Genomic DNA, 57,671 nt, shown 5'->3' with positions numbered 1-57,671 from the left:
TCTCCATGGCCTGATCGAAGCTGCGGAAGCTGCCAATCGACAGCACCGGGCCGAAAATCTCCTCGCGCCATAGACGCATTTTCTGAGTAACATCAGAGAATATAGTCGGCTGCACAAAGTAGCCCCGGGCGTACGGGCCGCCGGTCAACTGCTGTCCACCGCACACGAGGCGGGCGCCATCCTGGTTCTTGCCGATATCCACATACTCGAGCACGGTCTTGAGCTGGTCCTCATTCACACATGGGCCCATCTGAACGTTCTCATCGAGACCGTTACCGACTTTGAGCTTCGAGGCTCGCTCGGCCATCTTCTTTACGACCTCGCCGTAGACGCGCTCATGGCAAATCAGCCGGCTGGTGGCGGTGCAGCGCTGCCCGGTCGTGCCAAACGCCCCCCAGAGGGCGCCCTCGATCGCCAGATCGACATCGGCATCATCCATGATGATCTGCACGTTCTTGCCGCCCATCTCGAGACAGGAGTGCTTGAACTTGGGAGCGCACGAGACGGACACGCGCCGGCCGACATCGGTAGAGCCTGTAAAGGAGATTACCCGCACCCGCTCGTCTTCAATCAAAGGCTGGCCCACACCGGAGCCGCTGCCGGTGACCATATTGACCACGCCGGACGGGATCCCTTCCTCGTGCATGATGCGCACCAGGTTGACCACCGAGAGCGGCGTATCGGTAGCCGGTTTGATGACCACAGTGTTGCCGCAAATCAGCGCGGGCATCATCTTCCACGACGGAATCGCCATCGGAAAATTCCATGGCGTTATGAACCCGCACACTCCGAGTGGTTGACGAACGGTCATGCAGAATTTGCTCTTGAGCTCGGACGGCGTGGTCATCCCGAACGAGCGGCGCCCCTCGCCGGCCATGTAGAAGGTCATGTCGATAGCTTCCTGCACATCGCCGCGAGTTTCCGCAAGCACCTTGCCCATTTCGCGCGTCATGTCTCTGGCACAGCGCTCTTTTTCCGCGAGCAGGCGCGTGGCGACACGATAGAGAATCTCGCCGCGCTTGGGCGCCGGAACCAGCCGCCAGGTTTTGTACGCTTCGGCAGCGGCATCCACCGCCGCTTTGACGTCGTCCGCGTTTGACTTCTGGAAGACGCCGATCAGTTCGCTGGTGTCGGCGGGACTGCGGTTCTCGAATGTCTGTCCCGAGCGTGAGGCGACCCACTCCCCGTTAATGAAATTCTTGAAAACTGTTTCAGCCATCGTCAGCTCCGTTTGTGCCAAAAGGTTTTGGGTCCTGCGTTTTTGGTTGTGAATTTATTCACAGCCGCTCCGCAGAACGCGACAATATAGCAGATAAGCCCCGGTAGTCAACCCATTTGAGGCGTCGCGGCGCGCTATTTGCGCGTTGCGGCACAACAAGTTACATGGCGCGGCGTTCGTTCCTCCCAAGCCCCCCGACCGCGCTTTGATCCGCGCCGCAATCTGGACCGCGCGAACCTATTTTGAAAAAAGATCGTGAGATCGGGTTGACCTTTGCGACATCGGGATCGTCTGTTATGTTAGACGATGTAGGAACGTCCCTTGAACGCGCTATTGATGACATACTGGCTTTGCCTGCCTCTGGCGCCGCTGAATCCGATCGAGGAAGACACGCTGGCGCCGCTCAATCTGCACTTTACAGTTGGGGTAGCGAACCCCAACGGGATCGTCAGTCTTGGACCGGTGATGTCCGCCAGTTGCGAAATGCTCGTCGTTCATCCATTCATGGTACGGGGCACTGTAGAGCTCAAATACGGTCGGATAACGTCAAGTGTTTTCCCCACGGGCCACCTCTGGTCGGTGCTGATGGGCGGCGATGCTATTTATTATCGAGGAACTGATCATCTGACCGGCTATATCGGCGCCGGGGCGGTATTCGCGGCGCACAGCTTCCGCTCGTTCGCCGAAACCGCCGATTCGCTTTTTCTCTCAGAGGGGGTCACCGATGTTGACATCAAACAGCAGTGGGGATACCGGATCATTCTCGGCCTGCGCTATCACAGATCATACTCACTTGAAATCGGCGTGGTCGAATTGCGGCCGCGTTTCATGAAGGTCGGCTCCGACGGAGCCGGCGGCGAGCACCGGTCGTACCAGGCCACCCGCACCGGCAGCTTTCAAATCACGATCGGGTATCTGTTCGAAGTATAGCTGTTAGGTAAATCGGAATCCTACGCAAAGGAGTTGCGGCAGGTATTCGACCACGACGGCGGCAGGTCACCACCCGATCCGGCCCGCTTCGCAGACCGGGTCGGGCTCAAGACCTGACGCAACAAGACGACGGCTGGCGTGGAGGCCGGTCGATCAATGTCACGGTGCCGATCAGGATCATAGTGATGTCGGATCTGCTTGCACGTAACGCAAAAGAAACTCCCGGCGAAAGGCATCAAACCGGCCGGCAGCCATTGCCCCTTGGATATCGCGCATTAGCTGCAAGTAAAAGTAGACAGAATGGTAGGTTGCCAGGGAGAGTCCTGTGATCTCCGCCTGGTTGAACAGATGCCGCAGGTAGGCGCGGCTGTAGCGACGGCAGACCGCACAGTCGCAGTGCTCATCGAGCGGGCGACTGTCATCAGCATACTCGGCGTTGCGATAGACCAGCGGTCCGGTCGACGTAAACACGCTGCCGGTGCGCGCGTTGCGCGTGGGCAACACGCAGTCAAACATGTCCACACCGTATGATACCGCCATCAGGATATCTTCCGGGTAGCCGACTCCCATCATGTAGCGCGGTTTGTCTGCGGGAAGCAGCTCAATGGTGTGCGCGAGCATGTCTTCCATTTCGGTCTTGCTCTCCCCTACCGAAAGGCCGCCAATCGCGTAACCGTCGAAATCGAGCGCCACGATCTCTTCTGCTGACCGCGTACGGAGGTCTTTGTAAGTCGAACCTTGGACGATTCCGAATAGAGATTGTGCTCGATCAGGACCATCCGCAGTAGATTTCGCGAATCGCTTTCGGCATCGCGCGGCCCAATAGGTGGTTCGCCGGACAGCATCGGCGGCGGTTTTCTCATCCGATGGATATGGCACGCACTGATCGAACGCCATGATGATATCTGCGCCGATATCACGCTGGATATCGACCACTTTTTCCGGCGTGAACAAATGGCGGGAGCCGTCGATGTGCGACTGGAACTCGACCCCCGCGTCGCTCACCTTGCTGATGTCCTTGAGGGAAAAGACCTGGTAGCCGCCGGAATCAGTCAGTGTCGGCTTGTTCCAACCCGTGAATTTCGCCAAGCCGCCCTGGCTGCGGACAATGTCCGGGCCGGGCCTGAGATAGAGATGATAAGTGTTAGCAAGAATGATCTCCGCGCCGCACTCATCGAGCTGTTCACAAGCCAGCGCCTTCACCGCGCCGGCGGTGCCCACCGGCATGAAGGCGGGGGTTTGAAATGTACCGCGGGCGGTCGAGACGACGCCATGGCGGGCGCGGCGGTCGACCGATCTTAGCTCGTACATAGAATTGTCAGCCAATGATTCGATCCAGCGCCGATTGCAGGTCCCTCACCGGCATCATCTCCAGATCAGGCGAGCCGATATGCGACCGGTTGCTCTCCGGATAGACTATCGCCTTGAAACCGAGCTTGGCCGCCTCGGACGCCAGCCGATCAGCGTTCACCACGGCGCGCACTTCACCAGATAATCCTACCTCGCCCACCACGAGCTTATCCGCCGAGACCGGCTTGTTGGTAAGCGACGACGCAATCGCCGCGAGTATCGCCAGGTCAAGGCCCGGCTCGGTCAGGCGCAGCCCGCCCGCGACTGAGACGAATACGTCATGGGTGGCCATCGGATAGCCGCACCGTTTCTCCAATATAGCAAGAAGCAGAGCCAGTTTTTTATTGTCGATCCCGCCGGCCACCCGCTGGGGGTTACCGTACGTTGCCGGAGTGACCAGCGCCTGCACCTCGACCAGGAGCGGACGGTGGCCCTCGCAAACGCCGGCCACCACCGCTCCGGCCCGTGGGGTGTGAGGTTCCCCACTGAGAAAAAACGCCGACGGATTCACGACCTCGCCGAGACCATCGGACTCCATCTCGAACAAACCAATCTCCGCCACCGATCCAAACCGGTTCTTGACTGCGCGAAGGACACGATACAGCCGCGACGAATCCCCCTCGAAATACACGACTGTGTCGACAATATGCTCGAGCACTTTGGGTCCGGCTACCATCCCCTCTTTGGTCACATGGCCGATCAGGATCAGCGCGAAACCACGCGCTTTAGCCAGCGTGACAAGATGATTGGCGGCCTCGCGTACCTGGCCGACCGTTCCCGGCGGAGAATCGAACTGCGCGGAGGTGATAGTCTGGATCGAATCGACCATGACCACGGCATAATCATTCTCCGACAGCACCCCGGTGATCTCCTCGATGGCCGTACAGTTGATTACCGTGATCCGCTCTCCCGCTACAGTGAGTCGCTGGGAGCGCATTTTGATCTGCGGCAGCGATTCTTCGCCGCTGATGTACAAGACCGGCAAACCCTGCCGCGAGTACCCGTCCGCAGCCTGCAATACGAGGGTCGACTTACCGATTCCCGGATCACCGCCGATCAGCACGGTCATGCCGGGCAGAAGCTGTCCGCCGAGCACCCGGTCGAATTCACCTATCTCCGAAGTGAATCCTGAAAGGTTCTCCTGTGAAATCTCGGAGAGTAGCTGCTTTGTGACATTGCCGGATCGGGCCGGAGATTTCTTGCGGTCGGGGATGTGCTCCTCGATCAGGCTGTTCCACTCGCCGCACTCGCGGCACTGCCCCTGCCAGCGGGGATGTTCGGCTCCGCACTGACTGCAGAAAAACGCCGTCCTGGTTTTCTTCGACGAGAGCATTTAGAAGGGCACGTCACCGGTGTCAACCGGCTGGACATCGGGCGGGAGCTCGCGCCGCCGCCGCTCCATGTTTTCGAACCGGGCCAACTCGCTCACAAAGGCCATGTCGAGTGAACCGGTGGGGCCGTTACGCTGCTTGGCTATGATTATCTCCGCCCGGCCGAGTTTGTCCTGATGCTTGGGGTCCTTGCGTTCGTCGGACGAGAGATACGCCTCGGGGCGATACAACAACAGCACCAGGTCGGCATCCTGTTCGATAGCGCCGGATTCGCGAAGGTCGGCCAGCTGCGGGCGTTTCTCCCCGCCGCGCTGTTCCACCGCGCGCGACAATTGCGAGAGCGCAATCACCGGTATGTCCAGTTCCTTCGCCAGGGACTTGAGATTTCGAGATATGAGCGATATTTCCTGCTGGCGGTTTTCGGCCCGCGTATTGGAATGCATCAACTGGATGTAGTCGACTATCACGAGATCAAGCCCATGCTGTGCCTTCAGGCGCCGAGCCTTGGCGCGCATTTCGAGCGGCGAGAGGGTGGCGGAGTCATCTATGAAGAGCCGTGCCTTGGTCAAGGCCGCCCCGGCAATTGGCAGCTTGCGCCAATCGGCGTCGCTCAGCCTGCCCGAGCGCACCCGGTGCTGATCGAGCCGCGCCCGACTGCAGAGCATCCGCAGCACGAGCGCTTCTTTCGACATTTCCACCGAGAACATACCTACTGATTTGGGATTCTTCTCATTGGTGGCGACATTCTCAGCGATATTCATCGCCAGTGCGGTCTTCCCCATCGATGGCCGCCCTGCTATGACGATTAGGTCGCCGTTGTGCAGACCGAGCGTGGAGTCATCGAGAGCCGTAAACCCGGTCCGCATTCCGGAGAGGCCGCCTTCAGCGACCTGCATGGAATCGATTCGCTCAAGGGTGTCGTCGACCAGGCTCTTGAGTGGGACGAACCCTTGCCTGAGCCGGCTTTCGGAGATATTGAAAATGTTGGCCTCGGCGCGATCGAGCAGCTCATCCGGCTGCATCTCCGTATCGTAACAAGAGCGGAGGATTTCGGTGGAGGTCGCTATAAGCCGACGAAGCGTCGCCTTCTCTAGAATGATATGCGCATACGATGTGACATTGCCGGTCGAGGCTACCTGCTCGATAAGATCGACCAGATACACCCGCCCGCCTATCTTGTCCAGTTGCCCCTTGTCCTGAAGCCGGCTGACCACAGTCGTGATATCGATTGGTTCGGAACGCGAATACAGATCGAGAGCCGCCTGGAATATCATCTGGTGCCGGGGAGCGTAGAAATCGCCCGGCTCCTGGACTACGTCGACAACCCGGTTGATCGCCTCGGGGTCTTTCAGAATAGCGCCGAGCACCGCCTGCTCGACCTCAAGCGCCTGTGGCGGCTGGAGCCGATCCGCCTGCTTTTCGGTTTCGGGGCGATAAGCCATCCGGTCACTTCATGCTTTCGTAACGCGCCATCAGTTTCTTCATGTCTTCCCAGGTGTCTTTCTTATACTTCTCGAAGCGAAGCAGCGCCGCCGGATGATAGGTAACGATGAGAGGAATACCCTGATATTCATGCCAGCCGCCGCGAAGGGCGCCGAGGGTGGCGGTCGTTCGAAGCAGCGCCTGGGCGGCGATTCGGCCGAGTGCACAGATGATCTTCGGCTGGATCAGCCGAACCTGCTCCCGTAAGTACGGAAAGCACTTCTCCATTTCGGCCGGTTCAGGATCACGATTGCCCGGCGGACGGCACTTCAGAATGTTCGCGATGTAAACGTCGTTGCGACTCAGCTTCATGGCGGCGAGGATCTTATCGAGCAATTGCCCGGCCCGACCGACAAACGGCTCACCCAGGCGGTCCTCGTCGGCACCGGGCGCTTCACCGATGAACATGATTTGGGCATTGGGATTCCCCACGCCATATACGAACTTGTTGCGAGTCGCCCCAAGCGGACAGAGTTGGCAATTGCAGATTGCTTCGTGATGAGCCGCCAACGACTCGAATTGTGCTTCCGTGCTCATGTCAACGCTGCTCTGAAAAATGTCCGCCTGTTTACCCTCGGCTTCCACCGCGGCTGCGACCGATATCACCCGGTGCGAACTCGCGATTAGTTGCGCCGCTTCTCTCGGCCCGGAAAGTCCGTTAGCTCCGACCACGATTTCGCCCATGCCCAATTCGGCCTGGGCCGCGAGGGCGCGGCGTACCATCTCGAACAGATTATCTGGCTTGCTGTTCATACGAGTCACACTCCGGGGGTGCGACAAGCTACAACATGCCGGCTATGATTTCAAGCAGTTTGACCGCAACTTCACGCTTCGGCATCAGCGGCCAGGGGTCAGGCCTGTGGCCGGGGCGGATCACGGTCACACGGTTGGTGTCATATTCAAACGCCGACCGCTCATCGCTCGGCGAGTTCAGCACAATCATATCGAGATTCTTGGCCCGCAGCTTCTTGCGCGCGTTGGCGATGTCGTTATCGGTCTCCAGTGCGAACCCGACCAGCACCTGCTTCTTCTTGCGTGACCCCAGGTCGGCCAGGATATCCACAGTCGGCTCGAGATTGAGAACAAGTGCGGCGTCGGCTTTCTTGATTTTTCGGCGAGCCGGCGATGTCGGTGCGAAGTCCGCCGGGGCAGCGGCCATAATGACACAATCAGAGGTCGCAAACTGCCGGGTCACCGCCTTATACATCTGAGCGGTTGTCTCGACCGATATGAACCCTACGCCTTGCGGCACAGCCAGCGAGGTCGGGCCTGATACCAGTGTTACGCGGGCGCCCAGTTCGGCGGCCGCTTCCGCGATGGCGTACCCCATTTTCCCTGAGGATCGGTTGGAGATGTAACGGACCGGATCGATCGGCTCGCGGCACGGACCGGCGGTAACGATAATGCGCTTACCGGTCAGCGCTTTTTTTTTTGGCCGGCCCCAAAGTGGGCCTCGACAGCGCGGAAGATCTCGTCCGGCTCGACCATCCGCCCCTCGCCCCAGTGCTCGCAGGCCATATCGCCGGTGCCCGGACCCACAAACTTGTAGCCGAGCCCTTTCAGATACTCAAAATTGCGCTGGGTCGGCGGGTGTTTCCACATAATCGGGTTCATGGCGGGAACGACCATGACAGGTCGTTCAGTGGCGCAAACTATAGTCGTGAGCAGGTCATCGGATATACCGGCCGCCGCTTTACCGAGAAAATTGGCTGTCGCCGGAGCGACTACAATCAGGTCCGGCCATTCGGCCAGGTCGATATGGCGGGTGGCGACAAATTCTCCCTCGGGAAACATCGAGACCGCCACCGGGTTGGCGGAGATCGTCTCAAGAGTCAACGGCGTAATGAATTTCTGGGCGGACTGGGTCATGATGACGCGCGTTTCAGCCCCAGCCTTTCGCAGGCTGCGTATGAGATACGGAATCTTATAGCAGGCAATCCCTCCGGTGAGTCCGATCAGAACCCGCTTGTTCTTAAGTGACATCGCCACTCTTAATTGATACTGGATGACCGGTCGGAGCTGATGTCGCTCAGGAGGTCACGCTCGGTCCGGCCGAATTCGTTGAACATCACCGCCGAAACCACCAGTTTTACCTGTTCCAGAGAGGCTATTCGCTGGCTCGACGCCGTCAGGCGATCGAGAACCGACTCGAACTGCTCACTGGTAAGCACGCCCAGATTGAACAATCGAAGAAGAAAACCGTGCGCATCGGGGGCAATCCGTGCTCGCTCAGACTCGGTGAGAATGCGTGTCGAGCCGGACCGCTCAGGGATTTTGGTGTAGAGATTCTCCGCCGATGCCGCCGAGTGGCCCAGAATCCAGTTGTAGGCTGTGGAAATCTCCTGTTCGGTAAAACCCAGGTTCCGAAGACTGGAAGAGTATTCGGACATGTCCTCCATGTCATCGCCCGAATCCTGGGCATAATCCATAAGGCAAAAGACAATTTCGAGTATGCGTGAATCCAAGAGATCTCCTAAAACAACAAATCCAGAGCCAAAATACGCTCATCCCCGGATTCATGCAAGTTTGAATACACCGCTAAATGAATCAGCGGAGCAGTTCCCAGGCCGGCAAACTGATGGGCGACGACTTTAAGTCGTTGCGGGCGCTGAAAATAACCTCGACAAGGATTGTCTCCGCCAGTTTCAGAAAGAGAGCTTTGGGACGGTCGATTTTGTACTCATCGAGGTTCATGGCGAAGTTTGCCCTTATAACCAGGCGCGAAACATCACCCGGATCGGTTTTGAGGCTGGCCTGGATATCTGCCGACAGACGGCGCTTGTTTCCGTGAATGTAGAAATATCCCTGCGCGGTGGCTTTGTATACGGTATCCGGTTTGAGCGTGGCCGGCAACCCGATGACACCGGTGAGTTCGAAATAGGCGAATGGGTACTTTTCAGTGTGGAGGTGATTTTCCCGCATATGGCGGTCGCGCGTTTCAATACCGGTCTTGAGCGTCCGCAAATCGACCTGGAGGATTCCAGACACAACGGCAGAAGGATTGGTGGGTTCGAAAGTCAGACTGCCGGTCAGATTGTTAGTCTTGCCCTCGATAAACTCCAGCTTGGCGGTCGATCGAAAGTAGACCGTGTCGGTACCGGCAGTGGGATCAACAGCGAACTCCTCCGCCTGTGCCACACCCATGACACAGAAAATCACACAGAAAGTCGCGCTATATGTGACAGTTCTTTTCATCAGTTGTCCAGCGCCCCCTGATCGATCCAATCGCGAATGAGATTCTGCTGCACCAGGGTCAGGTACGGTGGGCCGTCGTACGGCATGCGCGACGGAAACGGGGGTGTATCTGTTGTTTTCGTATACAGGGTGCTGTTCGCTGAGTTGCCGGCTACGACTACGTTGCCGCCTGTATTGGTCCCTGTCGCACTTATTACGAGCGCGTACGTAACCGTACCGCCGAGATACATATCGCCTCCAGGGGTGGCCGATGACCCGTGACAGAACCCCAGCTTGGCGCAACTAGTCTGCAGCAGCGGGCGAACCTGGGCGGCAAAACTGATCTGGGCAACATCGTTGTCATTGATCGTTCCGGTCGCGACTGATCGAACCACATTGGCTCCCGTGACCATGGTCAGGGCCATTAGAAACGTCTCAGTCGGCTCCACGTCGGAATCATCTATCGTGGGAACCAATATCGTAGACGAGGTCTGGCCAATCAGTATCGTATCGCTTCCCGATGTAGCCGTAAAGTCACTGCCCGCCAGGGCGCTACCGTTGCTTGTCGCGTAGGAGAAAACCACGAGGTGATCGGTGGCCTGATTGATGGAGACGCCGAAAAGCAGGGTACCGCCCTCGACAACCGTGTGATCCTGAATCGAGATCGATGGCCGAGCATCATTCGGATCGGTCGGCTTGTCGCCCGAATCGGAGCAGCCGACAGCCGCCAGGATCGCTATTACCACTGAGAACAGGATGTATTTCGACATGGCCACGGTATAATAGTCGACAAGAAGGTCAGTTGTCCAGCGCTCCGTTATCGATCCACCGCTTGATGGCGTCTTGGTGGGCGGTCGAGAGAAAGCCGCCGCTGGCCGGCATTCGCGCCCCGCCGGGGGGATTCGGCACCACCGGGATGACTTTCAGATACAGATTGCTTGTGGCCGAACTGCCCGGGACGACAAAATCTCCGCTCGGGCTGGTAATTGTGACTACCTGCGCATGTGCGGGATTGGTCGTTCCGAACGCAAGACCGCCCTGGCCGACCGCCGAACCGTGACAACTGGTCGTGGCACAGCTCTGCCTCAGGATCGGTCTGACAGTCAACGAGAAACTGGCAGGATCGGGAATGCCGCCGTTATCCGGACCTGTGGGGCCGTCATCGCCGCTGTCCGAACAAGCCGCCACTAACCCCATTGCCAAGAGCGACACCAACAATAGTTTCCCGGACCACATGGAAACTCCTTTGTCAAAACGGTTGATGCGACAATCAACCCGGCCACATCGAGGCTAATACCCCAAATGGAATTGCACGAAAAAGTCGTCGGTTTTCTCCAGCGGTCCCCGTGTGTAATACGTATACGACGGCCTCACCTCAACATATGGCAGGGGGAAGAATTCGCTGGATATACGCACGAATTCGTCTACTCCGCCGCGGCTGTCACGATCATCATCAGCAAAACTATACTCTCCGATCAAGTACCAGCCATAGATCAGGCGCGTAGTCAGACTGGCGTATGTCGCCAGGGTATCGGGTGAACGCCCCACCAGATCCAGCTCACCCATCAGTGTGAATCGATCCCAGGAGACGCCCCCGAACAGCGCCCGCGAATGAGGAAACGGCCCGTTGCTCCCCTCCACCTTCTCCGACCACCTCACCGATGCCCCAGCCAGCAGCCCCAGGGGCGCGACGTTTCTTGTACCATAGACGTGCGCTACGGCAATACCTCGGCCGCCGACATCAAATCCTTCGGCGACTATATTGACACCCCGGAAATCAGCGCCCACCGAAGCACCGTCGAGATATAACTCCGGCGCGTGGCCGGTGCGCGTTCTGACGTACGCCGTGTGGTCGGCGTCGCGTAGACCGTAAACCGGGTAGAAACGCCCCCCCTTGACATAGAAGCGCTCTCCGGCAAAATACGTCAGGCCATAGCTCTCAGTAATACCTTGTTGCCCGAAGCGCACGACATAATGAAAATCGCTGAAGGGTGTAAAATCGGCGAAGACATCGGTCTGCATGCGCAGAATAGAGCCGTCATCGAACACCAGCGAACGGGAGTCGAAACCGACCAGAAGGATGGGCGCCACCCGCGGCGAAACGGCTTTGGATGCTATGACGTCCTTGGTGGATTGGAGGCAGAGTTCGTTGAGAGCGACCGAGTGGTTGCCGAATTCTGTCCGCATCCCCCCGCCATTGGGGTTGACATGGCACGCGCGACACGGCAGCGATTGCTCGGCGGCCAGCCGTGGCAGCGAATTGGCTCCCGCGACTGCCAGGAGAATAATCACCAGGAGCACCGTTGCCCTTACAAAATACTTTACTTGGCAATTCTCTGGGTGCCTGGGATTATCTGGGATAGCCATAGATTGCCTTACCCGATATAAACGTAGCCCTGCCGCGCGAGGTTCCCACATTCGCCTGAGCAGAACTCGATGACAGATTTGTGACAGGTCGGGTCGGCATTCGCGCCGCGAGCAGAGCCTTGATCCGTCAGTGCTTAAAATGCCGTACGCCGGTGAAAACCATGGCTGCACCCGCTCGGTCTGCGGCCGCGATCGCATCCTCGTCACCCTTTGAACCACCCGGTTGGATGATCGCGGTCACTCCCGCATTCGTGCCGACTTCGATACCGTCCGGCATCGGGAAAAACGCATCCGATGCCATCACCGCTCCCGCCGCTCTCGCGCCGGCCCGCTTGACCGCCATGAAACCGGAGTCGACTCGCGACGTTTGCCCCATGCCGATCCCTACCGTACCGCCGTCTTTGGCCAGAACGATGGCATTGGACTTGGTGTGTTTAACCACTTTCCACGCGAACATCAGATCGGACAATTCGGCCTCAGTTGGGGAGCGTTTGGTCACCACTTTCAGGTCCCTCGGATCAAGCACATGGTTGTCGGCGGTTTGAACCAGAACGCCGCCGCGGATTGCCTTGTACACTCTTTCGTCATCGCCGCGTCTACCCACCAATTCCGGCAGCACGAGAATGCGGCGGGTCTTTTTCTTCTTTAGCATGTCCAGGACGCCCGGGGCAAAACCGGGCGCCAGCAGGCATTCCACAAACTGGGTCTCGTGAATCAATTCGGCGGCGGCCATGTCAACTTCCCGATTGACGCCTATGATTGAACCGAACGCTGAAAGCGGATCGCTCTCGTACGCCTTTTTGTAGGCCTCCGCCAGTGTCTTCCCCACCGCCGCACCGCATGGATTGGCATGTTTGAGAATGCAGGCGAAGGGTTCGTCGAAATCGAGCAGCATGTCGAGACAGGCATCGAGGTCGCCGTAGTTGTTGTATGAGAGCTCCTTCCCGGACACCACCTCCGCCCGCAAGAGGGTCGGGTGCCTGAAACCGGGCTCGACATAGAGCGCGGCCTGCTGATGCGGGTTCTCGCCGTAGCGCAGTCCGGAGACGTGATTGTAGCGCAATGTCAACTCAGGGGGGAATACCCCTTCGGAAACCGGTCTTCCATGCTGAAAGTAAGACGCGATCGCTGCCTCATACTCGGCTGTCAGCGCAAACGCCTTCCCGGCACATCTGCGGCGGAATTCGTACGTAGTGGCGCCATCGTGCTCCCGGAGTTCCGTCAGCAGTGACATATAATCGGCGGGATCGACTATCACGGTGACATCAGCATGGTTCTTGGCCGCTGAGCGCAGCATCGACGGCCCCCCGATATCGATGTTCTCGATTACTTCCTCATCGGCGGCGTCGGGCCGCGCCGCCGTCTCCCGGAACGGGTACAAATTCACAATTACGAGATCAATCGAACGCGACTCCAATAGCGCCAACTCCTCCACGTCTCTCGGATTGTTGCGCCGAAACAGCAGCGCCCCGTGCACCTTGGGGTGAAGGGTCTTCACCCGGCCGTCCATGACCTCGGGACTGCCGGTAAACGACGTAATCGAAACGGCATGAATGCCGGCATCACGCAGCTTCTTCATCGTTCCGCCGGTGGAAATGATCTCAATGTCGAGCTTGTCCAATTCAACGGCGAGTTCGACCAGGCCGGTCTTATCGGAGACGGAAATCAGGGCGCGTTTTATTTTCCCCTGTTGAGTCATGCTCAAATCCTTCCTGTCAATAATCGCTGAGCTTCGCGATAACGTTCCGCCGAGGCGGCCACCACTTCATCGGGCAGTCTCGGCGCGGGCGGTTTTTTGTTCCAATCGAGCGTTTCGAGATAATCACGAATCGGCTGTTTGTCAAATGACGGCTGCGCGCGACCGGGCTGGTACTTGTCAACCGGCCAGAAGCGGCTTGAATCCGGCGAGAGGACTTCGTCAATAAGCAGAAATCGGCCATTCTTGAAGCCGAATTCGAACTTGGTATCGGCTATGATTATACCCCTAGTGAGCGCGTAGTCGGCCGCGGCCTGATAGACCGCCAGCGACTTGTCCCGGCACAGTACGGCGGTCTTCTCCCCCACTTGCTCGACCATAGCTTCGAAACTGATATTCTCATCATGGCCGAGGTCGTTTTTCGATGACGGCGTGAACAGGGGCTGGGGCAGTTTGTCTGATTCGCGGAGCTCGGGCGGAAACGCAAAGCCATGAACCGTGTTGGAACCTTGCTTGCGGGCAGCAACCAGCTCTTTCCACATCGAGCCGGAGATATACCCGCGCACGATGCACTCGATATCCACCCGTTCAGCCTTGGTGACAATCATGGAACGGCCATTGAGGCGATCACGGTACTTCCTTAGCGGGGCGGGGTATTCATCGACATTCGCCGTTATAAGATGGTTCTCGACGATGCCCTTGAGGAAGTCAAACCAGAACAGCGATGTTTGCGTGAGCACACGGCCCTTGCCGGGGATGCCGTTGGGCATGACAACATCGAACGCCGAGATCCGATCCGAGGCGATGAACAGAAGCGAGTCGCCCAGGTCGTAGATGTCGCGCACTTTGCCGCGGCGAGCCAGCGGGTATTCTGTGATATCTGTGGTCAGGACTACATCATTCATGGTCGAGTCGATACTTTCCTTTGATCAGGTTATCTATCACTTTTGGGTACAGTTTATGTTCCTCAATCAGCACCCGTGCGGCGAGGGTCTCGGGGGTATCGTCGGGCAGCACCGGCACGCGTACCTGTTCGAGAATACGGCCATGATCGTAGACTTCGTCCACCAGGTGCACTGTGGGGCCGCTCTCTTTGTCACCGGAGGCCAGCACCGCCTCATGCACGTAATGGCCGTACATGCCCGGACCGCCGTACCTGGGCAACAGGCCGGGGTGGATGTTGACGATCCGGCCTGGATACGCTCGCACGATTTCGACCGGCAACAGCTTCAGATAGCCGGCGAGAGCGATATATTCAATGCTTCGTTCCTTGAGTTTGGCAAGCAAATCCGCAGCAGCCTCATCCGGTGAACCGTACTTTTGCAGACGAAAGACGAACGTCTCAATGCCCGCCTTCTTCGCTCTTTCCAAACCGAAGGCCTTGTTCGTGGACGAAACCACCCACACTACGTCTGCGCAGAGTTCGCCACGAGCGGCAGCGTCGATTATCGCCTGAAGACCGGTGCCGCCGCCGGAAATGAATACCGCCAGTCTTGCTCTTGTCGCTTGCATGTCGCTTGTAGTCGTACTTCCTATCCAGGTCCTCGACAGTACGTCAAAGTTCGAAATATCGCACCGGCAGGTCGCCCCGCCAACCCCTTTTGTGGAACGTAGGGCAGGACCTCTGCGACACCGTTTTCAGTGCGATCGGCAGGGCTCCGTCCCATAGGCGCTAACTTAGCTCTCGTGCGTGGTGGACGTCCTCGTCCACCACGTTCTCATGCGTCGCAGTATATCCGGTTGGCCCCAGGACTCTGGCGCACCGGGAGATACGCCAGGCACGGACACTACAGAGGTGGCGGGCTTGAAGCAGACTCCCCTACAAGCCTTCAAGAAACACTTTAAGATCAGCGTTGAATTGCGCTGGTTGTTCAAGGTTTAACATGTGGCCGGTATCGGGGTAAACCGTGAGCCTGCTGCCGGCAACACGCTCGTGAAGCTGACGTGCCAGCGGCACCCACATCTTGTCCAGCGCACCCGCAAAAATCGCTGCCGGGACTTTGATTTGGCTGGCTCGGCTCAGGTCGTCTTCGCGGGGGTACTGGCCGCGCATCGGGTCACGCCAGACCGCTCCCGAATAGGCCGAGATCATCGTGTCAAGCAGGCTACGCAGATTGCTCTGATCGTCTTTGTACCAACCGAGCGCCCACGCCTTCCAACGACCGAGGGCCGCCTCCACCCCTTTTTCGCGAGCCACCTGGTCCAGACCCGAGAACTTCTTTCCGGCGCTATATCCGGCGGCCCCGGTTGAAACCAGTGTGAGCGACTTCAGGCGGTCCTCGTGAGCCAGCGCGAAACCGATTGCGGTCGCACCGCCCATCGAAAGCCCGACCAGATGCAATGACTCGATCTTGAGATAATCGAGCAATCGCACGAGATCCTGCACCCGGTCGGCGCGTGAGTAGCCGGAGAGGGGCGCGTCAGACAGACCGTGCCCGCGGGCATCGGGTGTGATTACGTGATAGGCGTCGCGGAAAAACTCGACTTGAGGTCGCCACATGCGGCAGTCGAGCGAGAAGCCGTGGAGAAACACGAGCGCCTCTCCCTCGCCGGCGCCCTCGTAGTACATGCGGAACTCACCAAGATCAGCGTGCGGCATGGAGGGAATCTACGGCACTGCAAGTGCCCATCGAAAACAAAACCTGCTACGAAGGTGCTGTCGGGGGACTCTGCCCGGTGGCCATCTGGCAGAACCACTATAGCCGCGTGCTGTCGCGCGCGGCGTTCGGGTTCTGCCCTAAATAATAACAACAGTCAATCACCGGCCGCCTACAACCAAGGCAAGTACTTCTCGACCTCGTAGCGGCTCACGTGGATACGGTACTGATCCCACTCGATCCATTTGTTCTCAATCAGCTTTTCGTACACGTGCGGGCCGAGCGTCTCTTTTACGAGGTCGGATTTCATCGCCGTCCGGATCGCATTCTCCAATGAATTAGGCAGATGCTTGATGCCCATGTTGGCCTTCTCCTCCTCGGAGAGGTGGAAGATGTTCATCTCGACCGGCGCACGAAGTTTGTACTTGCCCTCGATTCCCTTAAGCCCCGCCGCCAGGATACAGGCGAACGCGAGGTACGGGTTGGCGCCCGGATCGGGCGAGCGCAGCTCTATACGAGTGGCCGCCTCCTTGCCCTGACGATACGCCGGCACGCGCACCAGCGATGACCGGTTACGGCGACCCCAACTGATATAGCAGGGCGCCTCGTACCCCTCGACCAGCCGCTTGTATGAATTGACCCACTGGTTGAGAACGAGCGTGATCTCAGGTATGTGCTGCAGAATGCCCTCGGTAAACTGCCGGGCCATGGTCGACAGGTTATACTCGGCGGCGGAATCAAAGAAGAGGTTCTTTTTGGCCTTGAACAGCGACATGTGGCAGTGCATCCCGGAGCCGTTCTGTCCGAACATCGGCTTGGGCATAAAAGTCGCGTAGAAATCGTTCTCCATCGCGACTTCCTTCACGATGAACCGATACACCTGCGCGAAATCGGCCATGACGAGAGCCTCCTGGTACTTGAGGTCGATTTCGTGCTGCGACGGCGCCACCTCGTGATGCGCGCATTCCACCGGGATATCCATCATCTCGAGCGCGGCGACGGTCTTCTTGCGCATCTGAGTGCCGGCATCCATCGTGCCGTAGTCGAAATAACCGCTGTTATCCAGCACTTCGGGCTCGTTCTCGCTCTTGAAATAGAAATATTCAATCTCCGGTCCGACATAGAGGGTCCACCCCTTCTCCTCGAGCTTTTTCAAAGTCCGCTTGAGGACGTAGCGCGGATCGCCCTCGTACGGGGTGCCGTCGGGATTCTGGATGTCACAGAACAGCATGGCGACTTTTTCGCCCGAGATTTCCCACGGGATGATGCGGAAAGTGAGCGGATCGGGAATCGCCATCAGATCAGATTCGTCGATACGCGCGAAACCCTGAATCGACGACCCGTCGAATCCCTGCCCCTCGTGCAGGACCTGCTCAATCTCCGGGCGCGTAAGGGTCATCCCCTTGATGTGACCGAGAATGTCGGTGAAGCAGAGGCGGATATAACGGACGCCGGCTTCATCGATTAGCCTCAATACGTCTTCTTTAGTCTTGACCACGGCTCTATTCTCCTGTGACGAGTTACAACCGGAAACGGAAAGCGCTAATGTATTTCCGGAGAAAATTGTAGCAACAAAAAAAGGACGAAAGTAGTTCCGGAAGCTCTTTTTTTCGACTGCGCCGGGGGTTGTGCGCGGCAGACCGTTTGTGACTGTCACAATAGACGCCAGTACTGTTGCGTCAGTTCTTGCCCCCTTTTGCCTTGACCGCTGAACGAGGCAAAAGGGGTGTGAACTGACGCGCCTAACCCGCTCCAGATCAACGGCGTCAGGTCACACTTCGAGCCCGACCCGCGGAGCGTGTCGGGCCCGAAGCAAGACCTGCCGCAACGTTTGCCGACTTTTGAGACAGCCTCTCCTGGTCTGCCCGGCTCTGGATTTCGACTTTTGGCTCGACGGGGCAGACGAGGACCCCGAATCAAGTCCGGGGCAAGCTCGGCCGCCCACGGACCTTGCTGCCCTAGGTCTCAGTCCTGTCCCTGAATCTGCGGCGGACCACCCACAGAACCTACAAGCTGATGCTTATTTTACGCGTGGCAGGGGCGAGTTGCCGACAGGCGACCCCGGCCATCTTGAGAATTCGCCCGGCGGCTATGAAGATGTCCTTGTCGGGGTACTTGTCCTCGAGGTACACCACTTCCTTAATGCCAACCTGCACAATGAGTTTAGCGCACTCATTGCAAGGAAAAAGTGAAACGTACATGGTGGCACCGTCGAGGTCCGGTTTGTTAGACGCGTTGGTAATTGCGTTCATTTCAGCGTGGCAGACATAGGGGTATTTGGTATCGAGCAGGTTTCCCTCGCGGCTCCAGGGGAGCTCGTCATCGGAGCAGCCGGTCGGGAAGCCGTTGTAACCGATTCCGATAATCCGCTTGTTCGTGTTTACGATACAGGCCCCGACCTGCGTGTTGGGGTCCTTTGAACGCCGCGCCGAAAGCTGCGCGACCGCCATAAAGTACTCTTCCCAGCTTAGATAATCAGTTCGCTTGCCGCTCATTGGGGGAGTATATGGGTGGTGTTTATTGCGAGTCAAGCAACACTATGTATCAAACCCGTTGTCCTTCCACCATTTTTTGAACGCCGGGCCGGTTGGGCCTTTTGTGGCCTCGCCGATGCCCGGCAGTTGCGAGCCGGGGTCGCCCCAGAGACCGTTGAACCTGAGCCACTCCTGGCCAGAAGGTGGATTCGCCTTGTCACCAAGCACAGCCGTCCGCTCCCAGCATGGCCATTCCGCGCCGCCCGTGGCGGTTTCGTCGGAGGCCAGCGCCCGCTCCTGCACGCCCGGACGCGGATAGCTCGCGTGTGAATGCCACGCCGAATAGACAATCGGGTGTGTCTTCTGAAAGCAGTAGAACCCCTCGCCGCTGCCGCGCGTGTTCTTATTATGCCAGTCGCCTCCGCCGTGCGCGGCATAATACACGCGAAGCGGCGCCTGAGCGGCGGTGTCTATTTCGACTTTGATATGTTCCCAGTCGCCCTCGTGCGCGATCGAATCGACCGAGACAATCGACCCGTTGAACGGAAAGAAGAACAAATAAGCGATTTGCCAGAGGTTTGAGCGCGATGTCGGCATGACATGACCATAGCACTGCGCGCCCGTGAGACTCCCCTGGCAAGTGTGCCGCCTGTGCGGGTCGTGGGGGATCCTGAGGAAGAACAGGCCCTGGGATTCTCCCCCGCTCTCGTCGCGACCGCCCTTGCGATCGACCTTTTGGGATACCAGGCCACCGACCGTCACGTCTCCCTTACTCAGCAGCTTCGTGTATTGTGGGGGGCGGCGCGCATGCATTGCGGAACTCACGTGCCACAGTTCGGTGCGGGCGAGATACCATTCAACACTCGACGGCTGGAAATGTTCGTCAAGATGAAGACGGACCAGCGGCGCGAACCGCTGGACGACAGTTTCAAGGTCGAATGGTGGTTTCATCACCTCCTCCTACGATCGGTGTGCGACAGACGATCACGTCTGCGCGGGTTTCCCCTGCTGGTGGCAGACCGGAAGTCTGTCACGTGCTGTCCGTGTGGCAGAACCGCCGCGAGTTCGCTACGCGTGAACTCGCCGGGGGTTCTGCCATACGGAACTATGCTACGGATCTATGGCTTACTGGCGCCGCGATCCAGGAACTTCTTGAACGAATCCAGCAGGTCAATCGGCACCGGGAAGATCAGCGTGCTGTTCTTCTCCGCCGACACCTCCACCAGCGTCTGCAGGAAACGAAGCTGCATGGCGTTCGGCGCAGTCGCAATCACATTGGCAGCGTCGGCAAGTTTCTGTGCAGCCTGGAATTCACCCTCGGCATGAATGACCTTCGAGCGGCGCTCACGCTCGGCCTCCGCCTGCTTGGCGATCGCACGGGTCATCTCCGGCGGCAGGTCGACATTCTTCACTTCGACCACGGAGACCTTCACACCCCACGGCTCGGTCTGCTCGTCGATAATGCGCTGCAGCTCGGTGTTGATCTTCTCGCGATTGGCCAGAAGATCGTCCAGCTCCTGCTGGCCGAGCACCGAGCGCAGGGTCGTCTGGGCGATCTGTGAGGTCGCCTCGAAGTAGTTCATGACTGAGACGATTGCTTTGTTGGCATCGACCACCTGAAAGTAGAGCACGGCGTTGACCTTGACCGAGACGTTGTCACGGGTAATAACATCCTGCGGGGGGACGTCGTAGGTGATCACGCGAAGATCAACCCGGATCATCTTATCGATAATCGGGATGAGGATAATCAGGCCGGGGCCCTTCATGCCGATCAGCCGGCCCAGACGGAAAATCACGCCCCGCTCATACTCCCGCAGCACTTTGATCATGTTGAACAGGATCAGGAATCCAAAGAAGACCAGGATCAGAATTCCAAACGGAATCGGCGATGTCATCTTGTCACTCCTCTATTTCGAGTTCAGTTTCTTGACTATCAAGAGCAGTTTGTCGACCGAAACGACTTCCACTTTCTCTCCGGGTGTCAGCCCCTGGTCGCACTGGGCGCGCCACAGGGCACCGTCGACATACACCATGTCAGCGGTCTTGACGACGGCGATCTTGCCCGACATCCCCTCGCCGCCCACCGCAACCGTGCGGCGGTGGGCCTTGATCACCAGCCAGGCTACCAGACCGAAAAGAATTGCCATGATGATCGTGATCGAGATGAGAAACGAGATCGAGACTTTCAGGGCAGGGTCGACCGTGTCAACCAGCATAAGTCCTCCGAGAAAGAACGATATCAGGCCGCCGACAAAGAGCAGCCCGTGGGAGACCACTTTGATTTCGGCAACCCACAGGGCGATAGCGAGTATGATTAGCGCCAGCCCGGCGGCATTGATCGGCAGTGTCTGCATGCCGTAAAAAGCGAGAATAAGCGAAATCGCCCCAACCACGCCGGGGAAGATCGCCCCCGGATTGTAGAGTTCCAGCACCAGGCCGAGGCCACCGAGCGAGAAAAGCAGCAGCACAATCTCAGGTGTAGTGATAAGTTGGAGGATCTTCTGCGAGAAAGTGGCGCTGATCTCCTCGGTATCGTATTTCGAGAGCGCCATGATCTTTTCTCCGTACGGCAACTGGGTCTTGCGGCCATCAATCTGCCTGAGCAGGTCATCGATGTCTTCGGCGATTATGTCGATCACATTGCTGTCGAGAGCCTCCTTAGCGGTGGCCGAGACCGATTCACGCACCGCCCGCTCTCCCCAGACGCCGTTGCGGCCCCACTTCTCAGCCATCGTTCGTATCTTAGCGGCAGCGTCGTTCGTAACCTTCTCATTCATTACCGAATCGATCTTCTCCCCGCCTCCTCCCACCGGGTGAGCGGCGCCGATATTGGCCGTGGGCGCCATGGCGGCGAAGTGGGCCGAATATGTGATATACACTCCCGCCGATCCGGCGGTGGCCCCGAGCGGAGCGATATAAACGCACACCGGCACATGGCTGTTAAGAATTGTCTTGTTTATGCCCCAGGTGGCATTCGAGAAACCCCCGGGTGTATCAAGAAAGATCACCAGCAGCTCGGCATCGTTGTCCTCGGCAGTCTCCACCGCATCGGTGATGCGTTCAGCCGTGGTGGCGCCGATAGTGCCGGTGATGGTCATGGTGTAAACCAGCGATCGCCCACCTCGCTGTGACTGCGCCGGCTTCGACGTATCCGCAGTCGTCGTGTCCCCTGCGGTATCCGCAAGCAGGCCGGAATTCAGCAGCAGAGCGGCGAGAGCAATAGTCGGCAGAGATGTTGTCTTCAATCGCATGGGAGTGGCTCCTCTGAACCACTTAATATCATTACCCCCCGGCGGCAAGTCAATTCAAAAGCAAGTAATAGTGTGCGGCTTCACCACTTCAGCGACGGGTCCTGATAGCGGACAATTCCGTCCAGTACGGTAGCCAGGACCGTGGTGTCGTAGATACGGGCCGGGGCGATTCTGGTAATATCGCGGTCGAGAACGACAAAATCGGCCGGATATCCCGGAAGCAGGCGGCCGCGGCAGTCCTCCTGCCCGCAGGCGTAGGCCGATCCGACTGTGTACGCCTGGAGCCCTTCCGTGGCGTATATCCGCTGCTCCGGGTGGAAGATATCGCGGCTGCCCGGATTCGCCCGCCGCACGGCCGCCGCAATTCCGGCGATCGGATCGAGCGGCTCGATCGGGGCGTCCGACCCAAATGCCAAGGGGATCCCCTTGTCCAAAACCGTGCGAAATACGTAGGCGTTGGCGCTTTGGTCCGGCCAGTAACGGCGGACCATGGCGATGTCTGCGGGGCAGTGCGACGGCTGCATCGAGGCGACAATACCAAGCCGTTTCACCCGGGCCAGGTCTTTGCGTCGCACCAACTGAAGGTGCTCGATGCGATGGCGGCCCCCAGGTCGCCCGGAGAATTCGACCGCATCAAGTACGTTGGCAATCGCCCGGTCGCCGATGGCATGTATAGCGCAAGGCATACCAAGGCCAGATGCACGGCGAATCAGGCGAGCTATTTCCGGCGGCGACGTGACTTCGATACCGTAGTTATCCTCACTGCCGCGATACTTGTGGAAGCAGAGCGCGGTCTGGCTGCCGAGTGAACCGTCGGCGAATATTTTCACACCGGCGATACGGAAGAACGGCGTTCCGGTGCCGTAGCGGGTGTTGGTCCGCTCTAGATGCTCCATCATGGCGGCCGGAGGATAGTAATTGATGCGCAGACCGATCTTGTTCTTCGCAGCGAGATCGGACAGGTAAGCGAACCCATCGGGGCTGTCGAACGAGTGAACGCCGGTCACGCCCTTGCGGTACGCCACCTCCAAAGCCTTTTTGTGAAAGCGGTCGATCAGCCTTCGCGACGGCGGTGGAACGGAGCGAAATAACCGAAGATATGCCGGAGCTTCGCGAAGTATGCCGGACGGGGAACCGTCGGGCAGGCGCTCGATTCGCCCACCGGGCGGATCCGGAGTTCGGGCGTCGATACGCGCCACCTCGAGCGCCCGTGTGTTCACCCAGGCGGTATGAGTGTCTTTATAGAATATGAACGCCGGCCTGCCGCCGCTGACTTTGTCCAGCATGTATCGATCAGGTTCGATACGGCGCGCGAATCCCTCTACAAACAGCCCGGCGCCTATGAGCCACTGGCGGCGCGGCAGCGACTGGGCGAAGGTCTCGATTTTGACCAGACACTTGTCCAGAGAGTCGATACCGCTCAAGGATACCTCAGCGAGTGATTTGACGAACAGATAGAAGTGCGTGTGTGCGTCGACTAGCCCCGGCACGACCGTGTAACCGTGGAGATCGATTTTGGAGTAGCCTCGCCAGTCACGGTCGCGGTGGAGGTTGTTGCCGACAGCAACGATCTCGTCATGCGCAACAGCCATCGAATTGATCATCAGCCCGTCGGCCTGGGTCAGGAATCGGCCGTTGAAGTAGACGATCTTACGTTTCAAACTTTTTCCCTTTCACGCGATAGTCACCCTCGCGGGCGGTCAGGCCGAGACGGTCGAGCTCTTCCAGGATAGGGATTCCGAACTTGCGCGTAAAGCCAAACTTGTCCCTGAGATCTGCCACCGTCAACCGTTCGTTGCGGCTGAGATGCTCCCGCACGAATGCGACAATCTGCGCCCAGGCATCGGCCAGGAATATAAAATCCGAGCCGCACTTATACCCCTCGCCTGATTCTATTATGTACTTGATCGCCTGCTGATGCACCTTGCCACCCGAGGCCAGATCAGTTAACGACGGCGGATCGAACGGCTGCTTGCCCAGACGGGCGATTATCTCGTCGTGGGCCTGCTTGATCACTCCCTTCAGGCTCATCCCGCGCCCGGCGAGGTCGTACAGATCGCCACGTACTTCGAGCTGACCCTGATCGACGAGATAATCGAGCACGACGGGGATTGCCTCGCCGTACTGGCTGAGCAGGCGCTCGAGATCGGTCCGCGAAAGCCCCTTCAAGTGCGGTTTGTCTTCCAGTTCTCTTCGGAACACATCCGTGACGTTCTTTGAAACGACTTGCAGCCGCTCTGTAGAATACAAATACGCACCAAAGCTGCTCACGCGCCGCTCCCGTATCAGCTTCTCTACTCCAGTCTTGATATCGCTTTTTGCGAGGTCGGCCGATTCGAGAAGCGTATCAACGTGCTCGAATGTTTTCTTGCACAGTTCGGACAGGATCAGGGCCTCGAGAGTCGGGGTCATCCTGTTTTGCAGATAGCCAAGACGATCCAGCTCTTTCCGTCGGGGAGCTGCGGCCAGATGATCCAGCACTGCGCCCCCACCGAGCGTGATCATCGGCGAAGGCAGCCTGAGCACCAACCGGTCGCCCACAAGCGCGTAGACCGGGCTATCCGGCACGAAGAAGACCAATCCAGTCTGGCCCGCACCGAGTGACTTGCGATCATACAGCCGCACCTCCCCCTCGACCTCGGTGGTGCCCACGATGATCAGGACACGGCGGCGGTCGTCCAGCGGGACGGCGGCGTTATGCAACACCTCCACCGATAGCGCCAACACGGGGTGATCCCGAAAGAAAGTCAGGTCGGTGCGGTCGGAAATCACTCCTCCGCGCACGAGATGCTCGCGATCCACGCCGGTAAGCGAGACTGCCGTGCGCTGCCCCGGGACGGCGGTGTCAACGTCGTAGCCCCTTGACTGCAGTGTGCGCACCCGGGCTGTAATCATCGCCGGCCAAACGCCCACAGGCTGCCCCATTGTCAGTTTCCCTCCGCGCAGAGTGCCGGTAACAACTCCCCCCATGCCCGGACGGATAAACGACCGGTCGATAGCCAGGCGCGCCTTGCCGATGTCTTTTCGCGATTCCAGACGGTCCGTCAGTTCATCAAGATACGCCCTAAGATGGTCGAACCCGGCTCCCGTTTCGGCGGAAACTCTGAAAGTCCGCGCGCTGTCAAGAAACGAGCCGGTCAGCTTCTGACTGACTTCCTGCTCCAGGAGTTCCAGCCAGTCCGGCTCGACCAGGTCGATCTTGTTGATCACCACAAAACCGTGGCGCACTCCCAGGAGCCGCGTGATCTGAAAATGCTCCTCCGACTGCGGCATCCAACCGTCATCGGCAGCAACGACAAGCATGACGCTGTCAATCCCGCCTGCGCCGGCGATCATGTTCTTGACGAATCTCTCGTGCCCGGGTACGTCCACAAGGGCAAGTGTCTGCCCGTCCGGTGTGTGATAAAAGGCAAAGCCGAGATCGATAGTCATCCCGCGCGCCTTTTCCTCGGGGAGGCGGTCAGGGTCGGTGCCGGTGAGCCGTTTGACTATCGAGGACTTGCCGTGGTCGATATGACCGGCCGTGCCGATAACGATCATTGAGACGAGCTCCCCCTATTTCAGGACCCGCTGAATGGCGCTCACGATATGGACCAGATCTTCTGAGTCGATGGCTTTGAAGTCGAGAATGAAGCGGTCGGTGTCGATCCGGCCGATAACAGGCGGCTGTTGTCCGCGAAAGGCAGTCATTAACTGATTCGCGCTGCGAACCGGCGAAAAGACCAGACCCACTGACGGCAGGCTTTGTTCGGGCATCGCGCCGCCCCCGATGAAAGCGGAGGTGTCCTCCACGGTGACGTCAGCCGGCGTCCCGCACCGGGCGAGCACATTCATGGCCATGGCTCGAAGCTCGTCTGTTGGGCGCGCGAGGATCTGCCAAAGTTTCACTCTATCACGATACGTGTCGTTGAGATGCGCTTCGAGCAATCCCTCCAGCACGGAAAAGACAATCTTGTCAACTCGGACCGTCCGAAAAAGCGGGTTCTTCTTTACTTTGGACACGAGGTCCCGCTGTCCGACAATAAGCCCGGCCTGCACCCCGCCAAGCATCTTGTCTCCGGAGAAGCAAGTGAGGGCTGCGCCATCGCGTACCGACCCCTGCACGGTCGGCTCGGCGTAGCCGAGCAGCTCGCGCGTGGCGACGAAGGTACCGCTTCCCAGATCGTTGACTACGGGTATCCCGCGTTTCCGGCCCAAAGCAACGAGCGCCCTGAGATCGACCTCCTGAGTGAAACCGGCCTGCACGAAGTTGCTCTTGTGGACTTTGAGGATAAGGGCCGTTTTGTCGTCAACGGCCTTGTCGTAGTCGGCAAGCGTGGTGACATTGGTGGTGCCGACCTCAACCAGCCTCGCCCCTGATCGCTTGAGTATATCCGGTATGCGAAACCCGCCGCCGATCTGAACCAGTTCCCCACGCGAGATGACAACGTTCTTGCGATTCGCAAGGGTGTTCAGAATCAGAAAGAGGGCCGCGGCGTTGTTATTGACCACAGTTCCCGCCTCTGCCCCGGCAAGAGCCGCCAGGTACCGTTCGCAGGCGACGCCCCGCCCGCCGCGCTTGCCCGATGAAAGACCAAACTCAATGTTGCAGTAACCGACTGCGGTCTTTTCCAGCTCGCGAAAGATGGCCTGAGACAGCGGAGCGCGTCCCAAGTTCGTATGCACGACAATGCCGGTGGCATTGATGACACGCGTCATTCTCGAGGCGGCCTCGTCCCGCAATGCGCCTTTGATTGCGTCAATCAACGACGATTCGGCCAGTTCGCTCTGGCCGGCATCGAATCGCTCCTTTTGTTCGGACACCACGGTTCTAACGATTTCCGCGGCGATTGGCCTGGGCACGCGGGCCAATTCAGGGGCTATCGTCTCGGACTGCAGCAGAGTTTCGATCGCCGGGAAGTCGCGGAGTGTCCGGATTACTTTTTCGGCCATAACGATTCGTTGTATACAATATACGTCAGAACCCGCCCCACATTCGCGAGCGACTCGGGCGAGCACTTGTCGGGCGTGTCGTGCTCAGTATGCCAGTATTTGTAATCGAAGTCAATCAGCAACGCGGTCGGCACCCCCGCCCCGCCGAGCGGCAGATGATCATCCTGGATGGTGTGGCGCACCTCGTCGATAAGTGTCTGAACGCCGACTTCTTTGGCGGCACGCCAGATCATATCGTTGATTTCTTTGTAATAATGTTCCGTGTACTCTTCCCGGTAGATTTGCTGGTAGGTATCGCCGATGAGATCGATGACAATGGCAAAGCGATACTTGTCACGAATCGACCGCCGCGCAAACTCGCGCGCCCCCAGGAGGTAGCGGTCGACATCGCCGCTCTTCCCCCAGTCCTCGCCGTCGCCCAGTACGATGTCAATGTTCGACGGTGCCGGATTCTCGGCGATCAGGTTGGCAAGTTCCATGAGCAGGGCCACACCCGACGCGCCGTCGTTGGCGCCATCGATAGGCACATCGCGTTTAGTTGAATCGGAAGGAAAGTCCGTTCGTGGACGACAATCATAGTGCGCCCACAACAGGATCGCGGTGGGATCATACGGACGCCCACGATACCGAGCGATAATGTTCACCATCGGAGTGTCTACAGATGTGTACGGATCGAACACGACAAACCTCTGCGAATCGACCTCGAATCCGCATGCCCGGAAATGGCGGTAGGCCATCTCGCGGAAGCGGGCCGAACTTTCCGTACCGGGCACGCGCGGCCCTAAGGCAACCTGGTCCTTGAGGTAGCGCATGGCTCGGTCCCCCTGGAAGGGGGGCGGCGTTACCGGTTCGGAACACCCCAGGGCAAGTAAGGCAGAGCCGAGTGAAACCAACGCAAGACGCAGCATGGAGGCAATTTGAGCGAGAGTGGGGATCAAGTCAACGCAAAAGGATTAGAAGTGTATCTCGGTCCATAGCTGGATCTCGCGCACGTGGCTCTTGCGGTGTCTCTGAACGTCGTTCGTGTCCTGCCAGCGCGCCGTGAGACCGCCGCGAATTTGGTTGGAAAAGGTGTACGAGATGACCGGCGAGGCGGAGAAGCTCGACGTGTTCGTGAACGGCACGAATTTGCCGCCGCGCCGGGAGGTTTCCACGAGGTTCGAGCTGTATTGAACAGACATGTCAATAGACACGAGCGATTTGAATTTCACTTTGCCCAGAAGCGGGATGGAGATTCCGCCCGGCGCGGAGAACGCGAATTTAGTGGTCACGCCGACGGTCTTTTTGGTAGTGTGGGTCTCGGATTCGGGTGCGCCGGTGGAGTTGTTGAACTTCTCCTCGACGGTCCTGTTGACGCCGTAAGAACTCGATACCGACAGCTTCTTGAACAGCTTCAGGTTGAGCGACAGGAGCGGGCTGCGGTTGATAGACTCGCTGCGGCTGGTGATGAATCCGTGATCGAGGTTTTCGCTGGTTTTGACCTGACGCGAGAAGGCCGTGCGCGGCGAGAACACCTCAATAAACCAATTCACGTATTTCTTGACCAGGGGAAGCTTGGTGAACCGGCGAACCTGGAGATTAAGCTCCGGCCAGGAGACCGTAACCGAACGGGTACGGTCGGTCCCCACCGTAGTCAACGCCTCGGTGGAACTCCTCTTGTAGCCGACTGTGGTCGAAATGCCGCCAAGAAACGTGAATCCCGAGCTGAGATCCCAGTTGTTTGATTGCCCTGCCGACGGGTTTCGTCTCGTGCCCAAAATCGGGAACTCGGCCATCTTGTCGAACCCAAGGCGGTATCGCCACGGCAGACGCCCAGCCACGCCAGGGATCGACCGGTTGAAACCCTCACTATGACTGTAGCGCAGTGGTTGCAGCCATCCGGTAAGGAAACGCAGGCCCTTCAATACTGGCTCGTAGAATGGCTTGCCCGGAGGTTTCTTGGGAGTCTCTTTCTCCACCTCTTCTACCACTTCGCCGCGAACCTGTGGCCGTTGTGTTTCCGGCCTGCTCGTGGGAGCGCTTCTGCGTCCCGAACCGAACAGGGTCATGTGCTTGAACTCGCCGGTCACCGACCAACTTGATGTCAGCGATGTCGAGCGTGTTCTGGTGCTGGCGTCGTAGTTATCGCTGTAGTTGGACGAGTAGGTCAGCGTGCTCGTAAAGAAGTTGAGCAGCTTCGGATCGTAGTTGGTTCGGAAACCCTGGGAGTAGCTGTTCTCCAGGCCGAGTTTCGGGTTACGAAATCGTATGACCACCAGCTTAGGATCGGTCAGATCACGACGGGTCGAAAAGTTGTAATCGACGCTCAGATTCGGGAATACCTGGAAGCCGAAGTCCATCCGGCCGTCCATCGTGCGGCTGAGCGACGAGGTGCGATTGAAGTCGACATCATCCTTGGCCGACAGGTTTCGATTGAATGCGCCGTTCCAGAGCCACTTGCGCGGATAAAGGGCCAGCTTTGATCCCCTGGTCTTCTTCAGGATGGGAATCGACTTCGTCCAGAAGAAGATCGGCACTTCGGGCGGCTTGGCCACACCCATGTCGAAGTCGGCGCGGAAGTTGTAATTCTCGTTGAAGAGCAGCGGGTTGTTGATTCGTTTCTGCCGAGAGCGCGTATAGGAGGCCGTGAACTTCTGCCGGTTCAGGAAGGCGTTGAACAGAAGATTGCCACCCTTGCGGGCGAAAGACTCGGAAAACGAAAGCTTTACTGAACGCGACGTCGACTTTTCCAGCTCGCGGATTTCGGGAGGCAGAACCACATCGGAACTGGATCGCAGCAGCGGCACGCTCTCCGATTGGGCGTACGAGTAGGACACTGGGACTCTCGCCCCCCACGAACGCGGCAGGAAGCGGCTCACGTTGAACGTGGCGGAAAAGTTGAAATCGTTGACCTCCTCGCCGCTCCCGAGGTTGTTTCGCGAACCACCTCGGGTCGCCTGCGCCAGACCTCGGAAGTAGGCATCCCTGTGCTCGTAGCTCGTGGTGTAACTTATCAGGTCTGAAAGCGAGCCGTTGACTGTCACGCGCGCCGCCGTGCCCACATCTTTGCGGACTTCGGTGACGCGGAGCTCATCGAGCCAGATTTCGCCTGACACCTTGGCCGTGGAATCAGCCTTGTGATTCATCACACTCGTTGTGATGTACCGAATCTCATTGATATTCGGGCGGCCCACCACGCGATACACATCCGTGGAATCTTCGAGCGGGCTGCGCTTGTTTGGCAGAGCGCGATCGGCCGCATCTTTAAGCGCAGTAATCTCGTTGAAATCGATTCTGACGTGATTGCGAGGCGACCAGCCCGCTTCAACATACGTGCGGAATTCGTAATAGTTAGCGCTGTCGTGCCCCAGACGGAAGTAGAGCATGACGCTGTCGGAGGGGTCCAGCGAGTTATCCCCGTGCACATACATTTCCATGCGTCGGTAGCCGGAGTACGATTCGGTGGTGAGCAGATCCTTGCGCGTGATGCCCTCGGCGCCCGGAAGCAGGTCCTGAAAGACCATAGCCAGGCCGCGCTGCGTCTCGGTGACGTTATTGACCTGATCGACATACGGCTTCACGCCCGGGGGCGGTGTAAACGTTCCGTTCTCCTCGGACACGGACGCCACGAAGAACTTGCTGGTCGCATCGCCGGTGAGCGTCATGAGCGTGTCGGTCCAGTTGGACTGCACGAAACCCCAGTCGGCGATCCAGATCGAGTCCATGCTGGCAAGGCTATCCACGCCGGTAGTATCCTGCTCAAACCAAACGCGCACGTGGGTAACGCCCTCCCAACTGGCCGTGGTCTGACCGTCTGATACAGTATCCAGTACGCCGGGATCGCGCACCGGTACCCGGAAGGTATGCCAGCCGTTGCGCCCGGAGCCGGCGACGACATGCTTGCCGTTGATCGTGTCCAGGTCGAGCTCAAAGGTGAAGTAAGCGTTATTCTCTTCGAATCCGGAGCCGAGCACCTCGCGGTCGGGTAACCCTTGAACTGCGTCGTCGTCGATATTCCCCTCGGTGCCGTTCTGCCACTCATAGTGCAGCCAGTGGCCGATCGTGTTCACCGCATCCTGGTATCCCGGTAAGTTCCAGACGCTCAGCGGGACCGGGGGACGCGATGTACCGCCCCCGGCGCCCTTCCCCTTGTATTCGTACCACCAGTTGTCGGCGGCCGGATCAGGGTTGATGGCCACATCATAGGGCCGCCCACAAGCGTCAATCTCGGCGGGATCGAGCAGGCTGTCCAGCCCGGTGTCCTCGTTGATCCCGCTGCCGGGGATGACGTCCAACGAGCGGTTCTCCGGAAACCAGTCCTCGTCCTCGTTTTTGCCGTTGCCGTTAATATCCTCACTGATGCGGCCGAAATCGAAATGGAGTTTTCCCTTACCGCCCTTGGCGCGAACTTCGAACAACTGCACGCGCTTCCGGTCGACGCGGTTTTCGAACGAGCGCATAATTCCGCCCCAGGACTTGGATGGCATCGAATCCGCGCAGGGTGTTTCCGACGGCCCGAAGAATTTGTAGCCGCGTGGGCGGAAGATCAGGCGCAGCGGTTGCAAGGCCCCTTGCCCGGCCACGGTTTCGCCCTCATATACTTCCTCGCGTGAAATCGCCGGCGGGTTATGCCACCGAATCGTACCCCTCGCCCAGGCGTCGCTGGACGTATCAACGTCCACCGGAGCCGAGGCCAGTGTCCAGTTGGTGCGCACATTACCCAGCGATAGAAGTTCGACCGCCGATTCGAAGTCATCGACATACGCGGCGCCATCAACATTCGGGTTGGGCCGCGACTGCGCCACCTCGGCCGTGACCCGGATGCGCGAATCGGCCTCCGCATCAATGAACGGCAAGGCATCCACCGCTTTGGTGATGAACTTGGGATTTAAGGCGAATGACATGTCGAAGTCATAGACGGACGCCTTTGACGTTTCCTGCCCCACCCTTGGTTTGCGCTCCTGAGCCTTGTCCGATTTGTAAAGGACCGTCGTGCCCAGCTTGAGGTTCTCGCTGTGCTCGTACTCAGCCCGCATCCCCAGAAGCGTTTTCTTCTGCAAAGCCATGAACGGCGCGTACTGGAACTCCACCCGCACGTCGGAATTGGGATCGGTGGCCTCATCGGTAAGGAGCGTCACCTGGCCAAGATCATACGAGATTTCATAATCTTTCCCCTTCACCAGGGGTCGGCCATTGAGCGTGACCCGCTCGGATCCTTCGATAACATTGGCCCGCCCCAGCCTGATACTGGCGCTGCGAGCTTTAGTAGAAAGCCACAGGTAGTACTTGCTGTTGTCGGTTTTTTCTTTGGGCGACGCATACCTGTAAATGGATGAAACTTTCTCCACCAGCGTATCAGACCGGTTGCCGGTAGCGTCCACAAATACTCTGTTCGAATTGAAAGGCTCCCGCTCAGGGAAGATGATCAGCCCCCAATCTTCGCGGAATACGTCGGCAAAGGGATCGATCTTGCCGTCAGGAATCTTCGTATCGGTCCGGTTGTTATTCCACTGGTCCAAACCGAGGATTTGAATGTACGGATCCTCTGCGACATCATCCACTTTCTGGTAATCGAGACTCGACGATGTCCCTTCGCGGCCGGGAAGCCCCTTGAACACCCTGATATCGATGTCCTCGATCTTTACATTCTTGGGGATGCGATAGCAGTTCCGCCACATCAAATTCCAGGCCGGATTGTCCGGCACGATGTTCTTGGATAAAGGCTGAATGATGCGCAAAGTATCGGTCTCAGCCGGATCCGTATAACCGATTGTGTCTATCACACCGGTGGGATTACCAGGGGACGAGAACCGCTGGATAAACATGCGAACGCCGATTGCCCGCCGACGTCCGTTGTAGAAGACCAGCGCTACCGGACATCGCGTCGTGTCCTGTCCGTACAGAAGCTCGAACTGATCTTGCTGCACTTCGGACATTAGCTGATCGCTCGTGTTGTAGGTTCCGTTAGGATCGAGCGGCCCGTTTTCCAGATACATCTTCTCGGCTACCGGATTGCGCTGGTCGGTTTCCTCTTCATAGACAAAAACCCGAACCGAGTCGTATCGTCCGATTTCGCCCGGATAAGCGAGGTCAAAGATGCGGCCCTCCTGATATTGATAATCACGTACGGGTTCCGCATTCTCTTCGCCGGTGGCGGAGACCGTAGCCGATTCGGACGAACCTTTCTCCTGCGAGGCAATAGCCGTGAGGCCGAAGTTTCCCAGCCGGGCCTCGGTCTTTATCCCGAACAGCCCGGCGATGCTCTGTGAGTAACCCACGAACCGAGTATTAGGGATATTGAGCGTGGTGTTACCGGCTTCGATAGTCTTTAGGATGTCGTCCTCGTCGCCTTTATAGCGCAGGATAAGGCGATTGGCCAGGGGGATGTCGGTCTGGTTGTCTTGCGAAACGCTGACGGTGATCTTGGTGCCGATTGTCCCTTGAATCGTAAACCGGGAAATCTGCTCCATGTTGAGCGCAGGGAACTTGCTTTGCCGCCTGATCCCCGAGCCGGCAGCGTCATCCCATTGGGAACGGCCTGAGAAGGAGATACGGCGGTACCCGCTGACCCGCAGGTTGGCGCCGCCCTCGCCGAACATCTGGTCGAACCGCTTGGGCAGATTTACGCCGATCGACAGTCCGTCTCGCTTCCCCTGCCTCTGGGACTGCACAAGCGAATTGAGCGCGAATCCTTCCCAACGCTCGGAGATGTTGTAAGCGGTCCGGCGTTCATAGAAACGACGGGCATCGACCGACACCGGAACCAGGTCGACGCCGCCGTGCATACGGGTACCGAAAGAGATCGCGCCGGCATCGAAATCACTTTTCTCTTCCGCCTTGGGAACGTATAGAAGCTGACCGGAAAGCACGGGATAGGTAAGCGGATAGAGGGCAGCAGAGAAGCGATCATCAGGGGCCTCGTAAGGAGAAACCACCATGGAGCGCATTTCCAGACGGGCCTGGAAACCGATACCCTCTACCTGGGCATACGACAAGCCGCCCCGCAAGAGCAGAGCAACAAGAATGAGTACAGCTTTGGTGTGCGACCGAACGCTCACAAGCCTACCAAGTGAAAGAAACCAGTTTCAGCTCTTTAGCAAAGACTCGATAGGCGCGTTCTCCTTAAGAAAATGATCCGATCTGCTGGACTTCTTCCTGCAACTCGATTCCGAAGCGGTCTAAAACTCTCTGTTTCAAAATATCGGCCAGTTGGCGGATATCCTTTGAGGTCGCTCCACCGGCATTGATGATGATATTGGCGTGCTTTTCATACACCCGTGCACCGCCCACGCTCAACTGCTTGGCGCCGACTTCTTCGAGGAGTTTTCCGGCGGGCAGTTTGCCGTATTGCTGGGTGGCATCCGGAATGTTGCGAAAGAAGCAACCGGCGGTGCGACGGTCCGGATGGCGGTCGGCCCGAAGAGTGAGGATTCGATTGACTTCTGCTTCTATCACTGCCCTGTCGCCCGGCGCGAGTTGAAAGACTGCCGAGGCGACTATTTCATGGGTCTCTTTGAGATAAGAGTGGCGATAATTGAACTGAAAGTAGTCTCTGGTGACTTCACGAACCCTGCCTGAGGCATCAATGATGACACCGGTCACCATCAGTTGGCCGATTTCGCCGCCGAACGCACCCGCGTTGCCGTAAATCGCTCCCCCTACCGAGCCCCAGATTCCGGCCGCAAATTCGATCCCAGTCAGGCTGCTTTCGGAAGCAAAGTTCACCAGGTCGATCAGTTGCTCCCCGCCGCCGGCCTCAACCAAACCGTTATCCAATCGGCGTAACCCCATGATATCCATCTTGATAACGAGTCCGTCAAAACCCTCGTCCGATACCAGCAAATTCGAGCCGCCGCCGATCACCACAGCCGGAATCTCAAGTCTTCGGGCCGCCTTGACCGCGCGAGTCACCTCGTCGATTGAGCGTGCTGAAAGAAAGTACCGGGCCGGGCCGCCGGTTTCGTAGCTCGTCAGAGGCGCCAGCGATCGAGAAAACTCAAGATCGGCCCCGAACGCCTCGATCAATTTCGAGACTGGCCAATTCGGGCTAACTTTCGGTTGGGCAACCATTTTCACAGACTAATATAGCCGCATATGCACTCAAATCAAGCTCAAAAGGTCGGTTCTATGCCTGAATCAACCTGATACTACCCCTATTCCATTTTACACTCGGCGGGAGATGTCCAATCAGACGATTTTCTAATGCACGGTTTCGCCGTCGGCGGGGTTCGTGGGCTCCTCCGGCGTGCTCGCGGCGGCATCCGGCTTGGCGGCCTCGTCAAGGAAATTCAGGCGGAGCTGATAGAGCGCATGACTCAGGAGGCTCTGCTCCCCCGGCGTGAGGTTATTGGCTGTCTTTCTCTCGATCATATCCAGCATGTCGATACTGCCGCGCGCGGCCTCGAGGTTTCGCTCGATCTTGCCCGTGATCGGCGAGGCCACCTTGCCGAGATGATGCATGGCGGCCGTCTGTAGAGACAGAACCAATTGATAGAACATGAAGTTGATGTCTTCACTTTGCTCTTCTACCACAGAGATACCCGAATGAGATGTTTCGCACTGAGTTTGTCGCCGCCTGCTCAGCCGCCGCCGAGAAGCAGTTCCCGACGTTCGGCGACCCTGCTCAGGTAGTTATACAGCCGCTGGTGTTCACTGTCAAGCTGATCACGGTTGCCGACTATTCTCTCGAGCAGTTCGCGCGCTGCTTCCATCAGATCACGGTCGGCCCAGAGGTTGGCCGCGCGAAGCTCCGGCAGGCCCGATTGTCTGACCCCGAAAATCTCCCCCGGCCCGCGCAACTGCAGATCGGCCTCGGCGATCAGAAACCCGTCGCCGTGCTGCGCGAAAAACTCCAACCGCTGCCGCGCTATCGGAGACACCGGCGCATGAGCAATCGCCACCGCGGTCGCCGCCTTGCCCCCCCGCCCGATCCGCCCGCGCAACTGGTGCAACTGCGCCAGGCCGAAACGCTCGGCGTGCTCGATCACCAGCACAGTAGCGTTGGGATTGTCAATGCCGACCTCGATCACGGTCGTGGACATCAAAACATCGATCTGCCCGTCGCGAAACTGCCGAATGATGGTGTCGCGCTCTTTGGATTTCACACGCCCGTGGACGATGCCGAGTCGCAGGCCGTTCAGCGCACCGGCAGAAAGCTCCGCGTACGCGTCCTCGACATTCTCGAGTTCTGATTGTTCCGACTTCTCGATCAGCGGATAGATTATATAGGCCTGCCCGCCGCGGCCGGTTTCGTCGCGAATGAACTGCCAGACTTTGTCGCGGCTGTCGCTCATGCGCCACACGGTGCGAATCGGCTTTCGCCCGGGGGGAACGTCTTTGATTGTCGAAATGTCGAGATCGCCGTAGAGGGTCAGCGCCAGCGTGCGCGGTATCGGCGTGGCGGTCATAACCAGCAGATCGGGATCGGCCCCTTTGACGTAGAGTCGTCCGCGCTGCTCAACCCCGAATCGATGTTGTTCGTCGATGACAACAAGGCCGAGCTGCTTGAAGCTGACGTAGTCATAGATCAGCGCATGGGTGCCGAACAGGATGTCGATTGCCCCCTCGGCACAGCGCTCGGCGATCTTCTTCTTCTGAGCAGTGGTCAAACTGGCGGTGAGAAGCGCCGAGTGAGCACCGCACTCATCGAGGGCAGTCCCCCAGTTGCGGTAATGCTGCTCAGCTAAGATTTCTGTCGGCGCCATGAACGCGCATTGCAGACCATTCTCCACCGCGTACAAACCGGCAACTACCGCTACGACGGTCTTGCCGCAGCCTACTTCGCCGTGCAAGAGGCGTGACATCGGGCGCTCGCCCTGCATATCTTGAAAAATCTCTTTGATGACTTTCTTCTGCTCCGCAGTCAGTTCGAACGGAAGGCGCCGGCGCAATTGAGTCAGCATGGCGCCTGGGGCGGAGTAATTGTGTTCCTTGGTAATAGACGCTTTGCGTCCCTTGTTGCGCGATACGAGGAACTGTAGTTGGAGTAGCTCATCAAACGCCAGGCGGCGACGGCATTGTTCGATCTGCTCACTGCTCTCAGGGTAGTGAGTGTTGGTAACCGCAACGTGCCGGGGCAAAAGCTGCTGCTGCCCGCGCACCGATTCGGGCAGGTACTCGTCCAGTTTCTCTTTCAGGTTGTCAAATATGAACGTCGTAACCGTGCGCATCCCGCGACTGGATAGCCCTACCTGGCTAAGCTCGGCGGTCTGCGGATAGACCGGTATAATCCGCCCGGCATGGACCAACTGATCGGAGAAATCGTCGAGCCGTTCCAGGTCGGGGTGGATGATCTGGAGTCCCTGGAAGTAGCTCGGCGTTCCGGTAGCGGCGATTTTCATCCCCTTCTTGAACATCCGTTCCCAAAACCTGATGCCGGCAAACCAGATCAGCGAGACATGACCGCTCTGGTCGCCGAGAATCACCTCATACCGCGTACGACGGCCCTGCAGGATGCCGTGTGCTTTGACCTCACCGAGAATGGTGGCCGGCTGGTCGATTTTGAGGTCGGCGATGCGCACGATATTGGAGCGGTCGAGATATTGGCGTGGGAAGTAGTAGAGGATGTCCTCGACTGTGTTCAGGCCGTGGCGGGCGAGCACGGCGGCTTTTTTCGGCCCGACACCCTTGACGTACTGGAGCGGCGAGTTGAGTTTCAATTCGGCCACGGGGGGAAGGTTAGAAGCGATTTGACGAGAGTCAATTACTTTGTTGTCGTTGGTGGACGAGGACGTCCGCCAACCACGGGTGCACGCTTACGATCGGCAGGGTTCCAACCCTGCCGCGCATGACCGTTTACAACTCTGATAGAGTTACGTATCTTGCACCCGGAAGCGGATGCCGTCTGGTGGCGGTCCCGGCCTTCAAAGCCGTGAGGGGGGCAATCGCATTGTCCCTGGTGGGTTCGATTCCCACCCCTTCCGCTTTAGATGAGTGACTGTCACGCCCGACGCAACAAATCCGTAGGGCAGGACCCCTGCGGTCCTGCCGCCATTGGCAGGATCGAAGCGATCCCGCCCTACAAGCCACAAGGAGGTATTGGCAAAATGAAAACCTACATCCTCATGACCCGGCTGGCGCCCGATGTGGCCGCCAAGATGAAAGACCGGGCGGAAATCGGCGCCGCCTGGCTCGACGAGGTGCACGAGAAATGTCCCGACGTCAAGTTCCTCGCCCACTATGCCTTGCTCGGCACCTATGATTTCATGGACATCTACGAGGCGCGCGACGAGGAGACCGCCGCCAAGGTGTCGCTGATCAGCCGGGCGCACGGCGCGGCAGTGGCCGAAAGCTGGACCGCGATTCCGTACAAGCGGCTACTGGCACTGACGAAAGAGATTTAGCGGGCGGGAGTCACCCTTCGATAAGCTCAGGGTGACTTATTTGCGAGGCTTTCTTGAATCTTGTGGGCGGCAGACGTCCTCGTCTGCCCCGTTGGAGTTAGAGAAATTGTCGGTCAACGGGCAGACCGGGAGGTCTGCCGCGCACGAGAGTCAGACTGCGGCCTCATTCAGATCGAGCGCACGGGCATCTTCTGAGGATCGTCGATCAGGATCTGCTCCTTGATTGTGTACGCCTCGGCGAAGGTGACTCCCACCTGGTGACCGAGCGTGCGGGCGCGACTGTAAAGCAGGTCGAAGATGTGCGTACCGGGAGAGAAAACGTCTTTTCGCCCTGCCGCAATGATCTGGCCGGGAGCGATGTCGCCCTTGAGGACCTCGTCGACCCATGACGGATCGCCGAACTGCGATTGGTATGCCGCAATCGCGCGAAGTTTCAGCTCGAATACTTCGCCGATATCCACGAAAAACGAATAGTCCGTGTTACGATAGTATGACGCGTAAATGATCTTGCGCGGCCGGTGCGGTTCCCCGGTGAGCGGCAATTTCGCCAGACCGGCGAGGTAACAGGCGTCGTATCCGAGGCGGCTGCACGCCAGATGATCCGGATGCCGTTGCGACCAGTGTGGCAGAATCACCAGTTCCGGCTTGGTCTCGCGAATGGTCTGCGCCAGAACAAGCTTGTTCTCATGATGATACTCGATGGCGGCATCAGGCAGGTCGGAGTTGCCGCGCCAGGCCAGCCCCATGATTCGAGCGGCGGCGGCGGCCTCCCTGGCGCGAATATGCTCGTCACCGTAGGTGCCCATCTCGCCCCGCGCCAGATCGAGTATACCGACCTTCCGCCCCATGCCGACCATCTTTAGCAAAAGCCCGCCGCAGGTGATCTCGGCGTCGTCGGGGTGCGCGGCTATCGCCAGTACATCAAGCCTGACTGTTTCGGCCATCGATCACCTCCTGATAGTACGCCTCATACTCCGGCACTACCCTATCTGCGCTAAACTTGGCGTTGGCCATGTCTGCTGCGGCCCGCTTGAAATCTACATGACGCTTGCTGTCCTTCAGGAGCGCCACGCCGGCCCGGGCCATAGACGCGGTATCACCAACCGGCAGCAAGAATCCGTTGCGATAATCCTCCACTACTTCCATAAGACCGGTTCCCGATGTTCCGATTACCGGCACACCGCACGCGAGCGCCTCTAGCGCCGCCAGGCCGAACGATTCCTCCTCCGACGGCACCAAGAAGAGATCGGAGCAAGGCAGCACCGCCTCGACTCTTTCCTGGTTGCCGAGAAAGACCACTTTGTCATCAAGCCGCTTCTTCTTCACCTGGCGACGGGCCAGCACGGAGTCGGGTCCCTCGCCGATCATGAGCAAGCGCGCCGGCAATTCGGCCTGGATGCGCTCGAATATGTCGATAACGTCGAGCACGCGCTTGACCGGGCGGAAGTTCGAGATGTGCGTGATGAGGAATTCCCCCTCGCGCACCAGTTCATTGCGGCGGCACTGCTCGCAGCCGGGGCGAAATCGTGTGGTATCGACAAAGTTGTGCACGACACGGATATCCCGTTCAAGCCGGAATACTTCTTTCGTCTCCTCGGCGAGGTAGTGCGAAACGGCCGTTACGCCGTCAGAGGCAATAATCGAAAAACGGGTGATGTCAAAGAACGACGGATCCGAGCCTACCAGCGTGATGTCAGTGCCGTGCAAGGTAGTGATAATCTTCGGTAACTTCACCCCGGTGCCCCGCAGGATTTCGCGCGCCAGGTAGGCACATGTGGCATGCGGGATGGCGTAGTGCATGTGGAGGATTTCGAGACTGAACTCGCGGCTGACATCGGCGATTTTCGACGAGAGCGGCAGCGTGTACGGCGGAAACTTGAACAGCGGGTAGGCGCTGGTATCGACACTGTGAAACAGCAGGTTTGCCTGAAAGCGATCCAATCGGAACGGAAGCGCGTACGATATGAAGTGTACCTGGTGTCCGCGCGCCGCGAGCTGCTGGCCGAGTTCAGTCGCAACTATGCCTGAGCCGCCCGCCACCGGATAACAAGTGATGCCGACGTTCATCTGGGCTCGTACTCCCCAAGTGAAACAAGCTGGTGGGCCGGCTCATCGACCTTCATCTGCTCGTACAGATACGGAATCAGCCCGAGCCCGTACCGGGAAAGGAAATAGTTGATGTTTAGCGTGCGCTCTTGCAGCCCGTGGCGTGGGTAAAGCGTGTGGGCGATTCGATAAATCCGCTCGCGCATCTGCTGGCTTTTTTTCTTATGGGCGGCGAACAGCTTGGCTTCGAAACCGTTCAGCAGGAAGTCGATCTTGCCGCGCACCTGTTCGGCGGTTTCTCTCAGACCGGGATCAAAACCAAGCGCCTCATGTGAAAACTGGCGAAACCGGTCCTCGACCGCCTTCCGAAGCGATGCATAGTCGGCTTGCAAGTCAGCCGGAAACGTTTGGCCGAGCACGCGATTGACCACCTGTTCGATATCGCCCAGCAGGTCTTCAAACGCAATGCCCATCTCGCGGATCAATTGCTCGGAGCGGCGGTCGACTATTGTCAGGGTCGGGCGCGCGGTGTAGTACGGCGCCGGTCGGTCGATCAGAGCGAATAAGCCGTTTAACTGGGCGAAGTATGCGATCTCTGACGGCCCTCCGATCTGGGCCGCCACCGGAAACAGCCACGCCTGCAATAGCGGGCGGGTCAGCACATCGGGCGAGAACAAATCAGGGTGATCGGCGAGCAGTCTTGCGAGTTCACCGTCATTGAGAAATCGACTTCCGACTGAGTATCCCTCACCCTCGCGAATGATAGGCGTCCGTCCGCCCAGCTTGCAGAACAGGTGCGTGGCGTTATCCTTCTTCTCAACCTGCAGGTGGTATCCGTTTTGCCGCAGCCGATTGTTAGTCGCCGTCAATGTCTCCCGTATGGCATCCTGCTGCCGCAGCAGCGATTCAAACAACGGTCGTGCTAACAGCTTCACCGCCGGGTCGCCCGGATTGAAGAACACGAGACCGAGTTCACCGGTCAGGGCTGACATGAGTTTGGCGAACGCACCAACGACCGTTTCACCATGCGTATACGCTCTGCGCAACCGCTCGGTCAGGGCAGGAGTGAAATCAGTCTGGCCCAGATGTTCGCCAAGTTCAGTAAGAACTCGCTCCAGTTCGGTCGAGTTTTCCAGGACGATTTCCGACGCGGGCAGTTCTGTAGTGGGAGGAGTTTCGTAGGCCACGCGGGCGATTTCGCCCTGGCGTGAAAGAACAAAGGCGTGATTTATCTCGGCGAAGTCGTGGTCGTCGCCGGCCATCCAGAAGACAGGCACCACGGGGCGCCCCAGACGCTCCTCGGTCAGACGAGCAAGTTTTACGGCCGCCAACGCTTTGATGATCGTGAACAGCGGACCGCCAAAAAGCCCGGCCTGCTGTCCCGCAAACACGCAGACCGAGCGTTTGTCGCGCAGCTTTTCTATGTTCTGAAGCGTAATTGATGATGCGCCGTACGACTGGTTCTGCCGCTTGAGAATGTCGATGAGTCGCGCCCTCTCGAACTGGGTGCGCTCAAGCAACTCTGCGACCGCAGCCGAGGACTCAGCAGGATAAAGTCCGCGCGCGGGCGCTTTCCCGGCCAGGAAGTCGAGATAAAGCTTTGAATAGCCGAGTTTGTCGGGAGCAACCAGAGGGATGACCATGGGCGAGGTTTGGGCCGCAGTCTTCAATGTCATTGAGTCTTTCCTAACCAGCTCACGTTAACCTCACCAAACACCGAACCAGGCTATTTGTTTCACTCTGACACAACTCTACGTGCAGCGGCAACACATCGGTGTCACATTTCCGATCCGGTATCTCCCGTCGCCGATTAAAGCCACCTCTTCCGGCGAAAAAACAGGATCATAACCACCATAACGACAACGAGCACGCCCAGTGCAAGCGGGTACCCCCACGGTGTATCCAACTCCGGCATGTAGCGGAAATTCATGCCCCAGAGTCCCACCAAAAACGTCGGCGGAATGAATATAGCTGTCAGCAGCGTGAGCACCTTGATAATATCGTTGGTCTTGGTCGAAACCGACGAGTAGAACACCACCAGTGAGGAGTTGACGATTTCGCGATAGGCGTCGGCCAGTTCGTTGACTCGAATCAGGTGATCGTTAATATCGGAGAAGTATGCAGCCAGATTATCGGACACTAGCTCGAAGTGTTTCTTGGACAGTTGGCTGATAACCTCGCGTTGCGGCCGCACGATCCGCTTCAATTGCACAATGTCCCGACCGAGGGCGAACATCGACTTAAGCGTGTCCTCGTCGAAACTGCCCAACACCTCCTCCTCGATCTGGTCGATCTCGTACTCGAAAATGTCCATGGTGACGTTGTAGTTGTCCACCACGGCATCGATCACAGCATGGAATATGTAGTCCGTCCCCATGGCCAGACGGTCGCCCTTGGCCACGCGCGAATACAGGTAATCGAAGATCCGGTGCTCATCGTAATGGACCGTAACAATCGCCCGTCGGGTCAAAAACAGGTCCAGCTCGCTGATGTTCAAACCTTCTTCACGTCCGACAAAGTCGACAATGTTGAAAACCACGAACAGGTAGCGGCCGTAGTCATCGATCTTGGTATTGGACCGCTCCGAGATGACGTCCTCGATTGCCAGCGGGTGGAACTTGAAATCATGGGTGAGGACAAACGATTCCTCGTCGGTCGGCTTGCACATATCCACCCAGAGGAACGAACGCTCATCGGCGCAAAGCGTGTCGAAATCAGCGATGCCGTCAATGACTTTGACGCCTTCATCGGGCAGATAATAGAATGACTTGATCACACCCGTTCCTTCTCTTCGATGAAGGTGCCCTCTTCGTCGATGCGGTCGATAATCAGGTCTTCCTCTGCCTGGACCGCCTTGAGTTCCTCAAGGGTCAGTTTCTCGGTGTGCATAAAGAAGTAGCCGAAAATGAAAACAGGCAGGAGGTCAACGATATGGAGTGCGAGCGCAAACAGAACGGCATCCGAACGACCGACCGAGAAGGCGGCCAGCGACGTTGACACGGCTACTTCAAACGTACCGGCATTGCCGGGGCTGATCGGGACCATGAGGACGATTGTATTGACGATCATGATAACCGCCGCGGCGGCAAACGGCAAAGGCAGGCCGAAACACCTGATGAGGAACCAGACCACCAACATGTGGGCTGCCCATGATGCCAGCGAGAGAGCGAGAGTGCCCAGCGTGCCCTGGCTCGAACGCAGCAGCTCGATTCCCTTGGTGAACGAACGGATGAATTTCTTGCAGGTGATGTAGAAGCCGGGCCAGCGGTCGCGGAATCGACAGCGGGCGATCTCTTCGAGCCGCTCCTGCATGTGCAGGATGATGTAAAGCAGCGCCACCGCACCGGCCGTTATTCCGGCCACCACGAAGCTCAAGTACCGGTACCGGCTGGGAAAGGCAAACGCCAGCGATGTCAAAAACATGAAAACGATCAGGCTGATTGAATCAAAAAGAATCTCGAGCACCAGGGTGGAGAAGACGTAGGTCTTGCGCAGTCCCTCCTTGCGGGCAAACCAAACTACCCGTCCCACCTGCCCGGTCAGCGCCGGCATGACCATTCCCAGCACCTGGCCGACCGAATACAGGGTGATAGCCCGAGGCAGAGTGATCTGCTTCTGTTGCGCAATCACCATCCGCCACCGTACCGCTTTGAGGACAATGAACAGCGCCCCGGAAGCGACCGCGGCGATTAGGTAATACAAATTTGCGCGCTGCAGCAAAAGCTGCAGCTCCGAGGCCCTGATGTCCTTGACACAGTAGGCCAGGAGCACTAAACCTATCAAAGAGCCCCAGAACTTCTTTTTCTTCCAGAATGCGGCCATATACGGTTCAATTGTCCGGTTCAAAACAAGCCGCCAAGATAGACTCGCCCTCGGAGAGTGTCAATCTAATAAGGCAGGGGCGAAGGGGTCGGCACAATCAGACAACGGCCACCAGACTCCGCTGAATCCAGCCCCGTCGCTTGTTTTCAAACAAGACGTTGTAGAAGTCGCCCGACTCGGCCAGGATTTCGACCACCAGCCCGGGGGCGGCGTCGAGCTCTTTTTCGGACAGCTCCGACGGCCCGGTATGGACAATGCTCTCTTCGGCGATTATGACCGCCCGGCGGGTCAAATAATCATGATGATACTTGACGGTGGTAAGCAGGGAGGATGAAATCAGAAGCAACAACGCCACCCACGTGCCTGCCCGAACCAGTCCGCCGCGCAGGGCGAATCCGAAGCGGGCAATCAGGAACACAAATAGAAGGATGAAACAGCAGCAGGAAACCCACGCCAGTGCGGACAAGTGATACGGCGCGACAATCGACTCAAACAGCGAACTCACCGGATTGAGCTCGACCCCCTCCATCTGCACCGAGGTAAACCGTCGAGCGAATTCCAGGTTGGCCGCGATATCAGGATCGTTCGGATCGAGCCGCTGCGCCCGCAAATAGTAAAGCACCGCGTGGCCAAGATCTCCCGACCGGAAGTAGGAGTTTCCGAGATTGAAGTAAAGGGCCGATGACTCCATGCCCTGATGCACGAGGCTTTCGTAGACGGCCCTGGCGCTGTCATAGTTCTTTTGCTCATAGTACTTGTTAGCAAGATCAAAATCGTCCAGCGGCGACGCTTGCCCATTCAGTACGGGCAACAGCAGCAAACCGACCGAAAAACACAACCCGATGCGACTCAAAACCGCACCTCCTCCAAACGGACCATCAAGTTTTCGGCATCGGCGAGCGCCTGGTCAATATCGGGTTGGCTTACTGTCGACGGGGCGTAGCGGGCGAAACCGCATTGATCGAGAAAAGCCAGGATATCTCTGATAAGCTGTTCGTCGGCGGAACGATCTCTGAGAAGATCGCTGATGCGATCACCGGTCAAGCCGTGGGGAGAGACATTCAGCTTATCGCCTATGAAAGAAAGCAGCGCGGCGCTGCACTCGGCAAAGAACTTCTCCGACGTGGAGACTGACGCCAGACTCCGCGCCTGGCCAAGACGGCGGCGCGCCTCTTTCGATGCCCTTCGCGATCGGGCGTAGCCTATATCGCCAGAAAGCTTTTCGCGGCGCCGCCGCATGATGACTGTCGCTATCAGTGCCAGCACGGGTACGGCGTTGACAGCCAGATAGAGCGGCGAGGTGAGCAGCAGTTCACGTGGTTTACCGAGATCACCCGGCTGGGTCTTGATATAGCGGATATCCCTCGCCTCGGCGCCGATTTTGATATCAGGACCGGTGTACGGGAGATCGGGGGTCGCGGCATATCCCTCACCGCGGCTGACTTGCAAAGCGATTGGATCGGTCTTGACGATTCGGTAGCGCTCCGCCTCGGGATCAAAGAAACTGAACGTGAGCGATGGTATTTCCAACAGGCCGGGCCGCTTGGGAATGAATACCTCCTCAAAGACCTTGGTACCGCCGATGCGATCATCGAGCTTGGAGACGGACTCATTGCTGGACGCTTTGTAGACGCGGAAATCGGTCAGTTCCGGGATAACCGGTTCCGCCACCGACTTGATATTGCCCACTCCCGTGATTGTCAGATTGACTGATACCGGCTGGTTCACCTCGACCTCGCGCTTGGCTGGAGTCGCCTTAAAAGTGAAGCGGCCGATTGTGCCGGTAAAATCGCCCGGGCGACCAGCTTCGGGCAGCGCGCGGACATTGACTGTAAGCGGGCGCGACGAAATCTGCACCTCTTCCCCGCTCCCGAGCATCCCGAAGATGTCAAACGGGTCGGGGCGGCGCGTTCTCTGGCGGGCCGGCACGGTGACGGATATGGTGGCGCGGCCGATAGTCTGCTCGCCGGTCGCTGTTGGGAAGAGAGCGTACTTTCTCTCGATGACGCGATACGTACGGTTATTGACCCGCTGTTGGTATGGCCCTTTCGTTCCCAGAAGCTCCGTCCAGAAACCGGTGGTGGTTGGCTCAACCAACTCCGGAGACCCATAGTACTGCACGGCAATGAAAAACTTCAGCGTGAGCGTGGTCTGCTGGTTGACGTACGGCCTCGGGTTATCCACCGAGGCCTCGAGGAAGAAGTCCTTGCTGGCGCCATCGGCGTCCATCGCCCGCTGCTCTAACTGGGGCGGCGCGGAGGAACCGCGGGATAACACCGTCAGGGTGACCGCATTGCCCACAAACCGCCGGTTCTGGTAAACCACTGCGATATTCTCGATAGGATAGCTGCCGGCGCGAACAGGCACGAGCAGGTAGCGATTGGTCACGGATGCTTCCACCCGGCCATTGACAATAGAGATATTGGTTGAGCGCCCCTGCGAGTATACCTCAAACATCGGCAATGTCGGCAGGTTCGGCTCGGGCAAATCCTGGGTGGCGCCGGTGACCTCGACCTCGAGCACCGCCTGTTCGTCCATGCCGATCGTGTCCTGGCTGAGCGTGACACTCACTTCCAGTTGCGGCGGCTGCGCCAGGATGTCCCGCCCGGAATACAGAGCAATCGCTAATACTGCGGCGATCACCACTATGTAACCGCGCCTACCAGTCATTGCCGCTGTAATCTCCTCCGCTGATTTGGCGACGGACCTTCTTCTGTTGATCCTGTTCATCGTCCCTGAGAGCATTCAGGATTCGCTCCGCGTCTTCCTTCGATATCGGCTTCTGCTGTTCTGTCTGTTGCGGTTGTTGCTGCTGTTCCTGTTGCTGTTGCTGCTGCTGATCTTGTTGCTCCTGCTCCTGCTGATTTTGTTGTTGCCGCTGTTGCTGTTGATCCTGTTGCTGCTTTTGTTGCTGCTGCTGGTTTTCCTGCTGCTCAGGCTTCAATTGCTCTTTAAGCATTTTGCGCGCGAGTTCCAAATTAAACTTTGCATCGAGATCGGTCGGATCAGCCTCCAGCGCTTTTTGATAGTGAGTGATCGCGTTGGGATAGTCACCCATGCGGTAGTAGGTATTGCCGAGATTGTAGTTGGTTTTCGGGTGGATCGATGCATCCTGGCTGTTCAAGGCCCCGTTGTACCGCCCAACAGTCTCCTCGTACTTACCCTGTTGATAGAGCACTCCGGCGATATTGTAGTCCAGTTCGGGGGACTCCGGACGCTCGGTCTCGGCCATTTGGTAGCGCTCCAGAGCCTCGTTGAACTTCTGTGCCCGGAAAGCCATGTTGCCTTCCTTGACCAGCGTCTCGACACTGGCGGCGAATACGGTTGAGAATGCCAGCACTGTCGCCGCAGTGGCGAGCGTAAAGGCGCGTTTACACATTCGTTACCTCCGCCGGCTTCTTTCTCTCCGAGACAAAGAACTCTGCAGTCACGAGGATGATTGCCAGCAACAGGGGCCATTGGTAACGATCGTCGTACCGCGTTACCAGAGTGCCTTCGAGTTCCTTCTTCTCCATGGTTGCGATCTCGTCGAAAATCTTGTCCAGTTCCAGCTCACCCGCTGTGGCGTGGTAGTACTTGCCGCCGGTCTCAAGGGCGATTTTTTGCAGAGTCTCCTCATCAAGTTGCGAGACTATAACCTCGCCGGACTTGTCCTTCTTAAACCCAACCTGGTCACCTTTACGGTCAACTACCGGTATAGGTTCGCCCGCCGGGCTGCCGATCCCGACCGTATAGATTCTTATACCATCTTTGCGGGCATTGGCGGCCGCCTCGACAGCACTTCCACCGTGGTCTTCGCCATCCGTGAGAAGCAGAAGCACTTTGTGTTTCTTCTCATGCTGGGTGAAGGCCTTCTGGGCGGCGATGATTGCGGATTCGAGCGATGTCCCCTGCACCGAGACCGTATTCTGATCCATCACCGAGAGCAGCATCCTCGCGGCGGCGTAGTCGAGCGTGAGCGGGCACTGGACAAACGCCTCGCCGGCAAACGCCACAAGCCCGATCCGGTCGCCTTTGAGGCGGTCGATAATGCTGCGCAGCTCCTGCTTCGCCTTTTCGAGCCGGTTCGGTTTCATATCCCGGGCCAGCATCGAATTGGACAAGTCCATGGCGACGATTATATCGATCCCCTCCCGCTCCAGTTTCTCAAGATGAGTGCCGAACTGAAGCCGGGCCAGGGCGACACAGACCAAAGCCAGCCCGAGTAGTACTAACACCGCTTTAGTGCGCTGACGAGCGAACGAAATACAGGGCGCGTTTTTCAGTAGCAACGGCAGGTCGCCAAACAGGTTCAGCAGCTTCTTCTTGCGGCCTATGGCCCAGAAGACATACAGCGCCAGCAACAGGACTCCTAAAAGCAGCGCAAAGTATGTCGGCTCGGCAAAACGCACTATTCAGACTCCCGAATTGATATCCTAAGGCAACTTCCGAAACAGGCTATTGGCCAGAACAATCTCCAGCGCCAGAAGGATCAGTCCGGCAGCCGTGAAATAGTGAAACAGCTCGCGGTACTGTATTGACGCTGAAACCTCTATCTCCGTTTTCTCCATCTGATCAATCAGCGAGTAGATCTCTTCAAGCTCCTTCTCCGAACGGGCTCGGAAGTACTTCCCTCCGGTGACATCAGCGATTTCTTTCAGCGATTCCTCGTTGATTCGGGTCGGCTGGTAGACATACCGCTTGCCGAACAACGGGTCGTCGACCGGGAACATCGCATTCCCCGGACGCCCGGCGCCGATCGTATAGATCTTGATATCAAACGCCGAGGCCAGTCCGGCGGCGGTTATCGGATCGATCTCACCGGCGTTGTTCTCTCCGTCGGTAAGCAGGATTACGATTTTGGACTTGGCGTCCGATTCGCGAAGGCGATTGACCGCATTGGCAATCGCCATGCCGATCGCGGTGCCGTCTTCCAGCACGCCGAAATCGACCTCATCGACAAATCTGAGCACCACCCCGTAATCGACCGTCAGCGGACACTGGGTAAAAGAATGACGGGCGAACACCACTAGGCCGATCCGATCATGTACCCGCTTGGAGACGAACTTCTTGATTTCCTCCTTCGCGACATACAGCCGGTTATGCGGTTTGAAATCCTCGGCCTGCATCGACGACGACACGTCGAGCGCCAGCATGAGGTCCACGCCTTTTGAAGTGACCTCTCTAACTTCCGTGCCGGATCTCGGGCGGGCAAACGCCACGAAGAACAGGGCGACCGCAGCGATGCGTAGAATTGGGAGAATCGCCCGGTAGCGCCTCCGGTGGGACCGCGAAGCGCGGGAGACGATGCGCACGTCGGAGAATTTCACCGCCGCGGTGCGGGTGCGGCGACGCTTGAAATAGTACCAGATCATCGCAGCCACCACGAGCGCGCCGGTTATGAAAATGGCCAGCGGCGGGATGGTCAGATCGATCAGGTCGAAGACATTCACCCCCAAACCGAAGAACTGCACACTGCTCATACTTTCTGTTCCTCGGCGGTTGGTGGCTGGGGCGTATTCGCCGGCGGGGTGTGGACTTCTGCTACTTGGCGGCGCTCATAATCGGCCCGGACAATCTCGATCACATCATGGGCGGTGATAAAATCATTCTCTACCCGTTCGCGTTCCGGCATCAGCCTCGCGAATTTCACCCGGTCGGCGTGGCCGAGAAAGCCACGCAGCTGCTCATACAACTGGTTGGGCAATTCGATCTCACGGAAGGCGTCGAGAAACTGCTCGGTGGTCATTTCCAGCACCTCGCGCCGGTAGATTCGTCCCAGATATGCACGGACGATCTCGGTCAACTGAAAGTAGTACTCCTTGGCCGCGAGTTGGTCGGCGATTGGGTTGTCCATATACTGCACCTTAAGGAAGGCCAGCTTCTCGAAGGCGATCTCCCACGGAGGTCGCAGGTCGAGCGCCTTCTTGATGCGCTGACGTTTCCAGAGCCACCAGCCCAGGAGTGCGGCCGCAATCAACAGTACCAGTGCACCAAGTCCTCCGTATATGTAGTACTTCGTGTAGTCGGGAGGGAACTCGTACTGAGGCTTGAGCGGCTTGATATCGAGCGTGTCGCCCCGGGCCTGCTCCAAAAGCGAGAGAATCTTGATCGGCACCGGTTCGGCCAGCATGACTTTGCGGCTGCTGTCGGGCAATATGAACAGCACCGGCAGCGGTGGGATGACATAGTCGCCGGTCGTGTAGGTGCTCAAAGTGAATATGGTCTCGCTCCTGAGCCGGCCCCCGTCAAGTTTGGTTTCGATATCCGGCTTGTAGTCTTTAACGTCGAATGCACCAAGGTTCGCGCCAAGAGGCGGGGGTATCAATTGGTAAATCGAGTCATACGTGATTGTCAGCGTATAGGTGATAAGATCACCTATATAAGACTCCGCCCGGTCAACAGACGTGGTAATCTCCACGCCCGCCACCGACGCAACCGTATCGGCCGGTTCCTGGGCCAGCACCGGGGTCACGCCGGGCGCAGCGCCCAGCCACATGAATATGATAAAGAGCGAGCGTTTCATTTCGTCAGCTTACTTCACGTTCTGATCGAAGAACTGCACTTTCTCCGCCTGCACCAGGCTCATTATATAGTCGTTGTACGCCGCTTCGGCCTTCCGGGTCCGGTAGTCGATATACACCTGCGACCTTACCGAATCAAACGGGGCGCCGTCGTAAAGCGAATCCTTGTTGGCCAGGTAGAAATTGCGCAGATCAGCGGTATCAATCTTGATGTCAGGTATTACGTTGTCGGATATGAAGCGGTCCACCACCAGTCGTTTTTCGAGCTGCTCCCGTTCTCTCTGCACCTCTGGTTTCGAGAGATAATCCTCGCGCACGGCAGCGTTGTAAAGCAACTCCACGCCCACATATTGGTGAACGTATTTTTGCCTGGCCTCGCGACTGGCGAGCTGTGACTGTATCTCCGCAGGAAGAAGCGCAATATGGTTGTTGATCTCGGAAATACGGATGTCGCGGTCGCCAATCCGGGCGACCACCGGATCGTCTGTGGCCTCCGGCTGAGGTTCGATGTTGGTGGCCGCAGCCAGATGCCGCTTGGCATCGAGCACGCGACCCAGCTTCTCGAGTGAGGCTACCAGATTCTTCGACGCTTCGCCGGCGAATGAGCCGTCGGGGTCGTACTCCCTCGCCCGGATATAATGCGCCGCCGCCTTCTCGTAATCCCTCAGGTGCTCGTAGTAGACTCGGGCAATGAGGTAATTGACATTCCCGCGCTCGGCATCGGTTAAATCACCGAACAAAAGAACCTTTTCGTACTCCGCAACAGCTTCGGCATGAAGGCCGTTACTGACCATCTCGCCGGCGAGTCGCTTGTGCATCTCGATACGGGCGGTGTGGTCGGTCTGACCACAGGACACAACCAGAAAGACAGTCGCGGCCACCAAGACGACTATCGAGATCGACCGGCGCAGCCACAAGTACCCACCTGTCCTCATCAGTGACGCTTCTCCCTCATCTTAAAGAAACTGACCAGCGGCGCGATATATGACTGGTCGGTTTGTATGTTGATGAAATCAGTGTTGATCACTTTGAAATTGCGCTTGAGGTTTTGCAGGTCTTCGCCGGAGCGGGCGGCGAACTCGCGGCGGAACTGGGCCGATCCGGTGTTTATCAGCACTACCTCGCCGGTTTCAGCGTCCTCGAGCTCGATCAGGCCGACATTCTCAAAAGTCGCCTCACGCGGATCCGAAATCTTGATCGCCACCACGTCATGCTTCTGATTAGCCAGTTGCAGCGGACGGATGTATCCGTCGAAGAAGAAATCGGACACCAGAAACACCACCGATTTGCGCTTTATCACCTTGCTGAGATACTCCAGCGCCATGCCGATATCGGTACCGACTCCCTGCGGCTGGAAATAAACCACGTCGCGGATAAGCCTCAGCACGTGCGGGCGTCCTTTCTTGGGCGGCACGAACTTCTCGATCCGATCGGTGAAGATAATCAGTCCGACCTTGTCGTTATTCTTGATCGCCGAAAAAGCGAGCAACGCACACAGCTCGGCGGCAACTTCGCTCTTGAATCGTTCCCTGGTCCCAAATCTGCCCGACGACGAAGCATCGATCAGAAACACCACCGAGAGTTCGCGCTCCTCGCGGAACTTCTTGATATGCGGGAAGCCGGTGCGGGCGGTGACGTTCCAATCGATCAAGCGGATATCGTCGCCCGGCTGATACTCGCGCACCTCCTCGAATTCCATTCCCTGCCCCTTGAACGTGGAATGGTATTCGCCGGAGAAGAGATCGTTCACCAGCCGCCGGGTGCGAATCTCTATATACCGTATCTTCTTCAGTATCTCTTTCGGGATCATGCTGATTCTTACGGCACTTCCACCGCGTTGAACACTTTCTGCACGATATCGTCCGACGTGACCTCTTCAGCCTCGGCTTCGTATGTGCAGAGCACGCGATGCCGCAGAATGTCCGGCCCGACCGCCTTGACATCCTCCGGAGTGACATAGCCGCGTCCCCGAACAAAAGCGTGCGCCTTCGCGCCGAGATTCAGATAGATAGTCGCGCGGGGCGAGCCGCCATAAGCGATAAGATCTTTGATATCGGCCAGGCCGTATTTTTCCGGCTCGCGGGTCGCAAAAGTCACGTTGACAATATACTCCTTCACTTTGTCGTCGACATAAACCTGGCGCAGCACCGAGCGCGCCCTGATAATATCCGCCGGCGAGACCACTTTCTGCACGGGCGCCATCGGAGCGCCGGTGTTGCGATCCATGATCTCCCGTTCCTCGGCGGGCGACGGGTACCCTATTTTGAGCTTGAACATGAAGCGGTCGATCTGCGCCTCCGGCAGAGGGTAGGTCCCTTCCTGCTCGATCGGGTTCTGTGTGGCCAGCACGAGGAACGGCTCCTCCAGCTTGTAGGTGGCATCGCCGATCGTCACCTGCCGCTCCTGCATCGCCTCGAGCAGCGCCGACTGCACTTTGGCGGGGGCGCGGTTAATCTCGTCGGCCAGGATGATGTTCGCAAAGATCGGCCCTTTGCGGACCGAGAACTCGGCTTTCTGCGGGTTGTAAATGAGCGTGCCGATCAGATCGGCCGGCAGTAGATCGGGCGTAAACTGAAGCCTCTGGAATTTCGCCTGGATAGCATCGGCCAGGGTCTTGACCGAGAGCGTCTTGGCCAGGCCGGGAACGCCCTCGATCAGGATGTGGCCGTCGGCCAGGATCCCCATGAGCAGTCGTTCCACCAGATACTTCTGACCCACGATCACCGAGCTGATCTGCGTGGTCAGCTTCTCCACGAATGAGGCTTCGCTCTCTACCAGCGATTGGATTTGTTTGATATCAGTTTGCATCTATCCTCCACAGACAAAGCACTTATTTCAACTTTTCAAAGAAGACGCGAATCTCCGATTCGAGGCGCGAAACCTCGCCGGGCGCCGGTTCGACCGGTGAGAATTTCTCGCGCTCGGCGCGGGCCAGCCAACCCGCAATTGCGCTCCGCACACCGGTGTCAGGTTCCACCTTCTCGAGTTCCGCCGCAGCGGCCGACGCCGGTCGGCCGGTGACATTTATCCCGTAGCGAGAGTGGACGTAGTTCCCGAGAGATCGGTACAGCCCGGTCTGGAACCGTTTTAGATCCATCCCGGCCTCTTTACGCACTTCATCGAGCTGCTCCAGGAACGCCAGCGCCGGGCTTTTGGCTGTTTCTTTTACCGGCTTCGGTTTGAACAGGGCATACGAACCGATACCTAGCCCGACTACTGCAGCAGCGATGAGCGCAAACCAGCCGCCGTCAAGACCGCCCTTCCGGCGCTCTCCGGCAGGGAGTGGCTCGGCAATCGCCAATGTAACCGCGTCGGTCACCAGTTGACCTGCCGATGAATCCGGCCAGGTCACATACTCGATGACCATCGGGTCTACTCTGGCAACTCCCGAAAGAAACGGCACAAGTTTGTAGTCGAATGTCTTGGTAGTTGACTCGTTGGCACCGTTGCCGGTGGAACGCACCGACGACGTAAACCGGGCCACTTTCAGCTTGTCGGAATTGAGACGAAATGCCTGTTCGAAGCGGTAAGCCGAGACGCCACCAGCCCAGGTCACCACTACCTGGAACGACGCTGTGTCCTCGTAGGCCATGTCGGTGCGGTCAATGGATTGCGAGAGGCTAATCGAGGCGCGACTACTCGACCACCACGCGATGCACAACAGCGCCGGCAGAAAGACTATCCGAGTTATGCGCCAATTGCTCTTCATTCCCAGGTGCTCAGCCGTTTCGTAACCCAGCCGGTGTTGGTAAAACTCCGTTAACTGTTTGTCAAGTCCTAAGTTAGACCGGTGCCTATAGGCCGGTCACTCGGTTTTATACTTAATGGAGTTAGGCAAGTTTCGTTAAAATGTGTTAAGCCAGAATCAGGGCCAAGAGACCGAGAATCATGCCGACTTTCAGCGCCCTGGAGGCTACAGCGAGCATCTTGGCATCAGGGAAACCCCACGTGACTACCAGCAGCGCCAGTATGGGCAAGTCCACCACATAGACCGTGATAATCTCGTAGGCACGACCAAACCAGCCCGCGAAGATCGGTATGTAGGTTAACACCGCCAGCAGAGCGAAAAGGCCCGTGGCGGCCAGAAGAGATCGGGACGGTCCAATCACCAGCGGCAGCGAACTGAGACCGGCTCGCCGGTCACCCTCCATGTCCTGGACATCCTTGACAATCTCCCGGACCAGATGAAAAAAGAATGCGAACACGGAGGCGATCATCGGGCCGGGAAGACGGAAAGTCAGTTCCGGATCAATCGCCAGCCCCCCGGTAACAAAAGTCAGGGAGGCCAGCAGCGCCACGACGGCATTGCCCAGCAGAGGTATCCGCTTCAGTGTGCGGTTGTACGCCACCAAGAGCCCGATTGTCACGAATCCCGTTAAAGCGACTTCCCAGGAGACTGCGATCCCCATAATAAGAGCGATCACATTGAGTGTGATCATCAGGTTGCGGGCGAAACGCCGCGAGAGCCGACCCGCCACCAGCACCCGGGTGGGCCGATTAATCTTGTCGGCTTCCGTGTCCATCAGATCGTTTAGGATGTTTCCGGCGGCACAGGCAAGAAAGGCCGCGATCGAGACCACGGTCGGGCCGTAATATTCCGGCCAGGACCATGTAAGATAAGCACCGACCCAGACGCCAGCTGATGCGATCAGGCAGTTGGTTGCGCGGATCAGGCGGAGAATATCGATAAAGCGTCGCACGCAGGACAATAGACCCCCAAGCCGGGTGAGTCAACTTTGAACAGCCGGGGTAGGTCGGGATGCTTATCATCCCGACACGACAGTTGTCACACGAACATGTGTGTCGGGACCACAAGGGTCCAGACCTACCATCGCTGGCGGTCAGTCAGTCGAAGAAGTCACCCGGCATACCAACAGCCGCGAGCGACCGGTATCGGAGATCACGAGGCGACCGTCGGGGAGAAACACCAAATCGGAAGGATCAAGCAGCGGCTGGTCGGCGCCGGAGATGGTCGGGCCGAGCGCAGCCAGCAATTCACCATTATTCGAAAGACAGTGCAGCTTGCTGGAGTCTTCCTCCAGCACCCAAACACGCCCGGAGGGATCAATCGCAACCGCGGTTGGAGCATTCACACTTTGGTATTTGACTTCCTGCACCAGACCGCCACGAACATCGTAGACCATGACCCGATGGTTACCCCGGTCGCAAACGTAGATACGATCATGCCGGTCGAGTGCGAGAGCGGACGGCTCACGCAACTGCCCGCCGGGCGAGCCGGCGTCACCCACGAACATGTCGAACTGGCCGGCGGCGTCCAGGGTGACAACGCGGTGATTATCCGGATCAACCACCCAGATGTCGCCGAATTCGGTCACCGCAATTGCCGCCGGGCGGCCGTACACAAACTCATCCGCCTCGTCGCGGAACGGGATCTCCATAGTGTATTCCAATTGGTCGCTGCACTGGACGAGTAACCGGGACTCGCGGTCGGTGACCCAGACTCGTCTTTCCGAGTCGACCGCCAGCCCCCGGGGATCACCGAGTTTTCCGATAGAACTCCCTTCGCCTGAGAAATCTCGCACTGCCGCCAGATCGCGATTAAACCAGATCACTCGCTTGTTGCCCGAATCAAGCAGGTACAGCGCTCCGCGATTATCGATAGCCAGGTCGGTTGGATTAGATAAGGGTCGACCGAGAATCTGACCGGAAATCATCCGTTCGAGTACAATTTCCGTGGGAATTCCCGGAGACTGGGTCAGTTCGCGCCCTGGCCTGGCCTTTCCCCCGCAACCGACTAGAACAAAGACCAGGCTCAGGCTTGACAACACCAGTCCGCCCGCCCGGCGTCCCGTCAGAAGCCAGGATAAACCGTGACACATATCTGACGGGAGGCCAGAGGATCGAAACTCAGTCTGAACGGTCTCGGCTGCGCGGAGGAGAAGCCGGGCGCTGCAATCCGGCGGTTGATGCGAACGGCGCTGCGGATAGCGTCGACTACCGATATGATCCGGTTCACTATCGCTGCGCCGATCATGAAGTCGGATCGACGGTAGGCTTCCTTGCTTCGATTCCGAAGATCGCGGTAGGTCTGGCGTTCGCGCTCGCTTTGCCACTGCCAGTGGTTTTCCGGGGTGTCGGCCAGGTACGGCCGCTCCGGGTCAAACGCCCGCCCCAGCGTGTTGAACTCCCGTATGCTGCTGTAGAAGCCGACCCACGATTGGAACTCCTCGCTCTTGCCCTCGAGGCGCGCGTTGGCGTGTGCCGCGGCGTAGGCGATAAAATCGTCTTCGCGCCATCGCCCATAAGTGTGAAACGACAGATAAGCAATCCAGATACCGGCCTCGGCGCCAAAAAAGTAACGGGCGGTACGCCGACGGTCGAGATAGTACTGTCCGCCGCCAGGGATAATCGCTGAGTACAGGGCTGCCTGCACAACTGACTTGCGCCCGGTTTCCGACTGATCCCGCGTGCCTCCGCCGAATTCATCGTTGGCTAGGTTGCCGGTCACACCCAGGGACCTCGTCTCCGCGTTGAGGCTGTTCTGCATGGCGACATGCACCGGGCTTTGGCCAAGCTCAATCGCATGCACACCACTCGACACGCTAACGACTACGACGATCGCAATAACCCAAAACCTCACGAGACGACCTTTCTCAGAACTTGTACGACAGTTTGACATAGGGCGTATCCCGGCGCGAGTGATACGACTTTAGCGACAGATCAACATCGATATCGGAAAACACTGATGAACCGCCCTGCTCGCGGTTGTGCTTCTTGGCTGAGAAGAATGCCTCAAAGCCGCTGACCACATGGTTGAGAATCGCCAGATACGTCATCGTGCGACCCTTGTCGTACTTCTTGTTGGCGTCATCGCGCATGGTCTCGTACTGCAGACGGTTAGCCGATCGCGGCGTGGTAGCCTCATCGAGGATTCTTCCACTGGTGCCGCCGTTGATCAGCACCGAGTCCTGGAAGAACTGATCTATATCCAATCCGCTTCTCCGTGCATCGTCCCAGCCCCACGCAAACTGGTTGTACTTGCCGGTCATCTCGTAGTATTGTTGGGTGCGTTCATCGGGAAGGTGATGCGAGATCTCCCGCGCGGTTATGGAATCATCGTCAGTCGCACCATAAGCCCACCACAGGTATTTCTGCTCATAGACATCCCGGGACCAGTGCTCATGATTGAACGCTTTGTAGGCATCGGTGGCGTCG

50 protein-coding genes and 1 tRNA gene (1 of these 51 running past the window's edge) are annotated in these 57,671 nt (G+C 58.0%); 3 read left to right on the top strand and 48 right to left on the bottom strand.

Going from position 1 to position 57,671, the window contains the following annotated elements; all coding sequences use genetic code 11:
• A protein-coding gene (locus AB1772_04085) for an aldehyde dehydrogenase family protein (GenBank protein MEW5795520.1) crosses the window boundary here: on the bottom strand, positions 1-1,219 show its 5' portion. It extends 275 nt beyond the left edge of the window; the window shows 1,219 of its 1,494 coding nt (coding positions 1-1,219); it begins with the start codon at positions 1,217-1,219; the stop codon falls past the left edge of the window.
• Between the two features lie 336 nt (positions 1,220-1,555).
• Here AB1772_04085 and AB1772_04080 point away from each other — a divergent pair, with 336 nt between their 5' ends.
• Complete coding sequence (locus AB1772_04080; protein ID MEW5795519.1) at positions 1,556-2,149, top strand: hypothetical protein; 594 nt, start codon at positions 1,556-1,558, stop codon at positions 2,147-2,149.
• 177 nt (positions 2,150-2,326) lie between these two features.
• Here AB1772_04080 and tgt read toward each other — a convergent pair whose 3' ends face one another.
• The 28 genes from tgt to recG form a co-directional block, all read right to left on the bottom strand.
• On the bottom strand, positions 2,327-3,460 hold the full coding sequence (gene tgt / locus AB1772_04075; GenBank protein ID MEW5795518.1) for a tRNA guanosine(34) transglycosylase Tgt: 1,134 nt from the start codon (positions 3,458-3,460) through the stop codon (positions 2,327-2,329).
• A 7-nt stretch (positions 3,461-3,467) separates the two neighbouring features.
• Complete coding sequence (gene radA / locus AB1772_04070) at positions 3,468-4,832, bottom strand: DNA repair protein RadA (GenBank protein ID MEW5795517.1); 1,365 nt, start codon at positions 4,830-4,832, stop codon at positions 3,468-3,470.
• Positions 4,833-6,272 (bottom strand): replicative DNA helicase, encoded by a 1,440-nt coding sequence (gene dnaB, locus AB1772_04065; protein MEW5795516.1) that lies wholly within the window; start codon positions 6,270-6,272, stop codon positions 4,833-4,835.
• 4 nt (positions 6,273-6,276) lie between these two features.
• Positions 6,277-7,065, bottom strand: a complete 789-nt coding sequence (locus tag AB1772_04060) for a uracil-DNA glycosylase (GenBank protein ID MEW5795515.1) — start codon at positions 7,063-7,065, stop codon at positions 6,277-6,279.
• A gap of 28 nt (positions 7,066-7,093) precedes the next feature.
• Complete coding sequence (locus AB1772_04055) at positions 7,094-7,684, bottom strand: phosphopantothenoylcysteine decarboxylase (GenBank protein MEW5795514.1); 591 nt, start codon at positions 7,682-7,684, stop codon at positions 7,094-7,096.
• A 44-nt stretch (positions 7,685-7,728) separates the two neighbouring features.
• Positions 7,729-8,295 carry a flavoprotein gene (locus AB1772_04050; protein ID MEW5795513.1) on the bottom strand — a complete coding sequence of 189 codons (567 nt, stop codon included), beginning with the start codon at positions 8,293-8,295 and terminating at the stop codon, positions 7,729-7,731.
• Between the two features lie 8 nt (positions 8,296-8,303).
• Complete coding sequence (locus tag AB1772_04045) at positions 8,304-8,777, bottom strand: DUF494 family protein (GenBank protein MEW5795512.1); 474 nt, start codon at positions 8,775-8,777, stop codon at positions 8,304-8,306.
• Between the two features lie 82 nt (positions 8,778-8,859).
• Positions 8,860-9,507: a YceI family protein gene (locus AB1772_04040; protein MEW5795511.1), complete on the bottom strand. Its 648-nt coding sequence runs from the start codon at positions 9,505-9,507 to the stop codon at positions 8,860-8,862.
• Positions 9,507-10,256 (bottom strand): Calx-beta domain-containing protein, encoded by a 750-nt coding sequence (locus AB1772_04035; GenBank protein ID MEW5795510.1) that lies wholly within the window; start codon positions 10,254-10,256, stop codon positions 9,507-9,509. The genes AB1772_04040 and AB1772_04035 overlap by 1 nt, the downstream gene beginning before the upstream one ends.
• A gap of 28 nt (positions 10,257-10,284) precedes the next feature.
• Positions 10,285-10,722 carry a hypothetical protein gene (locus AB1772_04030; GenBank protein MEW5795509.1) on the bottom strand — a complete coding sequence of 146 codons (438 nt, stop codon included), beginning with the start codon at positions 10,720-10,722 and terminating at the stop codon, positions 10,285-10,287.
• Positions 10,723-10,776: 54 nt separating this feature from the next.
• Positions 10,777-11,787, bottom strand: coding sequence for a hypothetical protein (locus AB1772_04025; protein ID MEW5795508.1), 1,011 nt, complete (start codon positions 11,785-11,787; stop codon positions 10,777-10,779).
• A 193-nt stretch (positions 11,788-11,980) separates the two neighbouring features.
• A complete protein-coding gene (gene purH / locus AB1772_04020) occupies positions 11,981-13,552 on the bottom strand; it encodes a bifunctional phosphoribosylaminoimidazolecarboxamide formyltransferase/IMP cyclohydrolase (GenBank protein ID MEW5795507.1) in 1,572 nt (523 codons plus the stop codon).
• Positions 13,553-13,554: 2 nt separating this feature from the next.
• Positions 13,555-14,454, bottom strand: a complete 900-nt coding sequence (locus tag AB1772_04015; protein ID MEW5795506.1) for a phosphoribosylaminoimidazolesuccinocarboxamide synthase — start codon at positions 14,452-14,454, stop codon at positions 13,555-13,557.
• Positions 14,447-15,061 (bottom strand): phosphoribosylglycinamide formyltransferase, encoded by a 615-nt coding sequence (gene purN / locus AB1772_04010; GenBank protein ID MEW5795505.1) that lies wholly within the window; start codon positions 15,059-15,061, stop codon positions 14,447-14,449. Before purN ends, AB1772_04015 begins: the two co-directional genes overlap by 8 nt.
• Positions 15,062-15,368: 307 nt before the next feature.
• Complete coding sequence (locus AB1772_04005; GenBank protein ID MEW5795504.1) at positions 15,369-16,148, bottom strand: alpha/beta fold hydrolase; 780 nt, start codon at positions 16,146-16,148, stop codon at positions 15,369-15,371.
• 170 nt (positions 16,149-16,318) lie between these two features.
• Positions 16,319-17,644, bottom strand: a complete 1,326-nt coding sequence (locus AB1772_04000) for a glutamine synthetase family protein (GenBank protein MEW5795503.1) — start codon at positions 17,642-17,644, stop codon at positions 16,319-16,321.
• 508 nt (positions 17,645-18,152) lie between these two features.
• Entirely contained in the window at positions 18,153-18,641 is a 489-nt protein-coding gene (locus AB1772_03995) for a dCMP deaminase family protein (GenBank protein ID MEW5795502.1), read from the bottom strand.
• Positions 18,642-18,683: 42 nt separating this feature from the next.
• The gene (locus AB1772_03990; GenBank protein ID MEW5795501.1) at positions 18,684-19,571 is read right to left on the bottom strand and encodes a Vps62-related protein; all 888 of its coding nucleotides are present in this window, start codon (positions 19,569-19,571) and stop codon (positions 18,684-18,686) included.
• A 167-nt stretch (positions 19,572-19,738) separates the two neighbouring features.
• Positions 19,739-20,515: a slipin family protein gene (locus AB1772_03985; GenBank protein ID MEW5795500.1), complete on the bottom strand. Its 777-nt coding sequence runs from the start codon at positions 20,513-20,515 to the stop codon at positions 19,739-19,741.
• Positions 20,516-20,527: 12 nt separating this feature from the next.
• The gene (locus AB1772_03980; protein ID MEW5795499.1) at positions 20,528-21,871 is read right to left on the bottom strand and encodes an NfeD family protein; all 1,344 of its coding nucleotides are present in this window, start codon (positions 21,869-21,871) and stop codon (positions 20,528-20,530) included.
• Between the two features lie 80 nt (positions 21,872-21,951).
• Positions 21,952-23,532: an amidohydrolase gene (locus AB1772_03975; protein ID MEW5795498.1), complete on the bottom strand. Its 1,581-nt coding sequence runs from the start codon at positions 23,530-23,532 to the stop codon at positions 21,952-21,954.
• The gene (selB, locus tag AB1772_03970) at positions 23,522-25,411 is read right to left on the bottom strand and encodes a selenocysteine-specific translation elongation factor (protein ID MEW5795497.1); all 1,890 of its coding nucleotides are present in this window, start codon (positions 25,409-25,411) and stop codon (positions 23,522-23,524) included. The genes AB1772_03975 and selB overlap by 11 nt, the downstream gene beginning before the upstream one ends.
• Before the next feature lie 15 nt (positions 25,412-25,426).
• Positions 25,427-26,803, bottom strand: coding sequence for an L-seryl-tRNA(Sec) selenium transferase (selA, locus tag AB1772_03965; protein ID MEW5795496.1), 1,377 nt, complete (start codon positions 26,801-26,803; stop codon positions 25,427-25,429).
• Positions 26,788-27,615, bottom strand: a complete 828-nt coding sequence (locus AB1772_03960) for a M28 family peptidase (protein ID MEW5795495.1) — start codon at positions 27,613-27,615, stop codon at positions 26,788-26,790. Before AB1772_03960 ends, selA begins: the two co-directional genes overlap by 16 nt.
• Positions 27,616-27,756: 141 nt before the next feature.
• Complete coding sequence (sprA, locus tag AB1772_03955) at positions 27,757-33,840, bottom strand: cell surface protein SprA (GenBank protein ID MEW5795494.1); 6,084 nt, start codon at positions 33,838-33,840, stop codon at positions 27,757-27,759.
• A 64-nt stretch (positions 33,841-33,904) separates the two neighbouring features.
• A complete protein-coding gene (murB, locus tag AB1772_03950; GenBank protein ID MEW5795493.1) occupies positions 33,905-34,807 on the bottom strand; it encodes a UDP-N-acetylmuramate dehydrogenase in 903 nt (300 codons plus the stop codon).
• A gap of 174 nt (positions 34,808-34,981) precedes the next feature.
• The gene (locus AB1772_03945) at positions 34,982-35,314 is read right to left on the bottom strand and encodes a DUF1844 domain-containing protein (GenBank protein MEW5795492.1); all 333 of its coding nucleotides are present in this window, start codon (positions 35,312-35,314) and stop codon (positions 34,982-34,984) included.
• A 47-nt stretch (positions 35,315-35,361) separates the two neighbouring features.
• Entirely contained in the window at positions 35,362-37,470 is a 2,109-nt protein-coding gene (gene recG, locus AB1772_03940; protein ID MEW5795491.1) for an ATP-dependent DNA helicase RecG, read from the bottom strand.
• Positions 37,471-37,610: 140 nt separating this feature from the next.
• Between recG and AB1772_03935 the strand changes: the two genes are divergently transcribed.
• Together AB1772_03935 and AB1772_03930 are read left to right on the top strand one after the other, a co-directional pair.
• Positions 37,611-37,705: transfer RNA gene (locus AB1772_03935), tRNA-Sec, on the top strand.
• 122 nt (positions 37,706-37,827) lie between these two features.
• The gene (locus tag AB1772_03930; protein ID MEW5795490.1) at positions 37,828-38,124 is read left to right on the top strand and encodes a GYD domain-containing protein; all 297 of its coding nucleotides are present in this window, start codon (positions 37,828-37,830) and stop codon (positions 38,122-38,124) included.
• Positions 38,125-38,291: 167 nt separating this feature from the next.
• On the opposite strand, the gene bshB1 is transcribed toward AB1772_03930, so the two are convergent.
• From bshB1 to AB1772_03835, 19 genes are all read right to left on the bottom strand, one after another.
• Positions 38,292-39,068: a bacillithiol biosynthesis deacetylase BshB1 gene (bshB1, locus tag AB1772_03925; GenBank protein MEW5795489.1), complete on the bottom strand. Its 777-nt coding sequence runs from the start codon at positions 39,066-39,068 to the stop codon at positions 38,292-38,294.
• Entirely contained in the window at positions 39,046-40,191 is a 1,146-nt protein-coding gene (gene bshA / locus AB1772_03920) for an N-acetyl-alpha-D-glucosaminyl L-malate synthase BshA (GenBank protein ID MEW5795488.1), read from the bottom strand. Before bshA ends, bshB1 begins: the two co-directional genes overlap by 23 nt.
• The gene (bshC, locus tag AB1772_03915) at positions 40,188-41,846 is read right to left on the bottom strand and encodes a bacillithiol biosynthesis cysteine-adding enzyme BshC (GenBank protein ID MEW5795487.1); all 1,659 of its coding nucleotides are present in this window, start codon (positions 41,844-41,846) and stop codon (positions 40,188-40,190) included. The genes bshA and bshC overlap by 4 nt, the downstream gene beginning before the upstream one ends.
• Before the next feature lie 134 nt (positions 41,847-41,980).
• Entirely contained in the window at positions 41,981-42,946 is a 966-nt protein-coding gene (gene corA / locus AB1772_03910) for a magnesium/cobalt transporter CorA (GenBank protein ID MEW5795486.1), read from the bottom strand.
• Positions 42,943-44,016 (bottom strand): lysylphosphatidylglycerol synthase transmembrane domain-containing protein, encoded by a 1,074-nt coding sequence (locus tag AB1772_03905; GenBank protein MEW5795485.1) that lies wholly within the window; start codon positions 44,014-44,016, stop codon positions 42,943-42,945. Before AB1772_03905 ends, corA begins: the two co-directional genes overlap by 4 nt.
• 73 nt (positions 44,017-44,089) lie before the next feature.
• The gene (locus AB1772_03900; GenBank protein ID MEW5795484.1) at positions 44,090-44,845 is read right to left on the bottom strand and encodes a tetratricopeptide repeat protein; all 756 of its coding nucleotides are present in this window, start codon (positions 44,843-44,845) and stop codon (positions 44,090-44,092) included.
• Complete coding sequence (locus tag AB1772_03895) at positions 44,842-46,662, bottom strand: BatD family protein (protein ID MEW5795483.1); 1,821 nt, start codon at positions 46,660-46,662, stop codon at positions 44,842-44,844. Before AB1772_03895 ends, AB1772_03900 begins: the two co-directional genes overlap by 4 nt.
• Complete coding sequence (locus AB1772_03890; protein MEW5795482.1) at positions 46,652-47,371, bottom strand: tetratricopeptide repeat protein; 720 nt, start codon at positions 47,369-47,371, stop codon at positions 46,652-46,654. Before AB1772_03890 ends, AB1772_03895 begins: the two co-directional genes overlap by 11 nt.
• Complete coding sequence (locus tag AB1772_03885; protein MEW5795481.1) at positions 47,364-48,383, bottom strand: VWA domain-containing protein; 1,020 nt, start codon at positions 48,381-48,383, stop codon at positions 47,364-47,366. The genes AB1772_03890 and AB1772_03885 overlap by 8 nt, the downstream gene beginning before the upstream one ends.
• 24 nt (positions 48,384-48,407) lie before the next feature.
• On the bottom strand, positions 48,408-49,454 hold the full coding sequence (locus AB1772_03880; GenBank protein ID MEW5795480.1) for a VWA domain-containing protein: 1,047 nt from the start codon (positions 49,452-49,454) through the stop codon (positions 48,408-48,410).
• Positions 49,451-50,497 carry a hypothetical protein gene (locus tag AB1772_03875; protein ID MEW5795479.1) on the bottom strand — a complete coding sequence of 349 codons (1,047 nt, stop codon included), beginning with the start codon at positions 50,495-50,497 and terminating at the stop codon, positions 49,451-49,453. Before AB1772_03875 ends, AB1772_03880 begins: the two co-directional genes overlap by 4 nt.
• Before the next feature lie 9 nt (positions 50,498-50,506).
• On the bottom strand, positions 50,507-51,430 hold the full coding sequence (locus tag AB1772_03870; protein ID MEW5795478.1) for a hypothetical protein: 924 nt from the start codon (positions 51,428-51,430) through the stop codon (positions 50,507-50,509).
• A complete protein-coding gene (locus AB1772_03865; GenBank protein MEW5795477.1) occupies positions 51,430-52,305 on the bottom strand; it encodes a DUF58 domain-containing protein in 876 nt (291 codons plus the stop codon). Before AB1772_03865 ends, AB1772_03870 begins: the two co-directional genes overlap by 1 nt.
• A gap of 8 nt (positions 52,306-52,313) precedes the next feature.
• Complete coding sequence (locus tag AB1772_03860) at positions 52,314-53,303, bottom strand: MoxR family ATPase (GenBank protein MEW5795476.1); 990 nt, start codon at positions 53,301-53,303, stop codon at positions 52,314-52,316.
• A 22-nt stretch (positions 53,304-53,325) separates the two neighbouring features.
• Complete coding sequence (locus tag AB1772_03855; GenBank protein ID MEW5795475.1) at positions 53,326-54,204, bottom strand: hypothetical protein; 879 nt, start codon at positions 54,202-54,204, stop codon at positions 53,326-53,328.
• Between the two features lie 145 nt (positions 54,205-54,349).
• Positions 54,350-55,195 carry a geranylgeranylglycerol-phosphate geranylgeranyltransferase gene (locus tag AB1772_03850; protein MEW5795474.1) on the bottom strand — a complete coding sequence of 282 codons (846 nt, stop codon included), beginning with the start codon at positions 55,193-55,195 and terminating at the stop codon, positions 54,350-54,352.
• A gap of 141 nt (positions 55,196-55,336) precedes the next feature.
• A complete protein-coding gene (locus AB1772_03845; GenBank protein MEW5795473.1) occupies positions 55,337-56,281 on the bottom strand; it encodes an NHL repeat-containing protein in 945 nt (314 codons plus the stop codon).
• 26 nt (positions 56,282-56,307) lie between these two features.
• A complete protein-coding gene (locus AB1772_03840; protein MEW5795472.1) occupies positions 56,308-57,096 on the bottom strand; it encodes a DUF5683 domain-containing protein in 789 nt (262 codons plus the stop codon).
• A 13-nt stretch (positions 57,097-57,109) separates the two neighbouring features.
• A partial coding sequence (locus AB1772_03835) for a hypothetical protein (protein MEW5795471.1) occupies positions 57,110-57,671 on the bottom strand: 562 nt, incomplete at its 5' end.

Source organism: Candidatus Zixiibacteriota bacterium (assembly GCA_040752815.1).
In the GTDB taxonomy this organism is placed as follows: Bacteria; Zixibacteria; MSB-5A5; order GN15; family FEB-12; genus JAGGTI01.
Note: the sequence above shows the minus strand (reverse complement) of the source record. Positions and strands in the feature narration are given on the sequence as shown.

What these genes read in the sequence shown, in the direction of transcription:
- AB1772_04080 (MEW5795519.1), top strand. Translation starts at nt 1,556, where the DNA reads ATGACATACTGGCTTTGCCTGCCTCTGGCGCCGCTGAATCCGATCGAG.
- tgt (MEW5795518.1), bottom strand. Translation starts at nt 3,460, where the DNA reads ATGTACGAGCTAAGATCGGTCGACCGCCGCGCCCGCCATGGCGTCGTC.
- radA (MEW5795517.1), bottom strand. Translation starts at nt 4,832, where the DNA reads ATGCTCTCGTCGAAGAAAACCAGGACGGCGTTTTTCTGCAGTCAGTGC.
- dnaB (MEW5795516.1), bottom strand. Translation starts at nt 6,272, where the DNA reads ATGGCTTATCGCCCCGAAACCGAAAAGCAGGCGGATCGGCTCCAGCCG.
- AB1772_04060 (MEW5795515.1), bottom strand. Translation starts at nt 7,065, where the DNA reads ATGAACAGCAAGCCAGATAATCTGTTCGAGATGGTACGCCGCGCCCTC.
- AB1772_04050 (MEW5795513.1), bottom strand. Translation starts at nt 8,295, where the DNA reads ATGTCACTTAAGAACAAGCGGGTTCTGATCGGACTCACCGGAGGGATT.
- AB1772_04040 (MEW5795511.1), bottom strand. Translation starts at nt 9,507, where the DNA reads ATGAAAAGAACTGTCACATATAGCGCGACTTTCTGTGTGATTTTCTGT.
- AB1772_04035 (MEW5795510.1), bottom strand. Translation starts at nt 10,256, where the DNA reads ATGTCGAAATACATCCTGTTCTCAGTGGTAATAGCGATCCTGGCGGCT.
- AB1772_04030 (MEW5795509.1), bottom strand. Translation starts at nt 10,722, where the DNA reads ATGTGGTCCGGGAAACTATTGTTGGTGTCGCTCTTGGCAATGGGGTTA.
- purH (MEW5795507.1), bottom strand. Translation starts at nt 13,552, where the DNA reads ATGACTCAACAGGGGAAAATAAAACGCGCCCTGATTTCCGTCTCCGAT.
- AB1772_04015 (MEW5795506.1), bottom strand. Translation starts at nt 14,454, where the DNA reads ATGAATGATGTAGTCCTGACCACAGATATCACAGAATACCCGCTGGCT.
- purN (MEW5795505.1), bottom strand. Translation starts at nt 15,061, where the DNA reads ATGCAAGCGACAAGAGCAAGACTGGCGGTATTCATTTCCGGCGGCGGC.
- AB1772_04005 (MEW5795504.1), bottom strand. Translation starts at nt 16,148, where the DNA reads ATGCCGCACGCTGATCTTGGTGAGTTCCGCATGTACTACGAGGGCGCC.
- AB1772_03995 (MEW5795502.1), bottom strand. Translation starts at nt 18,641, where the DNA reads ATGAGCGGCAAGCGAACTGATTATCTAAGCTGGGAAGAGTACTTTATG.
- AB1772_03990 (MEW5795501.1), bottom strand. Translation starts at nt 19,571, where the DNA reads ATGAAACCACCATTCGACCTTGAAACTGTCGTCCAGCGGTTCGCGCCG.
- AB1772_03985 (MEW5795500.1), bottom strand. Translation starts at nt 20,515, where the DNA reads ATGACATCGCCGATTCCGTTTGGAATTCTGATCCTGGTCTTCTTTGGA.
- AB1772_03980 (MEW5795499.1), bottom strand. Translation starts at nt 21,871, where the DNA reads ATGCGATTGAAGACAACATCTCTGCCGACTATTGCTCTCGCCGCTCTG.
- selB (MEW5795497.1), bottom strand. Translation starts at nt 25,411, where the DNA reads ATGATCGTTATCGGCACGGCCGGTCATATCGACCACGGCAAGTCCTCG.
- selA (MEW5795496.1), bottom strand. Translation starts at nt 26,803, where the DNA reads ATGGCCGAAAAAGTAATCCGGACACTCCGCGACTTCCCGGCGATCGAA.
- AB1772_03960 (MEW5795495.1), bottom strand. Translation starts at nt 27,615, where the DNA reads ATGCGCTACCTCAAGGACCAGGTTGCCTTAGGGCCGCGCGTGCCCGGT.
- AB1772_03930 (MEW5795490.1), top strand. Translation starts at nt 37,828, where the DNA reads ATGAAAACCTACATCCTCATGACCCGGCTGGCGCCCGATGTGGCCGCC.
- bshB1 (MEW5795489.1), bottom strand. Translation starts at nt 39,068, where the DNA reads ATGGCCGAAACAGTCAGGCTTGATGTACTGGCGATAGCCGCGCACCCC.
- bshA (MEW5795488.1), bottom strand. Translation starts at nt 40,191, where the DNA reads ATGAACGTCGGCATCACTTGTTATCCGGTGGCGGGCGGCTCAGGCATA.
- bshC (MEW5795487.1), bottom strand. Translation starts at nt 41,846, where the DNA reads ATGACATTGAAGACTGCGGCCCAAACCTCGCCCATGGTCATCCCTCTG.
- AB1772_03895 (MEW5795483.1), bottom strand. Translation starts at nt 46,662, where the DNA reads ATGACTGGTAGGCGCGGTTACATAGTGGTGATCGCCGCAGTATTAGCG.
- AB1772_03890 (MEW5795482.1), bottom strand. Translation starts at nt 47,371, where the DNA reads ATGTGTAAACGCGCCTTTACGCTCGCCACTGCGGCGACAGTGCTGGCA.
- AB1772_03880 (MEW5795480.1), bottom strand. Translation starts at nt 49,454, where the DNA reads ATGAGCAGTGTGCAGTTCTTCGGTTTGGGGGTGAATGTCTTCGACCTG.
- AB1772_03875 (MEW5795479.1), bottom strand. Translation starts at nt 50,497, where the DNA reads ATGAAACGCTCGCTCTTTATCATATTCATGTGGCTGGGCGCTGCGCCC.
- AB1772_03870 (MEW5795478.1), bottom strand. Translation starts at nt 51,430, where the DNA reads ATGAGGACAGGTGGGTACTTGTGGCTGCGCCGGTCGATCTCGATAGTC.
- AB1772_03865 (MEW5795477.1), bottom strand. Translation starts at nt 52,305, where the DNA reads ATGATCCCGAAAGAGATACTGAAGAAGATACGGTATATAGAGATTCGC.
- AB1772_03860 (MEW5795476.1), bottom strand. Translation starts at nt 53,303, where the DNA reads ATGCAAACTGATATCAAACAAATCCAATCGCTGGTAGAGAGCGAAGCC.
- AB1772_03855 (MEW5795475.1), bottom strand. Translation starts at nt 54,204, where the DNA reads ATGAAGAGCAATTGGCGCATAACTCGGATAGTCTTTCTGCCGGCGCTG.